At 35.0% G+C, this 49,766-nt stretch carries 38 protein-coding genes and 3 pseudogenes (1 of these 41 only partly in view); 7 read left to right on the forward strand and 34 right to left on the reverse strand.

What is annotated here, in order from left to right; translation table 11 throughout:
* The 3 genes in view from FC19_RS09015 to FC19_RS09025 are tightly spaced (at most 6 nt apart) and all read right to left on the reverse strand, a layout consistent with a single transcriptional unit that may run on beyond the window.
* Positions 1–170: the start of a heme-binding protein gene (locus FC19_RS09015; protein WP_057876643.1), read on the reverse strand. The gene continues 292 nt to the left of window position 1, outside the view; 170 of the gene's 462 nt are visible here — the first part of the coding sequence; the start codon lies at positions 168–170; its stop codon lies off the left edge, out of view.
* A 1-nt stretch (position 171) separates the two neighbouring features.
* Entirely contained in the window at positions 172–1,497 is a 1,326-nt protein-coding gene (locus FC19_RS09020) for a PTS sugar transporter subunit IIC (RefSeq protein WP_057876644.1), read from the reverse strand.
* A 6-nt stretch (positions 1,498–1,503) separates the two neighbouring features.
* A complete protein-coding gene (locus tag FC19_RS09025; RefSeq protein ID WP_057876645.1) occupies positions 1,504–2,541 on the reverse strand; it encodes a Gfo/Idh/MocA family oxidoreductase in 1,038 nt (345 codons plus the stop codon).
* A gap of 171 nt (positions 2,542–2,712) precedes the next feature.
* Here FC19_RS09025 and FC19_RS09030 point away from each other — a divergent pair, with 171 nt between their 5' ends.
* Positions 2,713–3,582 (forward strand): MurR/RpiR family transcriptional regulator, encoded by an 870-nt coding sequence (locus FC19_RS09030; protein WP_057876646.1) that lies wholly within the window; start codon positions 2,713–2,715, stop codon positions 3,580–3,582.
* 384 nt (positions 3,583–3,966) lie between these two features.
* Positions 3,967–4,941, forward strand: a complete 975-nt coding sequence (locus tag FC19_RS09035) for an asparaginase (RefSeq protein WP_057876647.1) — start codon at positions 3,967–3,969, stop codon at positions 4,939–4,941.
* A 299-nt stretch (positions 4,942–5,240) separates the two neighbouring features.
* Here FC19_RS09035 and FC19_RS09040 read toward each other — a convergent pair whose 3' ends face one another.
* Positions 5,241–5,738, reverse strand: coding sequence for an NUDIX domain-containing protein (locus FC19_RS09040; RefSeq protein ID WP_057876648.1), 498 nt, complete (start codon positions 5,736–5,738; stop codon positions 5,241–5,243).
* A 547-nt stretch (positions 5,739–6,285) separates the two neighbouring features.
* Here FC19_RS09040 and FC19_RS09045 point away from each other — a divergent pair.
* Complete coding sequence (locus FC19_RS09045) at positions 6,286–7,896, forward strand: APC family permease (protein WP_083488418.1); 1,611 nt, start codon at positions 6,286–6,288, stop codon at positions 7,894–7,896.
* A 481-nt stretch (positions 7,897–8,377) separates the two neighbouring features.
* Here the strand turns inward: FC19_RS09045 and FC19_RS09050 are convergent, their stop codons facing one another.
* From FC19_RS09050 to FC19_RS09110, 14 genes are all read right to left on the reverse strand, one after another.
* Positions 8,378–9,133, reverse strand: coding sequence for a copper homeostasis protein CutC (locus FC19_RS09050; RefSeq protein WP_057876649.1), 756 nt, complete (start codon positions 9,131–9,133; stop codon positions 8,378–8,380).
* Positions 9,134–9,142: 9 nt separating this feature from the next.
* On the reverse strand, positions 9,143–10,093 hold the full coding sequence (locus tag FC19_RS09055) for a glycosylasparaginase (RefSeq protein WP_057876650.1): 951 nt from the start codon (positions 10,091–10,093) through the stop codon (positions 9,143–9,145).
* Positions 10,094–10,108: 15 nt separating this feature from the next.
* Positions 10,109–11,032, reverse strand: coding sequence for an ROK family protein (locus FC19_RS09060; RefSeq protein WP_057876651.1), 924 nt, complete (start codon positions 11,030–11,032; stop codon positions 10,109–10,111).
* 22 nt (positions 11,033–11,054) lie between these two features.
* Positions 11,055–12,701, reverse strand: a complete 1,647-nt coding sequence (locus tag FC19_RS09065) for a peptide ABC transporter substrate-binding protein (RefSeq protein ID WP_057876652.1) — start codon at positions 12,699–12,701, stop codon at positions 11,055–11,057.
* Between the two features lie 108 nt (positions 12,702–12,809).
* Entirely contained in the window at positions 12,810–14,126 is a 1,317-nt protein-coding gene (locus tag FC19_RS09070; RefSeq protein ID WP_057876653.1) for a Sapep family Mn(2+)-dependent dipeptidase, read from the reverse strand.
* Between the two features lie 430 nt (positions 14,127–14,556).
* The gene (locus FC19_RS09075; RefSeq protein WP_057876654.1) at positions 14,557–14,838 is read right to left on the reverse strand and encodes a hypothetical protein; all 282 of its coding nucleotides are present in this window, start codon (positions 14,836–14,838) and stop codon (positions 14,557–14,559) included.
* Positions 14,838–15,113 carry a hypothetical protein gene (locus tag FC19_RS09080; protein ID WP_057876655.1) on the reverse strand — a complete coding sequence of 92 codons (276 nt, stop codon included), beginning with the start codon at positions 15,111–15,113 and terminating at the stop codon, positions 14,838–14,840. Before FC19_RS09080 ends, FC19_RS09075 begins: the two co-directional genes overlap by 1 nt.
* A gap of 535 nt (positions 15,114–15,648) precedes the next feature.
* The gene (alr, locus tag FC19_RS09085; protein WP_420805504.1) at positions 15,649–16,794 is read right to left on the reverse strand and encodes an alanine racemase; all 1,146 of its coding nucleotides are present in this window, start codon (positions 16,792–16,794) and stop codon (positions 15,649–15,651) included.
* 143 nt (positions 16,795–16,937) lie between these two features.
* Complete coding sequence (locus tag FC19_RS09090; protein ID WP_057876656.1) at positions 16,938–18,332, reverse strand: amino acid permease; 1,395 nt, start codon at positions 18,330–18,332, stop codon at positions 16,938–16,940.
* Positions 18,333–18,903: 571 nt separating this feature from the next.
* Complete coding sequence (locus FC19_RS09095; protein WP_057876657.1) at positions 18,904–20,361, reverse strand: ABC transporter substrate-binding protein/permease; 1,458 nt, start codon at positions 20,359–20,361, stop codon at positions 18,904–18,906.
* 739 nt (positions 20,362–21,100) lie between these two features.
* Positions 21,101–23,116 (reverse strand): oxidoreductase, encoded by a 2,016-nt coding sequence (locus FC19_RS09100; protein ID WP_057876658.1) that lies wholly within the window; start codon positions 23,114–23,116, stop codon positions 21,101–21,103.
* 209 nt (positions 23,117–23,325) lie between these two features.
* Complete coding sequence (locus tag FC19_RS11520; RefSeq protein ID WP_157061300.1) at positions 23,326–23,466, reverse strand: hypothetical protein; 141 nt, start codon at positions 23,464–23,466, stop codon at positions 23,326–23,328.
* Between the two features lie 18 nt (positions 23,467–23,484).
* On the reverse strand, positions 23,485–24,675 hold the full coding sequence (locus FC19_RS09105) for an MFS transporter (RefSeq protein ID WP_057876659.1): 1,191 nt from the start codon (positions 24,673–24,675) through the stop codon (positions 23,485–23,487).
* A 14-nt stretch (positions 24,676–24,689) separates the two neighbouring features.
* The gene (locus tag FC19_RS09110) at positions 24,690–25,568 is read right to left on the reverse strand and encodes a shikimate dehydrogenase (protein ID WP_057876660.1); all 879 of its coding nucleotides are present in this window, start codon (positions 25,566–25,568) and stop codon (positions 24,690–24,692) included.
* Positions 25,569–25,701: 133 nt separating this feature from the next.
* On the opposite strand from FC19_RS09110, the gene FC19_RS09115 reads away from it, so the two are divergent.
* Positions 25,702–26,640 (forward strand): LysR family transcriptional regulator, encoded by a 939-nt coding sequence (locus FC19_RS09115; protein WP_235809361.1) that lies wholly within the window; start codon positions 25,702–25,704, stop codon positions 26,638–26,640.
* A gap of 287 nt (positions 26,641–26,927) precedes the next feature.
* On the opposite strand, the gene FC19_RS09120 is transcribed toward FC19_RS09115, so the two are convergent.
* The gene (locus FC19_RS09120; protein ID WP_057876662.1) at positions 26,928–28,112 is read right to left on the reverse strand and encodes an MFS transporter; all 1,185 of its coding nucleotides are present in this window, start codon (positions 28,110–28,112) and stop codon (positions 26,928–26,930) included.
* Positions 28,113–28,657: 545 nt separating this feature from the next.
* Positions 28,658–29,110, reverse strand: a complete 453-nt coding sequence (locus tag FC19_RS09125; protein WP_057876663.1) for a MarR family winged helix-turn-helix transcriptional regulator — start codon at positions 29,108–29,110, stop codon at positions 28,658–28,660.
* Positions 29,111–29,221: 111 nt separating this feature from the next.
* Between FC19_RS09125 and FC19_RS09130 the strand changes: the two genes are divergently transcribed.
* The gene (locus FC19_RS09130) at positions 29,222–29,677 is read left to right on the forward strand and encodes a hypothetical protein (protein ID WP_057876664.1); all 456 of its coding nucleotides are present in this window, start codon (positions 29,222–29,224) and stop codon (positions 29,675–29,677) included.
* Positions 29,678–29,867: 190 nt separating this feature from the next.
* Here FC19_RS09130 and FC19_RS11920 read toward each other — a convergent pair whose 3' ends face one another.
* The 11 genes and pseudogenes from FC19_RS11920 to FC19_RS09180 all read right to left on the reverse strand — a co-directional run bounded on the left by FC19_RS11920 (position 29,868) and on the right by FC19_RS09180 (position 39,519).
* Entirely contained in the window at positions 29,868–29,999 is a 132-nt protein-coding gene (locus FC19_RS11920) for a hypothetical protein (protein WP_268872819.1), read from the reverse strand.
* 635 nt (positions 30,000–30,634) lie between these two features.
* A pseudogene (gpmA, locus tag FC19_RS09135) lies at positions 30,635–30,836 on the reverse strand (2,3-diphosphoglycerate-dependent phosphoglycerate mutase); the annotation flags it as partial.
* 48 nt (positions 30,837–30,884) lie between these two features.
* Positions 30,885–32,252: an NAD-dependent succinate-semialdehyde dehydrogenase gene (locus FC19_RS09140; RefSeq protein WP_057876666.1), complete on the reverse strand. Its 1,368-nt coding sequence runs from the start codon at positions 32,250–32,252 to the stop codon at positions 30,885–30,887.
* Between the two features lie 322 nt (positions 32,253–32,574).
* Positions 32,575–32,748, reverse strand: a complete 174-nt coding sequence (locus FC19_RS11525; RefSeq protein ID WP_057876667.1) for a transposase — start codon at positions 32,746–32,748, stop codon at positions 32,575–32,577.
* A 169-nt stretch (positions 32,749–32,917) separates the two neighbouring features.
* Positions 32,918–33,445 (reverse strand): RpiB/LacA/LacB family sugar-phosphate isomerase, encoded by a 528-nt coding sequence (locus FC19_RS09150; protein ID WP_057876668.1) that lies wholly within the window; start codon positions 33,443–33,445, stop codon positions 32,918–32,920.
* 89 nt (positions 33,446–33,534) lie between these two features.
* Positions 33,535–33,681: pseudogene (locus FC19_RS11925) on the reverse strand (helix-turn-helix domain-containing protein); the annotation flags it as partial.
* Positions 33,682–33,877: 196 nt separating this feature from the next.
* Entirely contained in the window at positions 33,878–35,248 is a 1,371-nt protein-coding gene (locus tag FC19_RS09160) for an MFS transporter (RefSeq protein WP_057876670.1), read from the reverse strand.
* Positions 35,249–35,387: 139 nt separating this feature from the next.
* Positions 35,388–35,807 (reverse strand): MarR family winged helix-turn-helix transcriptional regulator, encoded by a 420-nt coding sequence (locus FC19_RS09165; RefSeq protein WP_057876671.1) that lies wholly within the window; start codon positions 35,805–35,807, stop codon positions 35,388–35,390.
* 422 nt (positions 35,808–36,229) lie between these two features.
* The gene (locus tag FC19_RS11685; RefSeq protein ID WP_157061301.1) at positions 36,230–36,376 is read right to left on the reverse strand and encodes a hypothetical protein; all 147 of its coding nucleotides are present in this window, start codon (positions 36,374–36,376) and stop codon (positions 36,230–36,232) included.
* A gap of 1,176 nt (positions 36,377–37,552) precedes the next feature.
* Positions 37,553–37,759, reverse strand: a pseudogene (locus FC19_RS11375) (2,3-bisphosphoglycerate-dependent phosphoglycerate mutase); the annotation flags it as partial.
* A gap of 293 nt (positions 37,760–38,052) precedes the next feature.
* The gene (locus FC19_RS09180; RefSeq protein WP_057876674.1) at positions 38,053–39,519 is read right to left on the reverse strand and encodes a reverse transcriptase/maturase family protein; all 1,467 of its coding nucleotides are present in this window, start codon (positions 39,517–39,519) and stop codon (positions 38,053–38,055) included.
* 776 nt (positions 39,520–40,295) lie between these two features.
* On the opposite strand from FC19_RS09180, the gene FC19_RS09185 reads away from it, so the two are divergent.
* Both FC19_RS09185 and FC19_RS09190 read left to right on the forward strand, forming a co-directional pair.
* The gene (locus FC19_RS09185; protein ID WP_057876675.1) at positions 40,296–41,339 is read left to right on the forward strand and encodes an ATP-binding protein; all 1,044 of its coding nucleotides are present in this window, start codon (positions 40,296–40,298) and stop codon (positions 41,337–41,339) included.
* Positions 41,339–43,561, forward strand: coding sequence for a S8 family peptidase (locus tag FC19_RS09190; protein ID WP_057876676.1), 2,223 nt, complete (start codon positions 41,339–41,341; stop codon positions 43,559–43,561). Before FC19_RS09185 ends, FC19_RS09190 begins: the two co-directional genes overlap by 1 nt.
* A gap of 946 nt (positions 43,562–44,507) precedes the next feature.
* On the opposite strand, the gene FC19_RS09195 is transcribed toward FC19_RS09190, so the two are convergent.
* From FC19_RS09195 to FC19_RS09205, 3 genes are all read right to left on the reverse strand, one after another.
* Positions 44,508–47,306 (reverse strand): hypothetical protein, encoded by a 2,799-nt coding sequence (locus FC19_RS09195; protein WP_057876677.1) that lies wholly within the window; start codon positions 47,304–47,306, stop codon positions 44,508–44,510.
* Between the two features lie 698 nt (positions 47,307–48,004).
* Positions 48,005–49,138, reverse strand: coding sequence for a tyrosine-type recombinase/integrase (locus tag FC19_RS09200; RefSeq protein ID WP_057876678.1), 1,134 nt, complete (start codon positions 49,136–49,138; stop codon positions 48,005–48,007).
* Positions 49,131–49,697 carry a DUF1643 domain-containing protein gene (locus FC19_RS09205; RefSeq protein WP_057876679.1) on the reverse strand — a complete coding sequence of 189 codons (567 nt, stop codon included), beginning with the start codon at positions 49,695–49,697 and terminating at the stop codon, positions 49,131–49,133. The genes FC19_RS09200 and FC19_RS09205 overlap by 8 nt, the downstream gene beginning before the upstream one ends.
* Positions 49,698–49,766 lie beyond the last annotated feature (69 nt).

Raw genomic sequence — 49,766 nt, forward strand, 5'->3', positions numbered from 1 at the left:
TAATCTAAAATTGTCACATCATCAAACACAACTCGCACAGCAACCGGTTTTAAATTTTTGAGAGCTATAACATCTTCAACAGCTCGCGCAAATGCCAATGCTTCAGCATTTTTAAAAGATAAAAATCTTAGTTGTTGTTCTTGTCTTATCAAAATCTCGTTATTTAGCAATTTATATGCTCACTCCTTCAGCCTTACTCTTTTTTTTACCTTCTTCATTTTCTTTCTCTGCATTCAGCGCGACACGATCAGCTGTGCGGAAGAACGGATAATAGATTAACCCAGAAAGTATAATCTGAAAAACATTCAAGAGCGCTCCCCGCCAACCACTTATTAAAAATCCAGCAATAATCGGCGGCGTGGTCCATGGTATATTAACACCGTTTGTCAGCGGAACTATTCCCCATGCCATCGCACCATATGCAACAAGAGCCATGACTAATGGTGTTAGAATAAATGGGACTATCATAACAGGGTTTAAAACAATCGGCATACCGAAGATGATCGGTTCATTGATAGTAAAAATTTCAGGGAAAATACCTAGCTTCCCAATCGTCTTCAATTGATTGGACTTTGCTGCAAATAACAACAATAAAATAAGTCCAAAAGTTGCTCCCGAACCACCAATTTTAACAAAATTGCTATAAAATTGATAATTAACAATATTTGGAATTGTTACGCCTTTGGCTACTGCAGCGGCATTTTGTGCGGTTAAAGTCATCCAAATCGGCAACATCACAGAACCTACCACGTTAGCTCCATGAATTCCAAAGGACCACAGGACCCCTTCTATTAATAAAACCAGTAGTGTTCCAGGCAATGAGGCCCCAATAGCTGTCAAAGGAGCTTGCAGGTAACCAAAAATAAAGTTCTGGGCGCTTCCAAAACTAGTTACGGAAAATCCCATGCGAATAAAATTAAAAACAAGAATGATCACAGTAATTGGAATTAACGTTGAAAAAGAACGCGACACATTCTCGGGTACAGAATCTGGCATTTTTATTGTCCATCCCAATTTATTAATCAGACGTAGGAGCTCTACGGCTAAAATAGCTACGATGATACCGACGAATAAGCCCGATGCACCAAGATTCGTTAACGGAACCCCTACTCCATCTGAAGCCTTTTTAAAATCAATCATTGGCGTTAGCAAAAAAAAGGCAGCTAATGCGGAGAAAATTGCCCCTATTTTATCAAGTCGATAGCTGCGGGCTAATTCATTTGCAATTCCAATTACCACATACACAGTCATCATGTTCATTGAAATATCATTTGGCACCGTGAAAAATGTCTGCCAAGAAGCCCCAAAAGTATGCGCCATAAAATTTGCATATCCTGGAATAGGCAAATTTGCAAATAATGTAAAGAACGAACCTATGATCAACAGTGGCATTGCTGCCATAAAAGCATTTTTTACTGCTGAAAGATAACGATTGTTGTCCAATTTAACAGCTATTGGAGTTAAAAATTGCTCAAGTTTTTCTAACACTTTATCCATAAGGACTCACCCCTCATTCATTTCCGTGATCTGCTTAATTCCATGTTCAAGCATATGAATCTGATAAATTGTTTCTTCATCTTTAACAGTTTTCGGTTTTCCATTAATAATAGCCTCATACACTCCAGCATAAACCCGACTATAATCACCAATTTCTGAAACAACTTTCTCTTGATGATACTGATTTTCATTGTCTATATAAGTCAGCACCCCATAATTTTCTGGCCGATCTACACCGAAATCCGTATTATCCGGCATATAGAAATGCTTCAGATCACTTTCCTGTCGATCCATACTTTTCTTTACAAAAATACCTTTTTTACCATAAACAACAAAACTTGGACGTGGAACAAGTCGAAAATAGCTTGACTTTACTGCCACTTTTATTGGGCCATAATACATATCAATATCAAAATAATCATTCATCCGATTCTTTCCCAAAAGCTGTCGAACTTCGTAATGAACATTATCTGGTTCCCCAAAATATGAAATGATCTGATCTAAAGTATGACATGCGTGCCCATAATAATAGCTGTGTTCAATACTGAATTGTTTTTCGTTCTCAGGTACAGATGGACGAAAATAATCATATGTTGATTCAACTTCAAGAATATCGCCGAGCTTACCGCTTTTTATTACTTTTTTTGTCGTCAGAAAATCAGAATCATAACGTCGATTTTGATAACATTGGATTAACAGCTTTTTTTCTTTAGCTATTTTAAATAATTCTCTGGCTTCTATTTCTGTCGTAGTAAATGGTTTCTCCACTAAAACATTCTTTCCATGTTCTAAGACCTCCTTGGCTATTGAATAATGAAACTGCGAAGGTACCGATAATACAACCAACTGTATGTCAGAATCACTGTAAATGTCCTTAACATCGTTTGTATAATGTACTCCGCTGATTTGCTGCCACCTATTTTCTTCTTCAGGCGAATAGATTGTCTTGATGTGTATCCTATCTTTAAGTTTTAAGGCAAACGGAATATGATATCGGTTTGCACTTTTGCCATTTCCAATATATGCAATTGTCAATTTCTTCATAAAATAAACATCTCCTCTGTTAATCTAAGGTTACTTAAACACCTCAGTAACACTTATGCAAGCGCTTTATTAAAAAATGGTAAAAATTATCGATAAACCCATCTTCAACTTTGAAATACTTAAACATTTAGTCTAAAATTAGCTATCATAATAAAGTTAAGAGGTTTTACTATGCTATTTATAGACAGACTCCAACATGCAGAAAATCTATCTGATAACGAGCAGCGCATTGCTGAATATATTGAAAAAAATCTTGCATTAGTTCCAGAAATGGCAATTCAAAAATTGGCTGCAGCGACCTATACCTCACATTCAGCTATTGTACGATTTGCCAAAAAATTAAACTATAACGGTTACAGAACTATGCGTTTTGCTATTACTGAGGCCGTTCAGCAAAAAAACGCACAACTTCATAATGTCGATGCAAATTTTCCTTTTAAACCCGCAGACAGTCCCATGGAAATTGCAAAAAACATTTCAGACTTAACTACTAATACAATCCAACGAACCTTTGCCCAGCTCAATGAAAAGGACCTAGAGGCCGCGGCAACTTGTATACGCAAAGCACAGCGCATTTTTTTATTTGCGATTGGCGATTCTCAGATTCGCGCGCGAAGTTTTCAAAATAAATTGATAAAAATAAATAAATTTTCAATAATCGCCGAAGAATATGCAGATGAGATATGGGCTGCAGCTAATATTGGTAAAGATGATCTAGCAATCTTCCTTTCATACACTGGAAATGGTGAAAAGCGGTGCAAAATAATGCAATTTCTCTCAAAACGCCACATCCCAACATTACTACTCACAGGAAATCCACAGAGTAAATTCATCCCTTATGTCTCTCAAAGCATTGTAATTATTCAAACAGAATATGATACTCTAAAAATCGGCACTTTTTCTTCACAAGTTAGTTTCGAATATCTGCTAAATACTTTATTTGCTGTAGTCTATTCTCAATCTTACCAACATAATGTGGCAAGATTAAAAACAAATTATGTGTCTATGATCAAGGATGGGATTTTAAAAGACAATATTTAATAGGTCGAAGTTTGTCCAAAAATTTATTGTGATTAGTATGTAATATACGTATAAAACAGACCATTTTTTTAAGAAAAACTCGTCAAAAGAACATTTTCTTCCCATCCCTGATAAAATATACAGTCAATCTTTACAAGATACCCAAGAAAAGCTTTCCGAACAGCCAACTATTCCGCATTGATTACACAAATGCGGCTATTAACGTTGCTCTCATTTATGTATAGCTAGCTTCACAATACACATTGATTTCCAATCAAAAGTGTCTCTTTCTTGACTGACAAGGCCTCTGAACTTCAGGCCGCATCCAAAGCAGCCTTTCCAAAAAGTAATTAACAGTTTATTATGAGTGATAACATCATCTTATTACTTTCTGGGGGTTCAAAAATGAAAACCATTCTAGCTATCCATACAGGTGGAACAATTTCAATGTCGCAAAATGAAAAGGGTGAAGTTGTTCCTAACAACGAAAATCCAATTGCTAAAGAACAAGTTATTCTAAAAGGTCAGATCAATTTAATTACTGATAATCTTTTCAACCTTCCCTCACCTCACATTACCCCGCAAATAATGCTTACGCTTAAAAAGCGTATCATGAAGGCTATTGTACAAGGCGTTGACGGTGTTGTTATTACTCATGGAACAGATACGCTTGAGGAAACAGCATATTTTCTTGACCTTACTCTGCCAAATACAATTCCGGTAGTCCTCACAGGCGCCATGCGTTCTTCTAATGAAGTTGGCTCAGATGGTCTATATAACTTTCAAAATGCAATTTCCATTGCATCTGCACACGAATCCTACGGAAAAGGAGTTTTAGTGGCAATGAACGATGAAATTCATACAGCACGTTTTGTCACCAAAACACATACCACTAATGTGGATACTTTTCGAACTCCTACTTTTGGGCCAATTGGAATTGTTACGCAGCATAAGGCCAAATACTTTCAAGAATTAATTCAAACTGAAGTCTGTGATATTGATCAGGTCGTTGGAGGTGTATATCTTTTAAAGGCTTATGCGGGAATGAGTGGTGATCTCTTCTCCGCGTTAGACAATGAAAAAACACATGGAATTGTTATTGAGGGCCTTGGCGCCGGTAATGTCCCACCTCAAACATTAGCAGCTATTCAACAATTATTAGATCATCACATTCCAATCGTCTTAGTATCAAGATGCTACAATGGGGTTGCTCAAGAAATCTATGACTATGCTGGTGGTGGAATTCAGCTTGAAAGAATGGGCTTGATCCTATGCCAGGGACTCAACGGACAAAAAGCTCGTATTAAATTGCTTGTAGCACTCAGCGATGACAAAAAAGGAGCAGAACTTCGCCGCTTCGTCAGCAATGCAGTCTCATAGTTTTTACAAAATCACTTCCTAAATACACTTTTTCTTTCCGAAAGTTGATTAATTTGCAAAAAATAACTGTGATTTTTTTAACAAAAATCTTCATTTCAGCATTGCTCTATGCTACGAAACAGACCGAAAAAATAGCACACAAAAGCAGACCCGTCTTTCCACAAATGAAACTGGGTCTGCTTTTTTGTTTATTAATGCTAAATTTTTCTCTTCTTAGAACTCATAATTGATAATACTAACGTTAAATCGTCCGTACATTAATATTTTTACATCTACTTAGAGACAAATTTTCAAGCTCCTTAATAAGTCCCTGGTTCTCTCAACCATGGTTTATCACTTACTTCGTTCTCTGTTAAAATACGGTGCATAGTACTTTGTGCCTGCGGAACAAACATTTTCGGTTCTGGGTTTACAGGTACAAATTGTAAATCCAAAGTTTCAGTGCCATCTTTTTGTAGAAAACCCCCGATTTTTTTAACTTCAAATCCAATACCGACAGTCTCCTGCGCATCACCCCAGGAATTTTTTTCAGTAATGTTAGTTGAGATACCCAAAACACGGGTTACTTCAACATCTAAATTCGTTTCTTCCTTAAATTCACGTACCACTGCTTGCATAGGTGAATCACCATACTCAAGATAACCTCCAGGGAACCCCCAACCCACGTCAGAATCCCAACGTTTTTCCAACAAAATGGCGTCGTGCGTGTCATTCCATAAGACACCGTACGCTGTCACAAATATCATTCCTTCATGTCCAACTTTTTCTCGCATTCTAGCTATATAATTTTTATCCATTGCTTCTCTTCCCTTAATTAATTTTATAAGATAGGCAAGAAATTATTTACTACAACCAATTATCATTAAGTGTACATCATAATTTTTTTGAATTAGGAAAGTATACTTGAAACATTGCAGCAACCACCTCTGTCACTATCTGAGTTATTAAATTCTTACCAGTACTATTCTTTTATACCCATCTATTTTCCTTGAGTATGCACTATAAAATTCATTTAGTATGTATTATATCAAATATTATTAAGTGAGTGCCTAAATAATTAGATTTACTTCACTTGTGAATGACATCTCGCATTATAAGAATCAACAATGACATATTTATTAATATATACTTCCAACAGCTTATAAGTACACACAACTAGGCTAAGCAGAACATCAGCTTTGAAATTATATTTCAAACTTTGTATCTTCTTCATCTAATTGTTCTTAAGAACTCTTTTAGGATATTATTATCAGTTTTTAAAAAAACTACGCTGTAAATTACATATCCGATAATTTATGTTACCCTTGAATACGTGTCGTTTAAAATTTAAGGAGTGTGTAATTTATTAAGAAAGAACAAGAAAAAATTAGTTTGTTTAATCTTGTAATGCTTGGTTTAGGTTCATTGATCGGATCCGGTTGGCTGTTTGGGTCTTGGGAGGCATCTAAAGTTGCTGGCCCCGCGGCAATACTTTCATGGATCGTCGGAGCGGCAGTAATAGGCATAATTGCCTATAACTATATCGAGCTTGGAACAATGCTACCTGAATCCGGTGGAATGAGCAAATATGCTCAGTATACTCACGGATCCTTGCTTGGTTTCATTGCTTCATGGGCTAATTGGATTTCACTAGTAACTATTATTCCAATTGAAGCAGTTGCCGCAGTCCAATACATGGGTACTTGGCCATGGAAATGGGCTCATTTTACTTCAGGTTTTGTGGAAAACGGAACGATTACCTCAACCGGATTACTGATGGTTTTTGTTTTCATTATCATTTTTACTTTGTTCAATTACTGGTCTGTTTCTCTTTTAACAAGATTCACCAGCCTTATTTCCGTCTTTAAGATTGGGATTCCCTTACTAACAATTATTATGCTGAGCCTATCCAGTTTTTATCCTAGAAATTTTGGCACCAGCCTTTCCTCGTTTATGCCTTACGGTTCTGCAGCGATTTTCAAAGCAACGACCGTTTCGGGAATTATCTTTTCCTTCAATGCTTTTCAAACGGTTATTAACTTAGGTAGTGAAATACAAAAGCCCCGTAAAAACATCAAACGGGGTATCATCTTATCACTTCTGATAAGCAGTATAATTTATATCCTTCTTCAAGCAACTTTTATCACTTCCATTAGTCCACACATGATTGCGGAACACGGCTGGAGTGGCATAAATTTTGAATCACCATTTGCAGACCTTGCTATTTTGCTAGGGATTCACTGGCTTTCTGTCTTGCTTTACATGGACGCTTTTGTTTCTCCCTTCGGAACAGGCGTATCTTTTGTAGCTTCAACAGGACGTGCACTCGCTGCCATGGTTGATAACAAACACTTGCCCAAAATTTTGGGTAAAGTTAACCCCAAATTTGGTATTCCGCGCATCGCTATTGTAACGAATTCCGTCATCAGTATGCTAATGGTTTCTGTCTTCCGTTCATGGGGAACACTCGCAAGTGTTGTTTCAACAGCAACTCTAATCGCATATTTGACTGGCCCAGTTACGGTTATCTCATTCCGTAAAATGGCACCCAATTTTACTAGACCTGTTAGGAACTCTAAGCTCAGATTTATGGCACCTTTTGCTTTCACTTTGTCTTCATTAGCCATTTACTGGGCTATGTGGCCGACAACCTTTGAGGTAATTCTCATTATTTTGCTCGGCCTGCCGCTCTACCTTTACTATGAACTGAAAAATGATTGGTCCAGAACCAAGAAACAGTTTGTCAGCAGTTTGTGGATGATTTTTTATCTGTTATTTCTAACGATCATCTCATATATAGGCAGTAAAGAATTCAATGGCTTGGGCCTGATAAAGTACCCTTATGATTTTATCGTAATAATCTTTGTCTCACTTGGATTTTATTATTGGGGAACTGAAAGTCGCTTATTTACAAAGTATTTTAAACAGGCTCAAAGAGTCAATGATAAAGTTATCAAGCCATCAAAAACAGAATAGTTAAAAGCAGCTGTAGCGTCAATTTCATTAATATAGCACCAGTTTTAGAACCTAATTCAATTGAGTTAGGTTCTTCTTTTATGCTTTTGAAATTCAATAAGGTAAATCTGACTTAATCTAACAAAAAACTAATTTGCATTCTAAAAGTTATCAACTTTTCATAATGATGGTAAAATTCATCAATAAAAACATCTGATTGAGGTGAGTCAGTTTTTTATTTGTGAAAAATAATGGTTTGTTTATGTGGAGAAATAATTTTTCTCTAAAATTATACTTCCAAAAACTTACGATCCTTTTTTAATCTTAACACCCATGGATTGCCTGGCGGAAAAAATTCTAAAGTTATATTGGATTTAACGAGTGATTTAAAAGGTATCTTTGTAATTATTCTCAAACTACTCTTTTTAAACAATAAAAAAACAGCTAGAAAGTTTGCGACGCTACCTTCTAGCTGAATTCATAAAGAATACTACAACGTATATTAATATCTAATGATCATAGCCGAAAGTAATTGTTCCACTTTTGCTTTTGAAACTCTCTCATATCCGCCAGTTGCATAAGCTGGCAAATAGGAGAAATCCACTTGATTTCCTTGAGCTGTTTGATCGTAAATAATTTCTGTGCAAGAAGCATGAATCTGGGTAACACCTGTTTCGATAAGAATCTGTTGCACGTTATTCGGATTAATTCCACTCCCTGCCAAAATTTCAATCTGCTGACCATATTTTTCTTGCAGCTCTTTTAACTGAGCGCGTCCATCAAAAGCAGCAGCATGTAAACCACTAGTTAATAGTCTATCGATTTTTAAATCAATCAACTTTTGAACATCACTAATTGGCGAAAGAGCACAGTCAAAGGCTCGGTGAAAAACTGCTTCTTTTCCGTACTCATGAACTAGTTCAACCAATTCCTCCGTCTTTCCCAAATCAATTTTGGATTCAGCGGTCAAAAAACCAAAAGCTAATCCATCCGCACCATTTTGCAAGAGCAATTTTGCTGAAGCCTGAATCTCTTGAAATTCAGAATCACTATAGTAAAAACCTGCTCCACGTGGACGTACCATACAAATAACTTTTAAATCTGTATTTTGTTTAATCAAGCGTAACGATCCCAAGGTTGGTGTCAACCCGCCTAAAAAGAGAGCACTATTCAACTCAATCCGAGTAACACCAGCTTCACTTGCTGCTAACGCATCTTGATATTCACCGCAACAAACTTCTAATAATCCGATTCTCATCACCTCTAATCACTTACCTGATGCACCGCGTTTTGCAAAATAATTTTCGAGCCACTGTTCTGAAGCCGCTTCAATCTTTGTTTGATCAGCATGCGCATTTGCGACATAAACTGTCGCTTCGGGACTCTCAGCAGTTGCTACGACAAAGGAAAAATCGTTAATATTAGTTGCGCATCCCCACTGACCATTCTTATCCATAGCGACTACCGAAAGATCACCTGCCTCTGCATGACGCTCTCTTAACTGCTCGTCAAGCTGGAAAACAGCTTGATCGCAGGCTTTCTGCGGAGACTTGCCTTCCTTCATCAGACGAACAATCTCATAAGACAAGCACCCTTTCATAATATCTTCACCTAATCCAGTAGCAGTTGCACCGCCAACCTGGCTGTCTACATAAAATCCTGACCCTGGAATTGGTGAATCTCCTATACGTCCAGCCTTTTTCATAAAAAGCCCACTAGTTGAAGTTGCTGAAGACATTGATCCCATTTTATCGAGACAAACCATCCCGACCGTATCATGACCAGAATAAGGACTGAGCTTCTCCGAAAGTTGTTTTGCTCTTTGCTCATAAAGTTTTTTTGCCCGTTGAGTCAACATATTTTTCCTTTGAAACCCATGAATACTTGCAAATTTTTCCGCTCCGGCACCGACAAGAAAATTATTTACTTTTTCTTGGGCTAATCTTTGAGCGATCATCACTGGGTTAGCAAAATCTTTGATTCCACCTACTGCACCAATTGCTAAAGTGTCACCCTCCATATAAGCAGCATCTAATTCAACTTCACTTTCTTCATTTGGAAGACCGCCATAACCAACCGATTTGTAGAATGGAAAATCTTCAACTTGTTTAACAGCCGACACAACTGTATCAGCAGCTGTGCTATTATGATCCAATGCCTGACTGGCAGCTGTAATACCATCTAACGACATACTCCAAGTTGCTATCATTCCCCACATATTAAGTTCTCCTTATTACCGTGAACCGCTTTTGCGACTTTTATCAGTATTAATTAATTTCAGCAGTGGTACAATTGCTCCAACTAAGTTGGCATCATTGTAAAAATGCGCACTAACTATCTTAGGGATCGTAATTGTCCTTTCAGATAAGACTGTTATTTTATGCCATTTTTCAAATGACTCGCGCAATTGCTTTATCAAAAGCGGCTGACTGCTTATTCCGCCGCCTATTGCGAACTTGTCCAAATCAAGAATACTTTGGATGTTATAAATTAAAAGTGCAACCTGATCGCAAAAATCGGCAAAAGCTTTGAACGCATACTCTTCACCTGCCATAATCTCAGAAAAGACCCGCCTGCCATCTGTTACATTAGGCAGTTTCAAGTGTGTTCCAATATCTTCGATCATACCGACAGCCGATAATAATGCCGCCGTCTGTTTAACTCCTGTTGCGCTCTTATCAACAATCATAAAACTAGGCTCGCTTGCAGCAAAATGATTTCCCCGAATTAATTGTCCGTTGAGAAAAATTGACGAGCCAATTCCTGTCCCCAAAACCATCATCGCCGCATTATCTTCGTCCGAAATACTTCCTTGCCATTTTTCGGCCAGAGCAGCACAGTTACTATCGTTTTCGATCGTAACTGGCATCTTGTACTTGACTTGCAGCTCATTGAAAAACTCGCTTTTTTCTAGAAAAGCCAAACGAGCTGAAGAACGCAGCTGCTTGGATAAAGGATCAACAACTCCTGGCAAGCTAAAGCCCACACCCTGAATGTCTTGACCGTGCAAATCAATAATTTTATACAATGATTCTAAAAATTGGGTCTCATCTTGTGTATTAGTTGCATTGGTCCCCTTAATGATGATTTGACCAAATTCATTAATCAGTGCATATTTAAGATTCGTTCCTCCAATGTCTATCGATAAAAAGTTCAATTTGCGGTCCTCCAGTAGCTAATTATTTAAGGTATACCCCTTTGTAATTGTGAGCAGGTCCAGCTGTATTTACAATCATATTTTTAATCTTTTCGTTCTGTAAAAATGAATTTGATTTTTGATAGAGTGGAATGGTTACCTGATCATTCATTAATATTTTTTCTGCTTTAACCATATTGTTCCAACGTATTAATTCATTATTTGATGGATTATTATTGATCTCATCGATTAGCTTATTATAAACCGAATTATCATATCCGCCAACATCGCCTGAATTTCCAGCTTGATAAAGATTCAAGAATGTAATCGGATCAGAAAAATCTGCTCCCCATCCCGAAATAACAATATCAAAGTTTCCTTTTTCTGACCGATCAAGTCTAACTGTCTTGGGAATGTTTTGAACATCAACTGAAAGTTCTGGCAACAGACTTTCCCACTTACTTTGAATAAACTCTGCTGTTTGTTTTGAAGTATCATCATCATCACTCAAAAGACCAATTTTCAGCTTAGATACACCAAGTTGTTTGAGACCCTTTTCCCAATATTGTTTTGCCTGTGTACTGTTGTATGCAACACTTTTCTTAACATACGCTTGAGCTGCAAAGTCTTGGCCCGTTTTAGGATTTTTAGCCAGATCTGCCGTTACAAATCCCTTAGCAGGAAGTGACCCATCACTTAAAACCTTCTTAGTCAGTTGGTTACGATCCAAAGCCAAAGAAAGTGCTTTGCGGATGTTAGGGTTATTAAATGCCGCTTTTAAACTACTATCTGTTGGATTTTTTAAGTTAAATTGAAGATAGATAGATGTCGCTGATTTATTCAAAACATAATTTTTCGATTTCTTTTCATTTGCTACTTGGCTTCCCAACAATTGAGTTTGATCTAGTTTGCCTGTTTGGAAAAGGTTTAACCCAGTTGATGGTGATTTTACTACCCTGAAATTAATCGAGGATAGATGAACTGACTTCTTATCCCAATATTTACTATTTTTAACTAACTTCCAATTGCCATTCGTCCCTTTCCAGCCTTTCAAAACAAATGGACCATTTGAAATCGTCTTTGCTGCACTAGTACCATATTTAGAATTATATTTTTCAACGGCTTGCTGGTTCTGAGGATAGAACACAGGCATTGCCATTAATAATTTAAAATAAGAAATTCTGTGTTCTAATGTTACCCGAACTTTATATTTGCCCAGTGATTTAATACCTAGCTCTTTATAATTCTTTTTGCCATTCATGATTGCATCGGCATTTTTAATTCCAGAATAAAGATACGCATACTCTGAAGCTGTTTTTGGATTGATCGTTCTTTGCCATCCATAAACAAAATCTTTTGCTGTTAACGGCTTACCATTACTCCACTTCGCGTTTTTACGTAATGTGAATGTATATGCTAACCCGTCCTTAGAAGTTGTAATTTTAGTTGCCAATTCTTTCTCAATCTTACTGTCTTTTCCTAATTGCAAAAAGCCCTCACCTGTATTTTCCAGCAATTGCATACTGGTTGTATCAGACGCATGAGCCGGATCCATCGTTTGCAGATCACTACTCACTGCTAAGTTTAAAGAATTTTTTGTTTGCGTCTGCTTATTTCCGCAAGCCGCCAGTAACCCTGTACAAACCACCAAAGTCCCTAGTAGTGTTCCCAATGTTTTTTTTGATAGCATTAATGTTCATCCCCCTAAAAAAATTATTTTAATTTACTTTTAATATATTAAAATAAAATTAGAAAAGATGCAATTGATTTTTAGGCTATTTGTAATCTTTTTTTAATTTTAAAGTTTGTATTCCCTTTCAGCTAACTTTTTCAAAGTCAGGTATTCGATAGCAATTATCTTTTCCCAATCTGAAACCTTCAACCATTCATTTTCCTTATGTGCAATTCCTCGCTGTCCTGGGAAAGAAGGACCGAAGGCAACTATGTTGGGAAGGAAACGCGCATATGTGATGCCTGTAGTTGTCACGGGAGTTCCCTCCAATCCCGTGACATTCTCATAAATTTGTTGCATAACTTTGATCCCTGGTGCTTCTGGATTGTAGTAAAGTGGCGCAAATTCCTGATTGATCGTTAGCCGACCATTATTTGGCAATTGTGTTTTTAGTTGTTTTAATAGCTTCTCTTTAGTTAATTCAATTGGATAGCGAATAGAGAAATTAATTTTTAGTTGTTTGTCAGCGAGAGCAATTCCGTAAACACTGCATTGCAACTCCCCTGACTTTTCTCCTGTAAAAGCAATCTTCAATCCTTTTCCTTTTGAATCTTTAGTTGCTCTGTACAGCCACTCCATGATTGCTCCCAATTGTCCGGGTAAGTTTCGCTGATCTCGTGCCATCTCTAGCAGAGCATTCTTCCCGAGATCGGGTGCATTACTAGGTGATTTCTCCCCGAGATACGTTTTTACTTCCCCCGATAGAAACTTAACAATAACCTTGTCTGGAATATAGCTTGGGGAAAACGCTCCTTCAATTTTTGACAATACTTTATCGCTGCTATCACTAATATCCGCAATCAAGGACATCCGAAGCATCCCTCTTTCAGCGTAAACGACTGGATATTTTCCATCTGGGGTAAAACCTGCTAATGGAGGATCTTCAACTAGATTATAGGTTTTCATATCCGAACTTCCAGACTCTTCATCTGTCCCAAAAATAATTCGAATACTTTGTTCAGGTCTAAACCCATCCTCTTTCAAGAGTGCCAAAGCAAATAGCGCTCCCATAATCGGTCCTTTGTTGTCCAGAACCCCTCGGCCATACATGTAATCTTTTTTTATAGTTAAGTCAAAGGGTGAAGTCTTCCAACCTTGCTTTGGAGCAGCTACCACATCTAAATGCCCCAATGCCGCAACATAATTATCATTTTTCCCAGTCAACTCAGCCCAACCTACTTGATCATCCAACTGTTTGGTTTTGAGACCTAATTTGTGAGCAATCACTAATGCTTGCTGCAATGCTTCTCGTGGTTGTTTGCCGAACGGTGCGCCTTTTGCTGGTTCTCCTTTAATGCTTGGAATCCTAATGATTTTAGCTAAGGATTCTTGATAAATTGGCATATTTTTTTTGATCTTGTTTTTTAATTCTTCTACTTTCATTTCTCAATATCACTCCATCCAGGATTATTATTAGACATTTTTAATATTATCACACATATTGTAATTTAAATGAGGTTTTTTTAATAAAAGTTCATTTAGACCATTTATTTTTCTATCTATAGTTATTTAATATCAAAATTTTTTTACCGAAAATAGAGACTCACCTATTTAAGAAAGTTACTTCAAACACTCAAAGAGACCTATTCTGCTCAAAATATTCAGAATAGATCTCTTTCATTTTATATACTTATAGCTGAATAAAACTTAACCATGTATATTATATTTCCAGCAAATGCGGTAATATTGCCTATGAAAAAAGTTCGTGCATTTGTTAAAAAAATGTTTTCGCTAAAAACAACATCATCTAGTTGTCAATGGCGTTCAATTTTTGCATTCTTTTCGATCTGCTACATTCAAACCATGGTACCTCTCACTTTTTATACCGTGTTCTGTCTAAATAGAAACGTTCAACTTCAGAAACTAAATAACGCTGCCTTTCTAGAATTATCTTTTGCGCTATTTTCTTTTCATCTGAGTTCTCATCAGAAACACTTATCTGTCTAAGTTCATCATCAGACAAATTGTTTAAGCGCCTAAAGAGCTTTTTTGCTAAACGTTTTTTTATGATTTTTGTTCTAAAAAACATAAAATAAATTATAGCTGCCGCCAACACTAATATAAAGAGCAGGAGCATCAGAACCAACGTTTTCATTAAAGATCATCTCCTTGCTCGACTATATCGTTTTTATGCCTGATTTCTTCTATCATTCTTCGTATACTACGTTCACTGTAGCCAGTCTCATGAACGAGTTGACCGATTGTTTTTTTATGAATATCCGTTTCCACCATACTCTTTACATATTCCCTTGAAATGAAACGCATTGGAAAATTAATTTTCATACCTGCAAAAGATTTCCATATCAATTTTGCGTCTTTCTCACCAACCAGTTCAGCTAATTCTTGATAAACCCCGTTATATTTATCCAAATTCTTATACCCCCTTTTTAACCTGCATCCTAAATTTATAATAGCCACACCTAACCGCCATTTCGCGTGGCATTGCCGTTATTTTTTTACGAAAATTTTTATCCTCCCTTGCTCAAAAAATAAAAAACACCGATGCCTGCTACATCAGTGTTTAATCAAATAATATATATTTAAAAATTGGAATCAAACAATTCTAGCGTAAAACTCCCTAATGCTTATTTATTGTTTTGTCCCCACCTCTTAAAACAATAAATTCTCTCAAAACCTGATGCTTGACCAGTCTATGAGACTTGTCTATTGAGCAAGTCATTTTTGAGAACATTTAGCTCTAATAGCTTTTTACTTTTTGATCAGCTGACCGGTTTCCTTACTGTTCAAACTTTTATTTGCCAAGTAGAGACGACACAAAAAAGCTGATTCAAAACATAAGTTTTAAACCAGCCCTCTTATTTTTAACCTCACATTGTATAAATTAACATATTTCAATGCGAAACCTAGTTTACGGTTAAGGACAACTTCTTAGAGTCTCGCATCGCTACAAGAACTCTGAACTCTCCTCGTATATTCTCGGAACACGTGGACCTAACCTAGTTACAACCTCACATTGAGCTGTCTTAGCATATTTTGCAATAGCTTGGACTGTAATCTTCTTGTCCCCATCACTTCCAATAAGTACAACTGGAGTATTAACATCATATTTGTGAGGCAACCTGACCATGAATTGATCCATACAGATTCTGCCAACAATTTCACAGAATTGATTATCTATCAAAACGTGAAATCCCTGCAGACAACGTGGATATCCATCGGCATATCCAATGGGAAGTGTTCCGATCCACTCATCTTTTTTGGCAGTATAAGTAGCTCCATAACTAATAGATTTGCCGGCACTCAGATATTTAACAAATGAAAGCTTAGTCGTTAATCTTAAGGCAGGCTCTAGTGTATAGGGAAGCTCTAATTCTCCGTCTGATGGATCTAAGCCATAAATTCCCATACCCAAACGAATCATATTGCCATTACATTCTGCATGAAACAACGAAGTTGCAGTATTTGACACATGAATATATTTGGGATGTAAAGTCAGAACCTGCATAAACTGATGCCATCTTTTACACTGTTCATCAAAATACGTTTGTTTTAAACCATCAGCGGTAGCAAAATGTGTAAAAACACCAGAGAAATCAAACTTTTTAGTATGCAATCTAATATAATTCTCTGCATTCTTAAATTCCGCTGGACTTTGAAAACCTATCCGTCCCATACCTGTGTCTAGTGCTAAATGAATTTTTAATTTTTCGGCCTCTAAATAAGGCTCTGCCATTTTAAGCCATTCAATATCTCCAACAGCCAACGAAATATCCAAAGAACTAGCCAATGCTGCCCATCTAGCATCAACAATTCCCAGTACAAGCACAGGGGCTGCAATTCCATTGTTGCGCAATATTAAAGCTTCATCCAAAGTAGCAACACAAAAACCCTGTACACCTGCTTTTAAACAAACATGAGCAACTTCAAGCATCCCATATCCGTATGCATTTGCCTTAACAACAGCAAACACTTTTGTATCTGAATCAATTGTTTCAATTTCTTTATGAACATTATGGTAGATTGCTTCTAAACTGATGTGAGCGGCCGTTGGTCGATGCGCTGATAACATTTGTGGTTTTCTTAGTAACATAAACAGCTCACTCTCCATCCAATTATAGTGAAAATTACCTATTTTAAATGAATCAGCAGCAAATATTTTAACAAAAGTCCTCTAAAATCATTCTTTATTAAACACTTAAAAATTATAGGCGTCCGATAGAAAGTTCAAATTTTTTACTCAGCTTGTTCATGCGAAACAGCTGTTTTCTCATGGAAGTACATTACTCCTCCAAAACCGACCGTCCAAATAATCGCACCAATTGCACCGATAATATCTTCAGGGATAAAGAATAAACTTATAAAAATAACTAAGAAGAAAGCGATTGTTAAAGGACTGGTAAATCTGTACCCAGGCATTTTAAAACCATTCGGTAAATAATCGTTTGATTCTCTGTACTTGCGATGTGCTAGCATTGCTAAAGTATAGACAATAATATACATATCACTAGAAACACCTGTTACTATTGTAAAAATAGACGTAGTCGCACTAGTTAAACTCATAATTGGTGTAATTAAAACTAAGGCCGCAGAGAGCAGAATCGCTGGTGCCGGAACACCGCTTTTTGAAATTTTGGCAAAATTTCTAGCCATAAAACTATCCTTAGGAACTTCGGTTGCAAGTTGATAGAAATGACGTCCGGCAGAAAAGATACAGCTATTAAGTGATGATGCAGCTGAAGTCAAAACCACAAAGTTGATAACCGCTGCTGCTGCAGGGAAGCCAGCCAACTTAAACACCTGAACAAACGGACTGCTGTCTGCAGATAATGATGTCCATGGAATAATACCCATAATAACAATTAACGCCCCTATGTAAAACAAGAGGATTCGCAATAAGGTTTCGTTAACAGCTTTTTTAATAATAACATGTGGGTTTTTAGCCTCACCGATTGTGATACTGACAAATTCAATTCCTTGAAAGGCGAAAAAGACCATTGGGAAAGCAGAAATGAAGTTAAAAGCGCCGTGTGGGAATAAGGTATAATTATGAAAAATATTTCCAACAGAAGCGTGACCTAATGGAGTCGCAGAATGACTGAACATCATAAAAACACCTGTCACAATTAGAGCAATAATAGCAATGATTTTAATCATAGCGAACCAAAATTCCGCTTCTCCGAACAGCCGTGCCGCAATTAAGTTAACGCCCGCTAATACACCTAAAAATATCAGTTCGACTATCCACGAAGGTATATTTGGAAACCAGAATTTCACATAAGTTGCCGTTGCTGTTAACTCAGCCATACAAACAAAGACTAAACCTATCCAGTAAGTCCAGCCTGTGAAGTGACCAACGGCCGGTCCCAGATAACGCGAAATAAATGAAACAAAAGTATGCTGGGATGGATCAGAATAAAACATTTCACCGATTGCTCTCATCATAAAGAAGAAAAACAATCCTAAGGCCAAATAAACTAACATAACTGAGGGACCTGTTTTTGAAATAGTACTTCCTGCTCCTAAGAACAGCCCAGTTCCAATCGTGCCTCCAATAGCAATCATTTGAACATGACGGTTACTTAACGCTCGTATTGTACCATCTTGATTGGTTGTGTTTTTTTCTTTCATAAAAAAGATCTCCCTCCGAATGAGAATGCCCCAAGATATTACTAATCAATTTGTAATATCTTTAGTCAAGTATACCACTTTTTAATTTGCATGTTACTTTTTATAACATTAATTTAAAAAGATTTATATCAAAAACATAATCCCTTCAAATTTTATTTTTTGAAAGTTTATCGTTGATATTCTTTCAAAAATTAATAAATTATTTTTTATTTATTGATATGCACACATATACCCTCTCAGTTTTATTGAATGCTCTCCTTCAGAAATGCTATGCATAATTAAATTGCTTTCCTCAGAAATGAGGCTTTCAAAGTACCTTTAATCTCTCCTTAAATCACAGTAATTATGAACAGGTAACATCTAACAAATAAAGTTCAGCCCCCCTCAAAGGATGCTGAACTTTATTTGTTTTATTCCATTTGCCCTTAAAATATTTCTTTACTAACAACGTTCACCTTGGCATCTAAACTCCAATACAACTCACTTTTCCAGGTTTAACACTACTCCTAATGATTTTAATGGCCTCATTTTATCAAACTGTTTGCTTAGATCTTTTATTTTGACAACTTTTTTATTCACGGGAACGTATTTTTTTCTCATAGTGATTCAGAATTCTAGTCAGAATAAAGGTAATTACAAAATACAGAAGCATTGTAACAAAAATTGGCATTATTCCACGATAGGTATTTGCACGCACCAAGTTAGATTGATAAATCAAGTCAGTAACCCCAATGATTGAAACAATTGAACTTTCTTTTACTAAAGAAATGAATTCATTTCCCAAAGCTGGCCAAATATTCTTAAATGCTTGCGGAAGAACCACAAACCTCATTCGATCACGACGAGACAATCCTAGACTTGCTGCAGCTTCGTATTGACCCACAGCAACTGAATCAATCCCTCCTCGAATAATCTCAGCAACATATGCTCCACTATTTAATGAGATCGCAATAATACCTGATAATAACGCTGAAATATTGATTATCGAACCAATCCCAAAATAAACAAACATTACTTGCACCATCAATGGTGTTCCTCGTACAAATTCGACATAGCAAAGCGAAATCGCATGAAACAGCTTCATCTTAGTAAATCTCATCAATGCTAAAGTAATCCCCAACAGGACACCAAAAATCGAAGAAACAATTGAAATAAATAAGGTATATTTTACCCCTTTAGCAAAATAGTCTGAATAATTCCACATTGAAGTATTGACTGTGTTAAGCTTCATATCCTTACCCGCATTTTTCAAATATCCATCAATTTTGTTGCCTTTTTTTATTTTTTTAATTGATTTATTAACAGCTGCTTCAAGTGCAAAAGAATTCTTTTTAAATGCAACTGCTGCACCTACTTGATTTTTATCAAGTTTATATGTAGCCGGCACAATCGCCAAACCGTTATCATTAGAAGCATATGCTTTAGCAACCGGCTTCTCTACGCCAACTGCTTCAAGTTTGTGAATCTTCAATGCTAGTATCAAATCTGGGGTCTTGTCCATACCTTTAACAGTAGTATTAGCTAGATTGGCTTTGGCTAAATTATATTGCAATGAACCCGTTTGAGCCCCAACCAATTTTCCTTGAAGAGACTTCTGATTTGGAAACTTTGAACTATCCGACTTATTAATCAGAAAAGATTGCCCACCTAAATAATAAATATCTGAGAAATCAACACTTTGACGTCTTTCATTAGTTGGGTTAATTCCGCCGATCGCCATATCAGCTTTACCCGTTTCAATTGCAACTAGAAGCGAATCAAATTTCATACTTTTAACAACTAGTTTCACGTGTAAATCTTTGGCGATTTGCTTAGCAACATCAATATCCATCCCAGCTATCCTATTTTCACCATGCTTATTAACTTGAAACTCATAAGGCGGATAATCCGGACTGGTAGCAACTACTATTTTACCGCTTTGTTTTATTTTCTCTAATGAATTGTCTGCAGCCTGAACGTGTAAAGTACTCAAGCTCCAAAAAGTTGCAAAACCCAGTAACAGCATCAAAAATTTTATGAATTTTTTCATTTTAACCCTCTCCATTCCCCAAACAGATTCTCAATAATTAACCATTTAATACCTTACATCAATATTTATAAATATGCAATATTTTTTGGTAATTAATAATTTTTATGCATTTTAAATTATTGAATTACTTTTTCACAAGATCAAAATCAACTTCCAGCAGTATCGTCTGCTACTCCACATAACAATGATCTCCAACTTTATATTATATTAATAAGCATTGCTGCAACAACTCTAAAAAACAAATCCGAGACTTCAACTTCACTAATTTTCAAATAAAAAGTAATCTTCATTTTAATTTCACTGGCATGCATTTTTTTATGCTCCAATGAATGAAATATACATTTACAGTTGTACTTCAACTGCAATTTTTCTACCCCCTTCGGCGATTCCAGCATTTTAATGAGTGAATAGTTCTCCCAACTTGCGTAAAAGTTATTGCGTTGCTGTTGCTTTACAAGGATTCTGAGCGTACCTTTTTACTTTAATTACGAATGTCAATGTAAAAATAAAAAAATCCGGGTAAAGGACGATAAATCCTATTCAATCTTATATTTTTCCAAAACGTTTATATATTCAGCAAAAAAACGCATAAAAAGACCCAGCTTCCACATAGTGAAAACTGGGCCTAATATAGCCTATCTGTTGACTTTAAAGTTTTTTTAACAACGTTCAACTTGTCATTCACATTCAGTTGTCCATGTTGAAAAAAATTAACTTCACTACATCTATCAAAATTTTGCTAATTCTTCACAAGATTTTTTCTTGCATCGAGCAAATGAACTTCATTAAGAATACGCCGTGCTTCTTGTGTTCCTTCATAAATTCTGCGTGCACGCTTTGAGTCTCCAATGTTAACTAAACTGATACCCAATTTTTCAGCATATTCATTTAAATCATGGTTCATCAAAGGTGAGTAGCTCCTCATTCCCAAGCACACAAAAGCTTTGTCAAATTTTATTTTTAATTTTTCACCATTTTGAGACACCTCAGCAGATTCATCAGATATGGATTCAAGTTTAGTTTCTACATATTGCTTAACATTGTATTTTTTCAATAACTCTTTCATCCCTAATTTAGTTATCAGATCCAGATCTTTACCTATCTCAGGCATCATTTCAACCATCGTAACTCGGCTTTGACGATGTTCTGTAAAATATTCCATGACATCTAATCCCACTGCTCCGCCGCCAATAACTAAAATATCTTCATTATTTTTTTCAAATGCATCCATATTTTCTAGAAGATCGAAAATATCAAATACATGCCGCTCTTTTTTGCTCTGAGTTTCTTTTAATCCGCTAATAGGTGGTAGAAAAGGATGGGCTCCAGATGCATTAATGATCATATCAGGTTCTTGGCTTTCGATCTTATCTAGTGTTGCTTTCTCGTTCAAGTGAATTTCAAGATTTTCCAATTTCTTTGCCCGATGAACCAGATACACAACATAGTCATCAATTCTTTTTTTATCTGGGAGACGAGCTATTTCATGTGCCAATCCACCTAAAAAGTTTTTCTTTTCATATAAAACAACTTTAGCTCCGATTTCTGCAGCCGAGCAAGCAGCCTCAAGTGCAGTAGTCCCGCCACCAATAACTACGATCTTTATTGGGTTTTTAAGCTTATCTTTTTTATATTCATCTTCATTAATTACATCTGGATTGACTGTACAACGAATTGGAAGCCCCTTAGCAATTCGATGATCAGCACATCCAATATTACATGAAATACACTTGCGCAGTAATTTTTCTTGCCCAAACTGAACCTTATTGACCCAATTTGGCTCAGCTATCAAACCTCGTCCCATTGCAATCAAGTCTGCATCACCATTTTCCAAAACTTGTTCTGCAATTTTGGGTGAGCGAAAATTTCCAGAGGTAACTGTTACTTTATGGAACTTTTCTTTGACAGCTTTCGCCATAAATGAACGCCAACCGTCAGGCAGGTTCATCTTATCGATCTGATACTGTAAGTTGTCATTAACAGCAGCAGATACGTTTAAAATATCAGCTTCTTGATTGAAGTATTCCAACAAGTTTAATGTATCTTTTAATGAGTTGCCATCATTGATAAATTCTTCAGCACTAAATCGCACTGAAATCGGAAACCGTGAGCCCACTGCTTTTCTGACAGCAATTAAAACTTCTCTTGCAAAACGTGCACGATTTTCTGGCGATCCACCATACTCATCTTTTCGATGATTGTAATGTGGAGATAAGAACTGATCTAACAGATAGCTATGACCAGCATGTATTTCCACACAATCAAAACCAGCCCGTTTAGCCCGTGAAGCAGCCTCCTCATACTTGTTCACAATCAGCTTGATCTCTTCAACCTTCAAAGGCCGCGGACAAGTCATGCCCTTTTTAGAGGCAACATCTGACGCAGAAACGGGTTGCAGACCATCTAAACGCAAACCAGTAGCAGATGCCCCAGCATGATTTATTTGGACAGAAGTGCACGCACCAAAAGAATGCATTTTTTCGTTGAACTTCCACAACCCCGGCAGATACTGATCATTATCCATCCGTAACTGTGTAGTCCCGTTAGTGCCCATGGGATAATCAAAACAAACGTTTTCCAAAGTAATCAATGCGGTCCCGCCCTTGGCACGTTGCTCATAATACTTGATATGTTCGTCCGTAATAGTTCCGTCATAATTAGCGAAATTAGTACCCATGGGGGGCATAATAACTCTGTTTTTCAGTGTCATACCATTAATAGTAATTGGTTTAAAAAGGCGTGAATACTTTAGCATAGTCTTCTCTTCTCTCTTTCTTTTAGCTTAATTTTAAGTCCTCAAGTTCTTGTCTTAAATGTGCTAGCTCAATTTGATCTGGGACTGATACCTATGTCCTAAAAGTAACCAGCAGTGCTGTTTCATTCAGAATTTTACGTAGTTTTTGTGTTCCAGCTTGCAATTTAGATTTATCCATAACACATAATGTCTTTAAAAAAATCAATTCGCTATTCGACCATATCTGGTTTTTGCTGAGCAATCGTCTGAGCTTGTTCCGCAATTTCTTTCATCGATTTTTCGGTAATTGGTACTGCAACTTTAGGTCTACCGCTTCCTAAAATAAGTTTTTTTATCTGAACTGTTTTCATGTTTGGACACGTCTTAATCTATTTTTTCCTGAAGAGCCGGCGATATCGTAACGTGATCAACGTGGTGATTATAAATCCAGCCAAAGAGATAAAAACATCAAATAAAATAATATTGCCCATATTTGAAGCCATCATGCTCGTAAATAACGGAATAGTAAACGATGCAATTGAACCTGCTGTGTAAAAAGCTCCTGTAATTGTTCCCTTACCATTGGGAAAGAAATCTGCCATAACGGTCAGTCCCAATTGCATTACCCCGCCAGCTGCAGAGAAACCAACAACAAATGACATTACGGAACAAATTACCGGATTTGGAAAAAGATACATCACTAGCAGTGATAGAAAGGAAATCAATGTGTAAACACTCAAAAAGCTGATTTCCTTAACTGTACGCCGAGCTAACGCTGCTGTTACAAAAACACATACTAGCGAACCAATACTATAGTAACTGATTAGTGCATGAGCACCCGTTGCGCTCATCCCCGCAGCTTTTTCGCCATATTCGCTGAGCCACTGACTAACTAAATAAAAAGTAGCTTGCGAAATATATCCGTACAGAATAAACAACGTTCCATCAAACCAAAAATTTGCTTTTATGTCGGAGATGATCTTTTTTTTCTCGCTTTTTCCCTCTTTTTTAATTTCAGACACTTGTGGAAATTTGCCAGCCATAAGCATAAAAATGCCATTTATACCCAGAATTACGATACATAGGATAAATGTCCAGCCAAACCAAAGGTCACTAGAAATTAAAAAACTAATCAGCAGAGGTAAAATGAATTGTCCACCTGAAATAAAAGCTTTAATAATGACATTGGCAGTTCCTTTAGAATCAGGAAACATTTCCATCAATGCTGGATAAGTTCCAGAATCAAGAAATGAATTAGCAATTCCGGCCAAAACGCCAAAAATATATGCTATAGCTACACTCTTACTTAATATAATTCCAGCAAAAAATAGCAAATATGTTGCAATGCCAAGCAGCACAAAAGGTTTACGTCCAAATCGATCAGACATGGCTCCTGAAGCAAAGAGAACTATCAACCGGCCAATCCCCAGTGAGGAAATAACTATCGCGACTCCTGCTGTAGTAGTACCCCACTGCTTAGCCAAGAAATTCATATTCTGTGCTAGTATAATAACTCCGAAACCGTGCACAAAATAATTTAAATACAAACTGAACGCAGTGGGCATATATTTATTTTTCATCTCTGTAGCTCCTCTTATTTATCTTCTTTAAAAAGTAATTCTCTAATGTATTCAACAGGCATACTTTTACCGGTCCAAAGTTTGAAAGCTTCTGCACCTTGCTCAAGTACCATCCCAAGACCATTAAACACATGTGTAACACCCGCTTTTTGTGCAACTTTCATCAATTTAGTAGTTCTCGGGGCATATACTGTATCATACACAATAATGTCTTTTCGGAACCAGCCTGGATCGATCACAAGTGTTTCATCTTCCAAAGGTTTCATTCCTACACCAGTTGAATCGCAGTAAATCGTACTATCAGCAATTTCTGATCTAAAGTCTTCCCGATCTTCTAAAGTATGCAGTGTAGCCTTGCAATTTGTCTTTTTGTTTATAATATCAACATTTCGTTCAGCATTATCCCAGAATTTATCTTTTGCATTGAAAATAGATATTTCAGCCACACCGTCCAATGCTGCTTGAACTGCAATTGCAGTTCCCGCACCGCCAGCGCCGCTCAAAGTCATTTTTTTACCTCGAATGTCAAGGTTCTCATCTTCAAGCGATTTCATAAATCCCGTTCCATCTGTTGTGTAACCTGTTAAAATCCCATCATCATTAACTATAGTATTGACTGCACCGCATAACTTTGCAGCCGGATCAAGCTTATCTAAATAAGGAATTATTTTCTGCTTATTCGGCATGGACACATTCGATCCACGCATATCAAGTGTTCGAATTGCCTTAACAGCATCACTCAGTTTGTCATTTGTGATATCAAAAGCAAGATATGCATAGTTTAAACCTAATTTTGCAAAAGCATTATTATGCATCATGGGTGACATTGAATGCCTAATAGGATAGGCCATCAGCCCAATTAAAATTGTGTGTCCATCAATACGCTCTGTCATAAAAAATCCTCTCCTTTAACAAAAAAACTATTTTTTGTTACTCAATTCACATATAATGATAAACGCTTACTTATATAGAATAAATAAATATTTCTTGATTAATCAATAGAATTTATCTATGATTAATAAGGAGGTGTTATATTTGAATTTACGTCACTTAGAATTCTTTAGAGATCTAGCACACACACAGCACATGTCAAAAACTGCTGAAAAGCTTGGAATATCCCAGCCTTCTCTTAGTTATGCAATTGACAGTTTGGAAAAAGAACTCGGATTTCCTTTATTTAAAAAAAATGGCCGCAACATTAAATTGACACATCTTGGAAAAATATATCTTCAATTTGTTCAAAAAGGATTAGACGAAATTGATCGTGGAAATGCTCTTCTTCAACGTCTTTTGAATGTTAGTGAAGGTACCGTTAATCTTGGCTTTACGTATACTCCTGGGCAAAGCCTAGTTCCAGAAATCATTAGAGCTTTTCAAAAGGAAAAAGCAAATCGTAAAATATCATTTAACTTCATTCAAGGAAACACGCAACAACTCTTAACTGCACTGTTGGAAGAAAAATGCGATTTTGTTTTTTCTTCTTTTAGCAACCATGTTGGAGCCTTGAATACAACTGATATCTTTGATTTCCGCCCACTCATTCAGCAGGAAATTGTTCTAGCTGTTCCTGCCGATCATCCATTGGCTCGCTATAAAAATATTAATATTGAAGATCTTGCGCAATATCCCCTTATTTATTTTTCAAAACAAAGTGGCCTAAGACCCTTAATTGATTCTTTATTTAAAAAACATGGTTTAAAGCCCAAAATACTATTTGAAATCGAAGAAGACCACACGATCATTGGATTTGTCAGACAGAGTTTGGGTATTGCTCTAGTGCCTCGTTTGTTGCTTTCAAACTACGATTCAATCAAAATGCTTCACATCAATGAGTCTGCCGCAAAGCATCAATTATATCTGGTGTTAAAAAACAATTATTTTTTAACACCCTCCGCATCAAAAATGCAAAACTTTATTACTGAGTACTGTTTCAAAAACTTTACATCACAAAATAAAATGATTTAACAATAGCTCTGCTTTTTAATTTAAAGCGTCTAGAATTAATCCATTCGGAAAATCAAAATTTTATATTTAAACAAAGAAAAGGTCTGAGTCAAAATATAATTTTACCTCAGACCTTTTTTAACTCTGTATTATATAAATTAACGTGTTTCAATCGCCAATTTATTTGTTAGCTAAAAATCACTCGCAATCAGAACTGTTTTCTTCATAATCCATCAGTATTTCTCAAAATGTTCCCCACTGAATCACTCAGCTTTTTTAATTATTCTTAATCTACTAATACTCACTAATTATAAATATTTTTTCATCGCAACTATTATTAGACTACAGACCAGCCCCATTGCAGCAATGCAGACATCAAGCCACATAATATTATGAACGTTTGTTCGAGAAATAATTCCAGTAATTAAAGGGATTGTAAAGGAAGCAACACCGCCAGCAGTATAATAGATTCCAGTAACAACTCCTTTATGCAACGGAAACAATGAACTCATAACTGTTAATCCAATCTGCATAACTCCACCAGCTGCCGTAAAACCAATTATAAATGAACCCCAAGTCATAATCTGGGCACTTGGGTATGCAGCCATCAGGAGCAAAATAACGAATGAAATCGTAGTATACCCACATATCAGCCATGTTTGTTTTACCATACGATTTACCAACATTGCATTCACAATTACTCCAATAATGGAACCAGCACTATAAATACTGACAAGCATTCGTGCATGCATCAAATCCAGATGCACAATATCCTCACCATATTTAGTCATCCACTGACTGACTAAATAAAAGGTTGCCATGGAAATATAGCCGTAAATAGTTAAAACTATCCCTAGAAATATTCGCTGCGTCTTTTTTCCCTTTGCTTCTACTCTAGGAACCGCGATTGTCGAAGATGATTTTGTAGAGGTTCCTACAGGGAACTTTCGCTTTAATAAAAAAAGAAAGTTCCATATCAAAATCAATGTACACACAACAAACGACCATCCGTACCATAAAAAATTTTTTTCCAATACCCCAACTAAAATAGGTAATAATAGTTCCCCTATTGATGCAAAGGCTTTAATAACAATATTAGCAGTTGACTGAGCCTTTGGATACAATTCCATTAAAGCAGGATATGTTCCTGAATCTAGAAAGGAATTAGCCATCCCAGCTAACACACCAAAAAAATAGGCTTGTGTTATATTGCCACTGCATATAATACCAATAAAAAAAGGAATGTATGTCAGCACGCCTAATTCAACAAAAATTTTGCGCCCAAAATGATCCGATAAAAAACCAGAAACAGATAAAACCAATAAACGCCCTATTCCAAGAGATGAAATAACATATGCCACACCTGCAGTATCCACACCCCATTGATTTTCTAATGCCAACATATTTTGCGCTAAAATGACAATTGCCATCCCATGCACAAGATAATTCAAATATAAACAAAGAGTTGTTTTTAGTCTTTCCCGCTTAACCATAGTATTCACCCAGACCTTGATAGATTTGAATTGAGTAACAAAGTTTGAATGCTCACTGGCTCACGTTAATATTAAAGTAATATTAATGAATAATCAATAACGCAAATGTGTTATTAACTATGTATTTTTTAGATTATCAAAGATAGGTAGTATAATATTATGCGACTACAAATTTAATCTAAATCATTAATAAAATCTACACATCACACAAAATATATTATCATCATAGGAACAAAAAAGACTGCAACCTAATTTCAACCCCGATTATATTGTTACTAAAGTAACTTTAAATATATCTGAAGTACAGAGTTCATCTTTTAATTGCTTTCCTCAACGAACTATTTGCAGCCACCTGTTGCGTGCTTAAATGAATTCTCCATCAGACCAATTCGCCTCAAATTAGTGGAAAGCCAAGCAGGCTAGCCTGCACTTAATCTAATATCAGACGCCAATTCAACACAAACATAACTCATTAATTTGCCAACAAGAGGCTCTCCGTCAACTCCTAAAGCTACGGGTTGAATAATTTGCCTGACAATATATTATCATTTTTCTTGAGGTTTTAGTGATGTTCCAATAATACTGGATGCTAGTTTATTTAATTCTGAATAAAGAACTTGTTGGTTTTGACAATTTGCTTTTTTTAGTTGTTCTTGCCACCAACTTGTCAACAGTTGGCTAATTTCATGACAAGCATTTTGTCCTTTGACGGTTAAAACGATCCAAGTATTCCTACGATCATTTACATTAATACTCTTTTTAATATACCCATTATTAGTTAAAATCGTAAATTCTCGACTAACTAGACCTTTGTTAATAGCGAGTTGAGTTGCCACCGTTTTAGCGGTTACTTTTTGATGTTCATTTACAAAAAGTAAAAGATTAACATTCGAGGCGGTTAAGCCAGGTAAATTTAACCGATGATTCAAAGCTGTCATGGACGCCCTTTGAATAATACCTACGTATCGTCCAAGCTGATTTATTTTTATATCGTTCAAGTAAAAGACCTCTATTCCTAAATGTCATTATAAACAAATTCAGTTGACAAATAAACTAAATAGGTTATTCTGGTATTAGTTGACTTATCAACCATTAAAGGAGAAGAACTTATGAATCGAAAACAGCGTTTATTTTTTACAGCCGAAATGTGTTCGGGCATGGGCACTATTATGGGCTTAACTGGCAATCTTATGTCAACCGGATTTACTTCAAATACACTCACTAGCTTTTGGATTTGGTGGGGACCAACAATTTTATTTGCATTTTTCTATAATGTATGCATCGCTTCCAAAATTACTAATTTTTTGATTACTCATGCTACAAAGTCGATGATTTCCCAAGTTAAGATCGAGCGACGAAGTGCCAAAATTCGGAGTTGTTCCATGATTATTTTGATGTGCTTGAGTATGAGTAGTTTCGGTATAATACTTGGGGGAGAAATTTCTCACATTTCAATGGGCTCATTACTTATAGTCTGGGCTCGCTCATTATTCTTAGCTTATATTATTCGCAAAATAGTCGTTAAACCACTTGCCGAAAAGGGGTTACAGTTACTAAAAGTTTAACTCTACTGTTTGATAAGTGTTTTTTAATTATGCTAACTACTTGGGACTGTGCCATAACTCCTTCAAAAGAGTTTACGGTGCAGCCCCATTATCTTTTATACTCTATTAAGCTTAAAGTCTTTTTTTCTTAATAACGTTCAACTTATCATCTAATGAATAAGATACAAAAAATTGTTTTCAAACAAGAAAATTACTCGCTTAATATTTTTGAACGCGATCCATTTTCATTCTGAATATCTGAAGCATTCTTATTTCCTTCTCGTTTGTTTTTTTGTTCAAAAACATCATCACTTCTTGTTTTAATTATTAAATTAACTTGCATTTAGCTCTTCAACACATAGTGTTTATAATTTTTAATTATCCTATATATTGAAGCTGCAAAACTAATTTTTCTTTAGTTGCGAATATTGGTCAATAGCTATTTTTAGACTATCTTCTCATTTATCATTATCAAGATCTCATTTCTGCATCTTCCAGTATCGACAACATCTACCTGATCAGGTCGTGATACAGTGTAGTATCTCAATTACTTAGCACACAATAATCCCATAAAAAGCAAGTGCACAAAAAATGTGCTAGCCGGCTAGACAACTAATTAGAGAAAGGGTAAATCTAGTCAGTTAATAAACTATCAACATTTACTAATTATATTTGAATAGCAAGCAAAAATTTAAACTTACATCACGGGGAATCGGCACATGTGATGATAATGACCTAAAATCCATTATTAGGGAGGGAGAACAGGGGCATTCGGGTAGCCTTTTACATTCATTTTACTCCTTTTAAACTTTAGCTATATTCGTCAAAAAATTGCCACCCCAATCTTAGTATTTGTCATAAACTGACATTCTCAAGTTAGCTTATGGCATAAAAAACAACAAAAAAATAACATACAAAAATAAGGTCCAGCTCCCTCTAAAAGGGACTGGGCCTTATTTATTATCACTCTATTTAAGCTTAAAGTTTTTCTTTTTTAACAACGTTCAACTTGTCATTCAAATCATAAACAACTAGTTGACATGTTGCCATTTCAACACCCATGATGTCTGCATCTGAGATGTCTTCAATGTATTTTGTAAGAGCACGTAATGAGTTACCATGTGCTGCGATGATGACGTTCTTGCCTTCGTAACTCAAAAACGATTTCATCTTTCCAGAATAAATTCAAAAATGGCCTGCAAAGACTAGCATATTAAATATTGAATCATTATCCCAAAACTGTTTTGATATTAGCAAATTCTCTGATTCCCAAGTTGCTTAATTCGCGGCCATAACCAGACTTTTTAATACCACCAAACGGTAATTCCGGTAATGAAGATAATGGTTGATTAACAGCGATTTGCCCAGTTTCAATTTTTGAAGCTAATTTGTGAGCTTTATCTAGATCCTCAGAATAAATCGCACCACCCAGGCCATAATTCGAATGGTTTGCCAGTTCAACGATTCCCTTTTCATCGTCAACTTTATAAAGCTGAGCAACTGGTCCAAATAATTCGTGATCATACATTGGATTATCATATGTCATTCCACTAATAATCAAAGGTTTAAAGAATGCTCCAGGACCTTCAACTGCCGTTGGATCACCCCACAAAACTTTTGCACCGCCATCTAAAACAGCCTTGACTTGTTTTTGCAGATTCTGCTGAGCACTTTTTGAGGATAGTGGAGCTAACGTTGTTTTTTCATTCAAAGGATCACCGGATTGATACTTGGCAAATTCTTTTTTGATAGCTGTTAAAAATTCATCATAGATTCCACTTTGAACCAGATAACGTTTAGCAGAAGTACAAGCTTGTCCAGCATTACGTAAACGTCCACTGACTGCACCGGCCACAGCCTTTTTCAAATCAGCATCATTTAGGACAATGCAAACATCTGTGCCACCGAGCTCCATTGTTGATTTCTTCAGATTACGACCGGCTTCAGCTGCTATCAGCTCGCCTGCTTTTTCTGAACCAGTCAAAGCCACACCTTGAACTCGCGGATCACCGATCATCTGGTTGACCTGATCATAAGTCGCAAATATATTTTTAAATGCACCTGTTGGTAGGCCTGCAGCTTTGCAAGCATCATCAAATGCCTGTGCACATTCTGGAACAATGCTGGCATGTTTGAGGATTACCGGATTACCAAGAATAAAATTGGGTGCAAAAACACGCATAACTTGAGTATATGGAAAATTCCAAGGCTCAACAGCAACAACTGCGCCAATCGAACTGAATTCAAGATGTGCTTTGCGGCCAGCCATGGCAGTATAATCTTGATCTACCAAAGCAGCTGCTCCATTCTCAACATAGTAACGAGCAAAAGCAACTGTTTTTTTGACTTCCCCTCGGGCTTCACTAATCAATTTACCCATGTTAGCAGTCAAAAAGTTAGCATAGTAATCAGCCCTTTTAGTAAATTCATCAGCTAGGGCAGCCAGCTGCTCTGCTCGCTGTTCAATTGGCTGTTTCTTAGCCTGTTTATAAAAATTATTTGCATCTGTTAAAGCTTGTTCAACCTCTTCATCTGTTGCTGCAGGAAATTCTTTGATTAATTCTCCATTATATGGATTAACTACACGATATGACATTAAAATTTTTCTCCTTTCTTCTCTAGCGATAATACACTGTCATTATAGTAAAAAATTGCTAATAAAAGCAATTACCCTTGTTAATTATCAAAAGTTTCCAGACAATAGAAATAATATACGTAGCTTAGATTTCTTTCATTCCCTCTTGCTATCTTCTTTAAATAATTTTTATATCAAATTACAAAATCATTAATCATAGACACCTTAGTGGTCCAACGGTGAAATGTAAGTAATATCAGCACATCATGTGGCATGCCAATCTTTATGAACTAAGTTACCACGTTGAGCGTAATCGTTGTGAGTAGAAGGTTTACGGTATTTCCTATTCATTACTGAGTGAATGTTCATTTACATTGATAACCTTATTTTGTTTAATCCATCTGTTAATAGTATTGGCTAGGACATTGTATTCCTCAGCTAGAGACTTAAGTGTATGACCTTGTTTCACTAACCCAAAAATTGATTCTCTAAATTCCTTTGAATATATTTTTGGCATAAAAAATCTTCCTCAATAATTATCATACCTGAAAGGTATACTATAAAAATGGTCTATATTATCATCATAAGAGCAAATGTATTAAACAAGAAATTCTGCTATTAATTGATTTTCACAAATTAATACCAGAACTAATCTTAGATTGTTTGATAAGAAAATTATAAGTGTACTATTCATATTTGTATGCTTTTTTAAATTCTTCAAATGAAAGTTGCGAAATAGATTTAAGTTGTTTAAATTTGTTAGTTGCTAATAATTTTCTACTTGTTTCGCTTTCTGGATAAGGTAATTGTGTAAACCCCTTAAACAAAGACTCAAGGATACTCTCATATTTTTCTTCTGAAGCCCAACCCCAATTTAGGGCAAAAGGGTAAGAGAACGCGTTCCCTTTATTGATTCTCGCAAATAGATTTGCTTCTATTGTGCTTGTCCCATATCCACAAATTACATTTGGAATAGCATTGCAAGCAAGTTGTATACCTAACCCTGAGCTGCATCCAGTTAGAAAATAATCAATTTTACCGTTATTTAAAGCGGTCCCGCCTAAAATAGCAATATCAATATAATCTAGTTTGTTTTCTTTAACATTTAAATCAATAACAGTATGACCATATTTTTTTGAAACATGTTTAATTATTTTGAGTAAAACATCATGTTTATTACTCAAAGTGCTAGCTACAGCGAAACCAATTTTCAAGACTGTATTCCTTCTTTTCTTTAATAAATTAATTTTTTTTCCACTATTGTAAATTTAAGTAATTTTTTGGGATTATGCGTAGAATATACTCTGGAAATGGTACTAGGACTTCGATGAATGCACTGCGCAATTTGTCTAATGAACATTCCTTGCATATGAAATGCTTCAATTTGGCCTCGTTCGTCAAGTTGTAGTTGTCGGTAGTGAGTATGCGTAGTATTCTTAGATTGGGTCATGAAGATTCCTTTCTTACTTTGTTTAGTCGCTTATAAGAATAGTTCTTCATGACCTTTTTTGCTAGATCAATTGGTCTAGTTGACTAGTGTTGCACTTCAATTTTAAATCGGGATAAGAAATAAGGACATATAAGACAGAACATTTTAATCAGAATTAGAAGTGCCAAAATTTTTTTCGTAAGCGATAATCATGACACTATCCTTTTGAAATCTCAATATTGTCTGATTGCATAAAAATTTCAGTTAAGGGGATAATAATTAATATTCCTAGCACAAAAAATGATATTCTGTATGAACTCAGAATTGTTGTATATTGATTAGTCACAGAAAACACAATTGTAATTAATGAAATTCCTAATCCCTGACATAAATTTTGACTTACTGCACTTAATGTATTAGCACTGTTCCGCTCATCAAAGGGAACTTCTAATAAGCTCATGCCATTGTATGCAGTTAATGCTAGTGATCTTCCAATTCCTGAAGATATTAGTATTACAACGCTAAAAATGCTGTTAGTGTGTTTGCTTAATAGTCCTATTAATACAGTGGTTATCATGATTAAAGTTAGCGAAATAGTAATTGTATTTTTAAACCCGATACTTTTTATGATATTATTTGCAATCGGTTTTATACCAATATTGCCAATAAAAATGCACAATATATATATTCCTGATTTTAAAGGCGACCAGTGAAAGACATTTTGAAAAAATAATGTGCTTAAATATGGAATCGCCCCAACAGTTAACCACATCATATTGCCCCCCAACTGACTAACCTTAAAAGAAACAAATCTCAATGAAGATAAACTAAATAGTGGTTCAGCTGTATTTTTTAAATGTTGTACAGTAAAGATGATACTAGTCACAAATATAATCAATAAAATACTAGAAAATTCGTTTAATGATTTTTGAGTTCCAATTGTATCAAGCGAGATTAAAAGAGATGCGCTAGCTAACGCAACTGAAATGAATCCATGCCAATCGAAATGCATGATTTGTTTGGATTGTTCTAGGCCCTTTTCTAAAACTTTATGCCCCATTATCAGTAAAATTATGCCAATTGGAATATTAATCATAAAAATCCAACGCCAAGATAAATAAGTAGTTAGTATGCCCCCAATGAATGGGGCAATAGCAGGGGCAATTAATGCAGGCCAAATTACATAGCTAATCATTTTAAGAAGATCTTTAGAAGGAGTGTTCTCTAAGACAATCAAGCGTGCTGTTGGAACTATAAGAGCGGCAGAAAAGCCCTGAAGCCCCCTCATTGTTAACATGAATATTAAACTTGAGGAAAGTCCACTACCTAATGAACTAATAATAAAAATAAAAATAGCAGACGACCAAATATTTTTGTTCCCATATTTTTTTGATAACCATCCGCTCAATGGTATAAAAATTGCAACAGTGATCATATACACAGTTATAATTAATGACGAATTAGATGTAGGTATGAGTAAATCTTTCTTGATTTGTGGTAGTGCAGTTGTAACAATTGTACTATCAAGCATTTCCATAAATAAACTTATTCCCATTAACAAAGGAATTTTTACTTCTTTTGTTGTCATTCTTCCAACACCCCGAATATTTATTTAAATTTTTATGATTATCCCCATAGTGTTCACCAAGTGAACACTATGGGGAATGTAAACCCCACATTTATTTGAGATACATCCACTAAGGATAAAAAATTTCAATGCCTAAATATCAGCCATTCCAATTGCGTATAATAGCGTCTAATGCTTCATTTAGCTGTCTATATTGATCAGGAGAGCATGAATTATATATCTTCTCATTAATTTTAAAAATCTTATGCCTTATTTTTTGAGTAACTTTTTCACCAGACTCAGTTAAAAATAAAGCATAAGCACTTTTATTGTATTGACTACTACGTCGTTCGATTAAACCTACTTCAACATATTTTTTTATAGTTCTGGTTAAAAGGCTTCGTTGAACATTCCGTTTGTTAGCTAAAAATAGCTGACTGCATCCAGGATTTTCTTGAATGGTTAAAAAGACATTGTAGTCGACTACATTAATGTGTATTTTTTTTCCAAAAGTCGTGTACTCATGAATGAACATATTATTTAAGTGACTAATTTTTCTCCCTGTTTCTTGAATTTCCATAGTATATCTCCGTTCTTTTTAAACAAATATATTCCAAAGTGTTAACTTTGTCAACACTTTGGGCACAATTCATTTATTTGAATACGATGTTTACACAATTAGCAACAACATTCAATTAATGTTGGTGATTTTTCAATTAAATATGTTAAAAAAGTTCTACAATATTGGGTATTGATGGAAGTTCATCGGCATCCAATATTGTAGAACCCGTTAAATTTAGATTTTCATGGCCTATTTGTATAAATTTGCTATGTTGCACTTAGACTTTAAATCCAGGTAATATTTTCGAATGTTTATCTTAAGGATAAGGCCTTATACTTTGACTTTACTATCTTTCATTTAACAAATAATAATAAAACAAACCCATTCATTTACTAACTTCTTTGGTAAGACAGAATTTTCCAATTACCGTTAGTGTTTTTCTACAAAGAATCTGTTAAACCAGATATTATTTTCTCATCAATAGGTTTAGAAGAGTTCATAATCATATTATTATCTGATTCTTTATTAGAAAAGCCAGAAATAGCAAACTTTGTTTCTGCTGAAGCCTGATATGAAGCTTTCAACATGCTTGTACTTGAAACACGTACAATTAACAGATTCAATTTATTTATTTTTGTGAAATATAAGCAAGCGAGATATTCTTATCAGCAATCATCAAAGTAGCTAGCATGTATCTAAAAGTATGCGTGCTGAATTTAGATTCAATCCCTAACTTTTTTATAATTGATGATAAGAAACATGATGTTTTGAGTCCTTGGTAACCGTCTATGCTTATTTATTATGACAAAGAAAGCATTAGTACGCTGAGAAACCTGCAGCACATATCCAAAGAACTTCTGCAAGAAAGATATTGTATCCTCATCATCGGCAAAATATCATTCAGAAACTTCTTAAAGTTAGGTTCTGTTGCTGTTATTGTTAAATCGAATTACACCCTCGATTGCATGGTCGTTAAATGCTCAGGGCTATGTGGCAAAATCGTTCCATTATCAAACTTTAAGTCATAATTAAGGAATGAGAAATAATTAGCTTCTAACTTTGCTGCATCAATATGTTCAACACTCTTCCCCAAAAGCAAAGAATTATAGATATTTTAAAATAATCAATTTGAGTGGCTCGACATCATTTGAATATGTTCCAGTGGTATAGTTGTAAATCATGAGTCTATGTTCGTTCGTACTCACTATCTGCCACTACAAGTCGGATTCTTTGAGATATGAACACCGAAAAAATTGTTCTCCGAAGCTTCTTTACAAAAAATATAATCATTTGACATTTTAAATACGATTTTTTCAATAACTGTTTTCCTGTTGCTCGTACTACATGCAAATAAGTTTCCTTTTATATCAGTATCTTTATTACCATGCGGTTTATCACTTGGCGCTAATGATAGACTTACTATTATTAATTTTTTTATGGATATCTTTATCATTTTCCCACCTCAATTTTTATTTATTCTTATAATCCTTCTACTTTCTGTATTGGCATGTCTGCCACTCTATTTATACTTTTTATTTCGGGTCACTTGGGACCATAGGGTATACTTTTAAACTCATTCTCAACAATTCAAGAACTTAGTACTATTCGTCAAAAAATTGCCACCCCAATCTTAGTATTTGTCATAAATTGACATTCTCAAGTTAGCTTATGGCATAAAAAACAACAAAAAGATAACATACAAAAATAAGGTCCAGCTCCCTCTAAAAGGGACTGGGCCTTATTTATTATCACTCTATTTAAGCTTAAAGTTTTTCTTTTTTAACAACGTTCAACTTGTCATCCAAATCATAAACAACTGGTTGACCTGTTGCCATTTCAACACCCATGATATCTTCATCTGAGATACCTTCGATGTATTTTGTGAGGGCACGAAGTGAGTTACCATGTGCTGCGATGATAACATTCTTGCCATCTAATAATGTAGGAGCGATTTTGTCTTCCCAGAATGGATCTTAAAAGAACTTACAAAGCCTATCATACCGCTATTTTTAATTAAATATTGAGTTGAAAACTTGGACCAGTTTTCGTCAAAATAAAGGTACAAAACGTTATGAAAAGGCACTTTAGCACACTAAAATTAATTATGTTTTCATTTCAAAAATTTGGAAGAAAAGACTAAATTACACATAAGAGATGAATTGAAAAGTATACCCTACTTGCCCTAAGTTCCCTGATCTAAATTCCATAGATTAGCAGCCTTAATTAACTATACATTTTTCACATATTTTCCATTCATTCTTTATCACTCTGTAGATTTATTTGAAATTCCCTTGTGATAACGTTTCTGATGTTTTACCACACGTCGTCGGGCTTGTTTAAGAACTAGAACCGAATAATTTGGTGCACCATCTTCTAAAATTTTCTGTGCTCTATTCACATAGTTTATGAATGTCCTTTTTGCCGGTTTCTCTGATAAGTACTTTTTTTTATGGTTTGTCGAAATACGAAATTTAATTTTCCCTTTCAATTTGCGTTTGACTAACTTAATTTGTTTACGACGAACATTATTGTGATACTCACTTGCTGCTATCCAACCAATAATGTTCTTATGTTCGTCAAATACAGGCTTTTTGAATGACTTTAAATCTATTTCTTCTTCAGACAGTTTCGCCATCTTCTTATCATTAAAGTCACGAATCAGAAAATCAATTGCATGATTTCCACGATATGCAAATTTATATATACTTTTTTCACGTAGAAAAACTTCATCACCTGTGAAGCGAAATCCTAAATAGTCCATCATAGCTGACCTTCCATCCAAACTAAACAGATGTGCATTACTGAATATGTAAAAATCAGTTTTGCTTTTTTCAACAGTCAAAGATAACATATCAGAGCTTTTATGAATTACCAAGTCCTTAATATTTTTAGCATCTTGAAGTGTTAAACTTTTACCCGAAAGTACAATCACAAAATCATCAGAATATCTACGAAAAATTCCACCATATTTTTGTACAAGAGTACTTATTGCAAAATCAAACTCCATCATGTATACATTTGCTAGTAATGCACTCAGTGATGTTCCCTGAGGAATACCAACTTTATTTAAATGAAATTTTTCGGAATTCTTTTTATAAAATTTTGAAAACTGTTTTCTGTTTCGAAAATATGCTGGCTCATTTGACTTGCTCAGGTTTGCTGTTAATTGATTTAATTCTTCGAAATTTATGTATTCATATTTTGTTAACGATTTCAGAACAGCATACCAATCATCTGGTAAGTGATCAACATTAAACAATTTCTGCAGCGACCTTTTTAAATAACGATGATTCAATGTATCAAAAAAAGCTTTAAAATCTCCCTTAATTACATAAGCTACATCTTGATTCGAAATAAAATCAAATACTTCTTTTGCCGCGTGAATATTTGAACGTTTAATTGTCTTAGTAGATGAACGATAAGCGGTCGCTGCCTCACTTATCAAGGTTCCTTCTATTCTATGTTCATAAATAATCTTCAATTTTTCAGCATATACTTTATAAACAAGCGATGCACCATGTGAGGCAAGCGTTATATTACGTGGCTTTTTCTTAATTTTCTTTCCATTGAATCTATATGTTAAAAACTCCCTACGAATATAAGGTAAGAATCGAAAACTTGAAACTGCACTTTCTTGCTTCATCTCATCAAATAATCTCCGATTTGCAAGACGGTAGTCAAAATGCTTATATTTTTTCTGCTTTTTTAAATATTTATCAATATCAAACATATATTATCTCCAAACTGAAAAACGAGACTGTCAGGGTGCACCCCTTTTTATGACAGTCTCGTGAGTTCCCCGTTGCGGCCGCGCTTCAGAAATTTCATGCCCTAACTTTCGTCAGGATGTGCTTTACATATAATGTAATTATGCAAGGAGTTATTGAACCTATGTCAACTCTACCTAACACAACAACATCTACGACAATTCTCTTACTTATACTACTTGTGATTTCTCACATTAAGATTGAGATTGCTGTTGACTTCTTGATAGAAGTCTGTTATCCGTATGTCGCATCACTGGTTAACCGGCCAACCTTAATTGATACGGTACATTCATTATAGCACTTTAATTCATTATAATAAATTTTTCAAAGAACAATAAACAAGAATTAGAAATTATTATGTGATATTTTTGTTGCTTAGCCTATAACAAAATAATAGCAAAAAATCATTTGCAAAAAGCCATTCATTTTTTCGTTATTTTGAGTGTCGTTAAAAGTAATCTCTGATACCTATTTTTTGCACTTACGCTCTCGACTCTAATGATTGCAAAAAACAATGTTTGTATCATTAGATAGTGCAAATGCCGCAACAGAATCCTGCCGAATGCACAGATTGCTAGAACAATTGGAACTTCAAGATCACAAATTTATCGGATTAAAAAAATTCCAATCTTTAATCAAAAAAATGTATGCTACTTATAATATTTAATTTTTTTAAAATTTGTCCCAAATTATATATTTTTGTCCCCGATCGTGTTAAGATAATATTGAGGTGAATACCATGAAAAAGCGAGATATAATCAAACTAATTCAATATCACTATGACAAAGATGAGGCACAATTCAGAACTACTGCAAACAATATTGCTAGGAGCTTTGATGAAAGTGGTGATCATCAGCTGGCAGAGTATATTATGACTTTTCTTTCTGATGCAAATACTTTTGTTCCACAATCATTTTCATTTGAGAATCGGTTTGTTAATGAAGTTAAGATTGAGAATTCCGCATTACCTCTCCCAACTTTAATTGCAGATGATATCAAAGGAATCATAAATGCGGTAAATCACAATATTGGAATTAATAAGTTCTTATTCGAAGGTAATCCAGGTACCGGAAAAACAGAATCAGCGAAGCAGGTGGCAAGATTGTTAGGACGCTCACTATTTATGGTTGATTTTAATCAATTAATTGATAGTAAAATGGGGCAGACTGCCAAAAACATTGCGGCTGTTTTTAATGAGATTAATCGGATGCCTAATCCATCGGGTGCTGTAATATTATTTGATGAAATCGATGCTATAGCACTTGATCGAGTCAATGTGAATGATATTCGAGAAATGGGACGGGCAACTTCGAGTATTCTTAAAGCACTTGATACTGTAAGTAATGAAGTAGTGATTATCGCAACAACTAATCTATATGATAAGCTTGATCGAGCCTTTAAGAGGCGATTTGATAGTGTGATCAGTTTTGACAGGTACTCTAAAGATGATTTACTAGAAATTGCTGAAACAATGCTAAATGCATACTTAAAGCAATTCAAAGAAACAGGGAGAGATATGAAAATGTTTCGGAAGATACTGAGTACTGCGTCCAATATTCCTAACCCAGGAGAACTTAAAAACATTATTAAAGTATCACTGGCCTTTAGTGACCCAACTAAACCATTTGATTATCTTTCTAGGGTTTACAAGGATACTCATAATGTCTTAAAAATCAAAATGTCACTGCTAAAAACTGAAGGCTTTACCATTAGAGAAATTGGTGTATTGATGGGGTTGTCTAAAAGTCAGGTGGCCAGAGAATTGAGAGGTGCGAATAAATAATGAATAAAGTTCTAACACTTAAGGGAAAGTTTGAACAACGAAAGAATCCGAGTCAACCAGGTGCTCCTAAATTACCTGCACACAGTATTGTTAATTCAAAAAATATTCAATTGCTTATTAACGATCTTATAGAGATGCAGCAATATTGGGCAAAAAGAACATTGTTACCCAAGATGTTAATAAGTGCTTATTATGTGAAAATTGCCGCTAAGTCAAATAGAATTTGTGGTTTTTTTGAAAATAAGAGCATAAAACCCAACAATCAAATTGTCGGCATAAAATTTGGTGAGGGACCTAAACATATTATTACCTATTTTGTGTCCCCTGAAGTAGTTGCAGCAAGCATTAATAATGCCAAGGAAGCAATGAGAATATTAAATGAACAATTTTCAGGTCAAGTAACGGATGAAATTTTTAATGATAAACATACTTTCAGTCCTATTGACTTTGACAAATACTCAATTCCTAAAACGACTTTTCAAAAATATATAGTTGATTCATATTACGTAGAAAAATTTGATGTTGAAACTGCGAACGTTCCAGAGCAGCAAAGTGCAATTGTGACCTTGTACGATACTGGAGAATCAGTTGTTTCGTTACTTAAAAGGATGGGAATAAAGGTTTATAATGAGCGTCTTCTAGACAACGGTACGGTGTTACTTGATAAAGATTCTGTCGCACTTCTTATGCAGCGTGCTCCATATTTAGTTTCCATGGCAACTAAAGATATTTCTACTTTAGCGCCAAGTAGTTTTATAGCCCTGAAAAGCCAAGAAAAAGCTAAAATTCCAGCGCCTACGACAGAGCCAACAATAGGCGTAATAGACACTCTATTTGATGAAAATGTCTATTTCAAAGAGTGGGTTGATTACTCGCAATTGATTGACCCTAATATTGTTTTAGAGCCAGAGGACTATTTGCATGGGACAGAGGTATCTTCGATAATTGTTGATGGCCCTAGTCTTAATCCTACTCTTGATGATGGATGTGGGAGATTTAAGGTGAAACATTTTGGAGTGGCTACTCATCGAAAATTTAGTTCTTTTTCTGTTATCAAAGCAATTCAGGAAGCAGTTACTAGCAATCCAGAAATTCATGTCTGGAATTTATCGTTAGGATCCAAGGCAGAAGTGAATGATAATTTTATTTCCGCAGAAGGAGCAATTCTTGATAAGATTCAATATGAACATAATGTGCTATTTGTTATTGCGGGCACTAACAAGGATGAAACTGATGTCGCAAAACATATCGGAGCCCCAGCTGACTCAATAAATTCAGTTGTTGTTAATTCAGTTGGAGGAGATAAACGGCCCACGAAATATTCACGAGAGGGAATTGTGTTGTCTTTTTTTACAAAACCAGATGCAAGTTACTACGGTGGTGATCAAAATACTCCCATGCGTACAGTTAATTCAAATGGTGAGGCATATGTAGCAGGGACATCTTTTTCTGCTCCTTGGATTGCCCGAAAGTTAGCATATATGATAGATATATTAGGCCTCAGTAGAGAAATTGCTAAGGCTTTACTGATTGATTCTGCTATTGGATGGAATCGAGAAAGTAGTCATCATATGCTTGCCCTAAAGGGTAATGGTGTCGTACCGGTGCGAATCGAAGACATTCTGCGTAGTGATGATGATGAAATAAAGTTTGCAATAGAAGGTAGATCTGAAATGTGGGATACATACACTTACAATTTACCTGTGCCTATAGTCGCTAATAAACAACCTTTTAATGCTAAAGCTACATTATGTTACTTTCCTAAATGTTCAAGAAATCAAGGCGTTGATTATACCAATACAGAATTAGACCTGTATTTTGGAAGAATTAATAATAAGGGAAAAATTAGTAGTATTAACGAAAATATTCAAGTAGATGATGAACCACATTTTCTAAAGGAAGAAGAAGCTAGAAAACTGTTTAGAAAGTGGGATAATGTCAAACACATTAGTGAAATTTTAAAAACAGCTCCCCGTCCTAGAAAAGTTTACAACAATCCAATGTGGGCGATTAGTTTAAAAACGAAAGAACGCTTAAATAACAATGATGGGGAACACACTAAATTTGGAATTGTTATAACTCTTAAAGAAATGAATGGAGTCAATCGACTTCAAGATTTTATTCAACAAGCAAGCCTAAAGGGATGGTTAGTAAATAGCATTGATGTTCAGAATCGCATCGATATTTATAATCAAGCGGAAGAAAATATAAACCTCCAATAGAGAATTATGTCATTTGATAATTAACCAAGCTCTCTTATTCGAATACTTGACATCCACATTTTTAGACTTTGTATCATACTAACAAGAATATGAGAAACAACTCAAAATGGTGGAGTACGCTTATTCTTCAAAAGAAGGATAATGAAAGCCCATCATTAGTTATGATTTTACACAAAAAGCGGAAATGAGAAAAATAGTCAAGTCGAAGAACACACAGTATTCCAAACATAATTAGATCAATATCTAAAACTAACATCGGTCATCGATAAGTTAGATAGTAGGACCTATGAAGCTCAATTTCTCTCCTATGTTTAGTCAAGCCTTATACTATAATGTACTTTTGAGTATGTTAAAATCGTGATTAAAAATATTAGAGCGGACCTGCTAAAGTCAAGTTATAAGGCATAAAACTTATTGATTCTTAAGTTTGAATCGATTAACTTTCCCATGCTAAAAACATTTGATTATCTTATTCATGAAAATTATCCCTGTCACTTTCAGACCTATATATTCTACCATGATTCAAAAGGCTCTGTAAAACCGTTTTGGTTTTACAGAGCTACTTTTAGTGTGTTTATTATTAAATTTTTTCTTTACTCACAATGCTCGACTTCTCATCCAAATTACAGGTCAATTAATTGACCTTTTCCCATTCCAATACCTATGATACCTACAATGTATTTTGTGAGAGCCAGTAATGAATTGCTGTACATTGTAATGATTATTTTTTGTCTTCAAATAACTTAGAAGCAATTTTCTTACAAAAAATCGTTCAAATTAAGCTTGCTAAACTTTCTATATCAAATTTTTTAAACATACTGAAAAAGCATTAGTTATCAATTCGGGACAAATTGTCTAATTAAAGCATTTATTCAGTGATGTTCATTGTAATTTTTTAGCAAATTACGTAAATTTAACTAAGACAATAATTTTTAGATACCCCTCCCTATGCTTCTCTACTCATAATTTTTAAATTTTTTGAATAATCATGTATAGTTTTTTTGAGATTCATGTAAGCTTTTTTGTAATTATCAACCCACTCTGTATCATCCATAATCTGAGTTATCACACGATATTGTTGGTTAAAGCCAGCATCATATCTCTCTAGTGACCATTTAGGATGGCTCTTTATAGCTAATTGCCTGTACTTCCATGTTTTATTAAAAAGAGTATTCATCTCCATTAGCATTTGTTTTGCTTCAGGAGAAAAAATAGATTCATTTAAAAAATCAACATATATTTCTTGGGACTTATTAACATTTGTTTGCAATGAAAGCTCCATACCCATTTTTCTCAATAATTTTGCTATAGGAGTATCCTCTGCTGACATTGCCCTTCTATATTCTTTAGAAAATGCTGCCCTTAAACCATCCGACACAGTGACCTGTCCATACAATTTTTCCATAATATCGTTTGGATAATAAAACCATCCATTTGCAATCTCTGGATAATTAGCTGAAATCGAATTTACTCCAAGCGAAGACTGATAGCTTGCTCTGTACTGAGAAAGTGACATGACCAAGCAATCACCAATAAATTGAGCATCATTTAGTACTTTCTCACTTATATCGTCATCCATATAAAAAGCATCCTTACCATTGAACCACTTGTAATCAGCACATCGCCTTATCGCAAAACTGATCACACTTCGAATTAAATTTTTCTTGTTAATGTTTATACCATGACCTGATTTGAAATAACTGGAAAATATAGACACTGCGGTATCCGAGTGTTCAACATCATTACCGATGAAATACATATATCCGAAAGAATTTGAATAGTATGCCCCCACTTGTAACCCTTCACAAGCATTAATAGCTGAAGTTAAAGCCGTATAACTTCTAGCTTCTAATTTATCTCCCATACTTTCTTCCGTCTGGACTTCTTTAATCCAGTTGGATAAGGAATTCTTTTCGCTAACAGTCCTAACCTCCTTAGTTCCAATAGTGCTAATAGAATTATCCTCAAAATTACAAATTTGTAAGTCTTCACTAGCGTGAAAGATATCCTCATTCGAATACAAACTAAACGTAACTCCCCAGTCCGTGCTAACATCACTAAATTCTCCAGCACTAAAAAGAAATCCCGTAATCGGATGTAATGTCCTTAAGAAGCGTTTGTAAAATTTCCCAAAGTAGTCCCCACCAACTCTAAATTGATATGGTGAAAATGCTGCTAAAATTACATTTGAAAGATTAAATGTATCGATTGTTTCTATAATTCTATAGAAAAATTGAGCATATAGTTGTTGCGTTGCACGCCCCATTGACTTCTCTAGCATTAATGATCTAATCTCAGTTTTTGACATATTTCGTTTTTCTTTAGCTTTTTCTGATGAAAAGGCTCTACTATTTGCAGTTCCGAATGGCGGATTTATGTAAATAACTAACGGTTGATCATCAATTAATGCCATGAAAAGTTTTTCCGGAATTTTAAAGCACTTACTATAATTGATAATTTCATCTCTATCCAAGGACTTTATGTTCATATTTTTAAATATTCTTAATGCCTCGACATCATCATTTAAAAAATCATATTGGAATGCCTGATTTGTTTCTGGATATAAATTATACTGTTTTGATAAATCTAACTCACTTTGGTGAATTGTAGAGCTGTATAAATGTTCAAAATAATAATCCCGAGTTAAATTTTTAGCTCCAGCCGCACAATCCCACACAACACAATCTTTTTTCCAGTCGTGTATAAGTCCCTTTGTTTTAGTAATCCATTTATTGTTTAGTCTCTCATCTAATACTTCCACTGCTTTATTAGCCCAGATTGTTGGAGTCCAATAATCACCCTTTCTTCTTCGAGCAATATCTTCAATTAGTCGATCTGAAATAGAAATTAATTGATCCTGTTCTTGAATACTCAAATTGCGATTAAAATGCTTAAAAAAAGCATTCATGTCCGAACCGTTAATTGATATTTTTTTATCCCCAGGTAAATGAAGTTTATTCGGATCACTCGGTAATTGATAATATTCGTCAGGATTTCTACCCAATAGCAGTTGTTGAAATATATTAACCATGTCAACTGGCAACACTTTATCTGACTCTTTTAAACTTTTAAATGTTATCCGGACAAAGTCATCAAAAAGAACAGCTAGATTACTTTCAGAAACATTTACTTTAAATTCTTCACCTGTTTTAGGATCAAAATTTGCAAGACTGTTCACTTCGTCAAAAAGGTTTTGAATTGTTGTAAATCGTTGCTGAATACCATTTCTTCCCGCATTTAAATCATATACAAAAACTGAAAGATTACTATCTTCTACAAGGGCACCCATCATAGCTGGATTTTTTTGATATGCTTGACTGGGTGCAATAGACCAGTCAATAGTTTTATCTTGTAAATACTTGTAAAAATTTGGAGCAAACAACACAATGGCCTGATTTTCATCAGCTCCAATAATTACATTGGGTAATTGTATACCCTTCTCTTCAAATTGTTTCATATAATAAATGCACTGAATTGTGATACGTGCTCTATCATATGCTTCTTGAAGGTTAGTTCCGTCTTTAAACTCTAACAAGATTCTCAAAGCAAACACAATTCTGTTTTCTATAATAAGTCCATCAACATTTAATGGTGAACTTATGCTTCCCATTCCATCTTGATTGTGGTCAACAAAATATTTTTTAAAAATATCCCTCCATGCACTTTCGACATCTTTTTCATTACTTTTATTTTTTAAATTTTGATACAAGCTTTTAACATCGGTCTGTGTTAATCTTTTCACCATAAAATATTCTCCTTAAATTAATCAAAGTGCATTCTATATGTAAAAATCAATAAAGTATATATATACATTTGTGACTATCAATTTTCTGTTCCTATGTCATTGTACACGATATATATTCTTGTATAAACTTCAGAAATATTTTTTTAAATAGTTCAAAGACCATTGACTGGCTTGTACCATTATTTACGCTATTCAGCAATTGTCTTTAATATTCCTTTCCGCCTCGGCATCCAATTGCTTGAGTAATAGACCAATTTTATATTTCTGTATGGATTATACCCACCCAAATATTTTAATACATACATAACCGAAATATTCTTACTAATCATTAAACTGGCCAACTTGTGTCTTAGTATGTATGCTAAATTTCGATAATAGCTATTCTTTGCAACTAATAATAAGCTACACTGAAGTTTTTAGAGTTTGGCAGCAACACCCCGTACTTATTTTAACAAAAAAATACTCTAAAAAGAATTTGCCGATGATATGTACCCAGCATTTCTGAATACTCAAAATTGTGGCTTGTCTTAATTTCATTTATACTCTGGCGTTGACTCAAAGTATCTTACAAGGAACAGATATATTCATAATTTAAGAGCAAACTATTCCATGCAAAGTAGTAATTACATTAATACCTTAAAACAAATTATTTTTTTGTACACTTAAAACAAATAAAAAAAACAAGGTCTCCCCTGTTTTTAACCAAAACCGACAATCTCAACGACTTTGGTACTCTCATTCTCTACTTGCTCTGGCAACAATCCGATATAATACTTCTGCGTTATCATTATATTTGCGTGACCTAAGTAATGTGAGATATAGGCTAAAGAAACCTCTCCAGTTGCTAACATCATACTGGCTAAAGTATGTCTCATTGTATGCGTTGAAAATTTACTCTCCATATCTAAGTGCTTTTGAAGCTGATGATACGCTGAGTTAACTGTTTTTGCATCTGGAAGTTTCGCTTGTCTAGTTTGAAATAATAGCTGCCCTGGATTCGCAACTCCTCGTCTGAAAAGCTCTCTCCGATGAAACTCAATCCATTTGACGATCTTATTCATTGCTTCCCGACTCACTGGAACTGTACGAATTGAATTCTTCGTCTTGGGTTCTTTAAACAAGTTATGCATTGAATCCCATGATTCATCAATTGCTATCTCACACTTAAATTGATTGATATCCTCATATCTTAATGCTAAAGCTTCACCCACTCGCAATGCAGTTTGCGAGATTACCATCAAGACCATACGATTCACATCACTTAAACGATAATCGTATTCCAGCAAGAAACTTTGTACTTTCCTAAAATCTTTGATTGCCATGAATTTTCTGTCATCTGACTTAGTCTTTTTGGGATCAGCCACAACTCTAATTCTGCCTCCTGCTGGATTACGATTAAGTACCCCATCATCGTACGCATCTCTCAAACAAGCACGTAAGTGACCTAAGTCTTTCCTTGCCGTTTCATGAGCTAAGTTTAAGTTGTTGAAAAACATTTGAATCTTATCTCGTGTCAATTGATCCATTCTTGTAGTTGCCAAATCTCCACGTCGAAAATGGTCTTCACTAACACGATAACTTTCCAGAGTTGCTAAACACACAACTGGTTCTTTATAGAGTTTCACCCAATCTTTATAGTAATCTATGAACTGCATTTTTGACTTTTTAAAGGAACTTCCATTAACAAAATCGTTCTCTATCTGATACAGCCAATCTCTGGCTTCTTTTTTTGTTCTGAAACTCTTATCTTGACGTATTCTATTAGTTCCTGAACCTCTGGAAAATTGTGCTATATACGGTAATTTACCACTTCTTTTTTGAATACTACTCATCTAACATCAGTTCCTTTTGGCACTCTTTATTCCATTGAACTAATCTCCAATGCTCATTTCTAATTGCTAAAGGATGAACTGTTTTGTGTTGTCCATTTATCAAGTCATAAAATTTTTCTACTACAATCCCAGCTTTTTGAACTTGGTTCACAAACAATTTCATTCTATCAGTCGCAACTTGATATCTCGTTGCTAAAGAACCAATTGCAATGATTACTTTCTCTACTTCACCAACAATTTTAATTAATTCATCCATTCCATCAACTGGAAAAGCCTCACCAAGCGTTCTTTCATTAATTGTTTGCATTGGTCTTGTAAATAAATTAGCGATGATTACCCCACCAAACTTTTTCATTTCAATGATCTCGTTCTTGATCAGAATCGTCGTTAAATCTTCTTGTAACAGGCTTTTAGAACTAGGATAGTTGCTGATGATTAGTACCAATGGTTTTTCTTTATCCCATAGATACTTAGTCCAGTAGATGTCTTTTCCTTTCACTTTACGTTCGATTGTTACCGTTGCCTTCTCAAGATGCTTTCGTGTTTCATTTTCTGCCATTATTCTTTACCTTCCATTTCTTTAATAACTGTCGCGGCGGCTGAGATAATTACTTGTAGCGCTACTTCA

Source organism: Liquorilactobacillus aquaticus DSM 21051, from assembly GCF_001436755.1.
GTDB classification, from domain to species: Bacteria; Bacillota; Bacilli; order Lactobacillales; family Lactobacillaceae; genus Liquorilactobacillus; species Liquorilactobacillus aquaticus.

Excerpts from the sequence above, each read along its gene's own strand:
- FC19_RS09165 (WP_057876671.1), bottom strand. The coding sequence starts at position 35,807 with ATGGAAATTCAAGAAACAGGGAGAAAAATTAGTCACTTAAATAATATG.
- FC19_RS09100 (WP_057876658.1), bottom strand. The coding sequence starts at position 23,116 with ATGCTAAAGTATTCACGCCTTTTTAAACCAATTACTATTAATGGTATG.
- FC19_RS09095 (WP_057876657.1), bottom strand. The coding sequence starts at position 20,361 with ATGAAAAAATTCATAAAATTTTTGATGCTGTTACTGGGTTTTGCAACT.
- FC19_RS09195 (WP_057876677.1), bottom strand. The coding sequence starts at position 47,306 with ATGGTGAAAAGATTAACACAGACCGATGTTAAAAGCTTGTATCAAAAT.
- FC19_RS09180 (WP_057876674.1), bottom strand. The coding sequence starts at position 39,519 with ATGTTTGATATTGATAAATATTTAAAAAAGCAGAAAAAATATAAGCAT.
- alr (WP_420805504.1), bottom strand. The coding sequence starts at position 16,794 with ATGTTACTAAGAAAACCACAAATGTTATCAGCGCATCGACCAACGGCC.
- FC19_RS09105 (WP_057876659.1), bottom strand. The coding sequence starts at position 24,675 with ATGAAAAATAAATATATGCCCACTGCGTTCAGTTTGTATTTAAATTAT.
- FC19_RS09140 (WP_057876666.1), bottom strand. The coding sequence starts at position 32,252 with ATGTCATATCGTGTAGTTAATCCATATAATGGAGAATTAATCAAAGAA.
- FC19_RS09205 (WP_057876679.1), bottom strand. The coding sequence starts at position 49,697 with ATGGCAGAAAATGAAACACGAAAGCATCTTGAGAAGGCAACGGTAACA.
- FC19_RS09050 (WP_057876649.1), bottom strand. The coding sequence starts at position 9,133 with ATGAGAATCGGATTATTAGAAGTTTGTTGCGGTGAATATCAAGATGCG.
- FC19_RS09040 (WP_057876648.1), bottom strand. The coding sequence starts at position 5,738 with ATGGATAAAAATTATATAGCTAGAATGCGAGAAAAAGTTGGACATGAA.
- FC19_RS11685 (WP_157061301.1), bottom strand. The coding sequence starts at position 36,376 with ATGTTGAAAGCTTCATATCAGGCTTCAGCAGAAACAAAGTTTGCTATT.
- FC19_RS09030 (WP_057876646.1), top strand. The coding sequence starts at position 2,713 with ATGCTATTTATAGACAGACTCCAACATGCAGAAAATCTATCTGATAAC.
- FC19_RS11920 (WP_268872819.1), bottom strand. The coding sequence starts at position 29,999 with ATGCAAGTTAATTTAATAATTAAAACAAGAAGTGATGATGTTTTTGAA.
- FC19_RS11520 (WP_157061300.1), bottom strand. The coding sequence starts at position 23,466 with ATGAAAACAGTTCAGATAAAAAAACTTATTTTAGGAAGCGGTAGACCT.
- FC19_RS09075 (WP_057876654.1), bottom strand. The coding sequence starts at position 14,838 with ATGAAAACGTTGGTTCTGATGCTCCTGCTCTTTATATTAGTGTTGGCG.
- FC19_RS09090 (WP_057876656.1), bottom strand. The coding sequence starts at position 18,332 with ATGAAAGAAAAAAACACAACCAATCAAGATGGTACAATACGAGCGTTA.
- FC19_RS09160 (WP_057876670.1), bottom strand. The coding sequence starts at position 35,248 with ATGACAACAAAAGAAGTAAAAATTCCTTTGTTAATGGGAATAAGTTTA.
- FC19_RS09055 (WP_057876650.1), bottom strand. The coding sequence starts at position 10,093 with ATGTGGGGAATGATAGCAACTTGGAGTATGTCGTTAGATGGTATTACA.
- FC19_RS09120 (WP_057876662.1), bottom strand. The coding sequence starts at position 28,112 with ATGGTTAAGCGGGAAAGACTAAAAACAACTCTTTGTTTATATTTGAAT.
- FC19_RS11525 (WP_057876667.1), bottom strand. The coding sequence starts at position 32,748 with ATGCCAAAAATATATTCAAAGGAATTTAGAGAATCAATTTTTGGGTTA.
- FC19_RS09110 (WP_057876660.1), bottom strand. The coding sequence starts at position 25,568 with ATGACAGAGCGTATTGATGGACACACAATTTTAATTGGGCTGATGGCC.
- FC19_RS09200 (WP_057876678.1), bottom strand. The coding sequence starts at position 49,138 with ATGAGTAGTATTCAAAAAAGAAGTGGTAAATTACCGTATATAGCACAA.
- FC19_RS09020 (WP_057876644.1), bottom strand. The coding sequence starts at position 1,497 with ATGGATAAAGTGTTAGAAAAACTTGAGCAATTTTTAACTCCAATAGCT.
- FC19_RS09025 (WP_057876645.1), bottom strand. The coding sequence starts at position 2,541 with ATGAAGAAATTGACAATTGCATATATTGGAAATGGCAAAAGTGCAAAC.
- FC19_RS09070 (WP_057876653.1), bottom strand. The coding sequence starts at position 14,126 with ATGAAAGTAGAAGAATTAAAAAACAAGATCAAAAAAAATATGCCAATT.
- FC19_RS09130 (WP_057876664.1), top strand. The coding sequence starts at position 29,222 with ATGAATCGAAAACAGCGTTTATTTTTTACAGCCGAAATGTGTTCGGGC.
- FC19_RS09185 (WP_057876675.1), top strand. The coding sequence starts at position 40,296 with ATGAAAAAGCGAGATATAATCAAACTAATTCAATATCACTATGACAAA.
- FC19_RS09190 (WP_057876676.1), top strand. The coding sequence starts at position 41,339 with ATGAATAAAGTTCTAACACTTAAGGGAAAGTTTGAACAACGAAAGAAT.
- FC19_RS09035 (WP_057876647.1), top strand. The coding sequence starts at position 3,967 with ATGAAAACCATTCTAGCTATCCATACAGGTGGAACAATTTCAATGTCG.
- FC19_RS09065 (WP_057876652.1), bottom strand. The coding sequence starts at position 12,701 with ATGCTATCAAAAAAAACATTGGGAACACTACTAGGGACTTTGGTGGTT.